Annotated in this window: 57 protein-coding genes, 3 tRNA genes and 1 pseudogene (1 of these 61 cut by a window edge); 25 read left to right on the forward strand and 36 right to left on the reverse strand. The window is 62.0% G+C overall.

What is annotated here, in order from left to right; all coding sequences use genetic code 11:
• Together tuf and ASD99_RS35560 are read right to left on the reverse strand one after the other, a co-directional pair.
• The coding region (gene tuf, locus ASD99_RS29080; RefSeq protein ID WP_127232415.1) for an elongation factor Tu at window positions 1-1,163 on the reverse strand (1,163 nt) is incomplete at both ends.
• A gap of 1 nt (window position 1,164) precedes the next feature.
• Window positions 1,165-1,269, reverse strand: a pseudogene (locus ASD99_RS35560) (GTP-binding protein); the annotation flags it as partial.
• A gap of 293 nt (window positions 1,270-1,562) precedes the next feature.
• Between ASD99_RS35560 and ASD99_RS29085 the strand changes: the two are divergent.
• Window positions 1,563-2,450 (forward strand): DMT family transporter, encoded by an 888-nt coding sequence (locus ASD99_RS29085; protein ID WP_056584646.1) that lies wholly within the window; start codon window positions 1,563-1,565, stop codon window positions 2,448-2,450.
• 116 nt (window positions 2,451-2,566) lie between these two features.
• Window positions 2,567-2,704: a hypothetical protein gene (locus ASD99_RS34010; RefSeq protein WP_162252228.1), complete on the forward strand. Its 138-nt coding sequence runs from the start codon at window positions 2,567-2,569 to the stop codon at window positions 2,702-2,704.
• Between the two features lie 90 nt (window positions 2,705-2,794).
• Here ASD99_RS34010 and ASD99_RS29090 read toward each other — a convergent pair whose 3' ends face one another.
• Window positions 2,795-3,052 (reverse strand): GlsB/YeaQ/YmgE family stress response membrane protein, encoded by a 258-nt coding sequence (locus ASD99_RS29090; RefSeq protein ID WP_056584643.1) that lies wholly within the window; start codon window positions 3,050-3,052, stop codon window positions 2,795-2,797.
• A 131-nt stretch (window positions 3,053-3,183) separates the two neighbouring features.
• Between ASD99_RS29090 and ASD99_RS29095 the strand changes: the two genes are divergently transcribed.
• Window positions 3,184-3,648, forward strand: coding sequence for a YidB family protein (locus ASD99_RS29095; RefSeq protein WP_057145752.1), 465 nt, complete (start codon window positions 3,184-3,186; stop codon window positions 3,646-3,648).
• Window positions 3,649-3,782: 134 nt separating this feature from the next.
• On the opposite strand, the gene ASD99_RS29100 is transcribed toward ASD99_RS29095, so the two are convergent.
• The 5 genes from ASD99_RS29100 to ASD99_RS29120 all read right to left on the reverse strand — a co-directional run bounded on the left by ASD99_RS29100 (window position 3,783) and on the right by ASD99_RS29120 (window position 5,462).
• The gene (locus ASD99_RS29100; RefSeq protein ID WP_057145753.1) at window positions 3,783-4,196 is read right to left on the reverse strand and encodes an MAPEG family protein; all 414 of its coding nucleotides are present in this window, start codon (window positions 4,194-4,196) and stop codon (window positions 3,783-3,785) included.
• A 48-nt stretch (window positions 4,197-4,244) separates the two neighbouring features.
• Entirely contained in the window at window positions 4,245-4,733 is a 489-nt protein-coding gene (locus ASD99_RS29105) for an SRPBCC family protein (RefSeq protein ID WP_057145754.1), read from the reverse strand.
• Window positions 4,730-5,035, reverse strand: a complete 306-nt coding sequence (locus tag ASD99_RS29110) for an ArsR/SmtB family transcription factor (protein ID WP_244482810.1) — start codon at window positions 5,033-5,035, stop codon at window positions 4,730-4,732. Before ASD99_RS29110 ends, ASD99_RS29105 begins: the two co-directional genes overlap by 4 nt.
• Before the next feature lie 180 nt (window positions 5,036-5,215).
• Window positions 5,216-5,289 (reverse strand) — tRNA-Gly (locus ASD99_RS29115).
• A gap of 88 nt (window positions 5,290-5,377) precedes the next feature.
• Window positions 5,378-5,462: transfer RNA gene (locus tag ASD99_RS29120), tRNA-Tyr, on the reverse strand.
• A 198-nt stretch (window positions 5,463-5,660) separates the two neighbouring features.
• Between ASD99_RS29120 and ASD99_RS29125 the strand changes: the two genes are divergently transcribed.
• The gene (locus ASD99_RS29125; protein ID WP_057145755.1) at window positions 5,661-6,509 is read left to right on the forward strand and encodes a TrmH family RNA methyltransferase; all 849 of its coding nucleotides are present in this window, start codon (window positions 5,661-5,663) and stop codon (window positions 6,507-6,509) included.
• Between the two features lie 131 nt (window positions 6,510-6,640).
• Here ASD99_RS29125 and ASD99_RS29130 read toward each other — a convergent pair whose 3' ends face one another.
• The 3 genes from ASD99_RS29130 to gcl all read right to left on the reverse strand — a co-directional run bounded on the left by ASD99_RS29130 (window position 6,641) and on the right by gcl (window position 10,376).
• Window positions 6,641-7,558, reverse strand: a complete 918-nt coding sequence (locus ASD99_RS29130) for a 2-hydroxy-3-oxopropionate reductase (protein WP_057145756.1) — start codon at window positions 7,556-7,558, stop codon at window positions 6,641-6,643.
• Between the two features lie 225 nt (window positions 7,559-7,783).
• The gene (gene hyi / locus ASD99_RS29135) at window positions 7,784-8,581 is read right to left on the reverse strand and encodes a hydroxypyruvate isomerase (RefSeq protein WP_056584567.1); all 798 of its coding nucleotides are present in this window, start codon (window positions 8,579-8,581) and stop codon (window positions 7,784-7,786) included.
• 13 nt (window positions 8,582-8,594) lie between these two features.
• Window positions 8,595-10,376 (reverse strand): glyoxylate carboligase, encoded by a 1,782-nt coding sequence (gene gcl, locus ASD99_RS29140; protein ID WP_057145757.1) that lies wholly within the window; start codon window positions 10,374-10,376, stop codon window positions 8,595-8,597.
• Between the two features lie 214 nt (window positions 10,377-10,590).
• Here gcl and bhcR point away from each other — a divergent pair, with 214 nt between their 5' ends.
• Complete coding sequence (gene bhcR, locus ASD99_RS29145) at window positions 10,591-11,412, forward strand: HTH-type transcriptional regulator BhcR (protein ID WP_057145758.1); 822 nt, start codon at window positions 10,591-10,593, stop codon at window positions 11,410-11,412.
• Here the strand turns inward: bhcR and ASD99_RS29150 are convergent, their stop codons facing one another.
• The 4 genes from ASD99_RS29150 to ASD99_RS34215 all read right to left on the reverse strand — a co-directional run bounded on the left by ASD99_RS29150 (window position 11,413) and on the right by ASD99_RS34215 (window position 13,284).
• Complete coding sequence (locus ASD99_RS29150) at window positions 11,413-11,772, reverse strand: hypothetical protein (protein WP_056584558.1); 360 nt, start codon at window positions 11,770-11,772, stop codon at window positions 11,413-11,415.
• Window positions 11,773-11,974: 202 nt separating this feature from the next.
• Window positions 11,975-12,280, reverse strand: a complete 306-nt coding sequence (locus tag ASD99_RS29155; protein WP_056584671.1) for a BA14K family protein — start codon at window positions 12,278-12,280, stop codon at window positions 11,975-11,977.
• 440 nt (window positions 12,281-12,720) lie between these two features.
• Window positions 12,721-12,936, reverse strand: coding sequence for a hypothetical protein (locus ASD99_RS32920; RefSeq protein WP_082583454.1), 216 nt, complete (start codon window positions 12,934-12,936; stop codon window positions 12,721-12,723).
• A gap of 180 nt (window positions 12,937-13,116) precedes the next feature.
• Window positions 13,117-13,284 (reverse strand): hypothetical protein, encoded by a 168-nt coding sequence (locus ASD99_RS34215; protein WP_082525344.1) that lies wholly within the window; start codon window positions 13,282-13,284, stop codon window positions 13,117-13,119.
• A gap of 155 nt (window positions 13,285-13,439) precedes the next feature.
• On the opposite strand from ASD99_RS34215, the gene ASD99_RS29160 reads away from it, so the two are divergent.
• The 4 genes from ASD99_RS29160 to ASD99_RS29170 all read left to right on the forward strand — a co-directional run bounded on the left by ASD99_RS29160 (window position 13,440) and on the right by ASD99_RS29170 (window position 14,994).
• Window positions 13,440-13,515, forward strand: a tRNA-Thr gene (locus ASD99_RS29160).
• A gap of 325 nt (window positions 13,516-13,840) precedes the next feature.
• Window positions 13,841-14,041 (forward strand): hypothetical protein, encoded by a 201-nt coding sequence (locus ASD99_RS33755; protein ID WP_156389102.1) that lies wholly within the window; start codon window positions 13,841-13,843, stop codon window positions 14,039-14,041.
• The gene (locus ASD99_RS29165; RefSeq protein ID WP_162256733.1) at window positions 14,028-14,477 is read left to right on the forward strand and encodes a hypothetical protein; all 450 of its coding nucleotides are present in this window, start codon (window positions 14,028-14,030) and stop codon (window positions 14,475-14,477) included. Before ASD99_RS33755 ends, ASD99_RS29165 begins: the two co-directional genes overlap by 14 nt.
• Complete coding sequence (locus tag ASD99_RS29170) at window positions 14,464-14,994, forward strand: hypothetical protein (protein WP_156389104.1); 531 nt, start codon at window positions 14,464-14,466, stop codon at window positions 14,992-14,994. Before ASD99_RS29165 ends, ASD99_RS29170 begins: the two co-directional genes overlap by 14 nt.
• Window positions 14,995-15,196: 202 nt before the next feature.
• Here the strand turns inward: ASD99_RS29170 and ASD99_RS29175 are convergent, their stop codons facing one another.
• On the reverse strand, window positions 15,197-15,763 hold the full coding sequence (locus tag ASD99_RS29175; RefSeq protein ID WP_056584546.1) for a DUF2569 family protein: 567 nt from the start codon (window positions 15,761-15,763) through the stop codon (window positions 15,197-15,199).
• A gap of 109 nt (window positions 15,764-15,872) precedes the next feature.
• Window positions 15,873-16,487, reverse strand: a complete 615-nt coding sequence (locus tag ASD99_RS29180) for a TetR/AcrR family transcriptional regulator (protein WP_057145761.1) — start codon at window positions 16,485-16,487, stop codon at window positions 15,873-15,875.
• A gap of 91 nt (window positions 16,488-16,578) precedes the next feature.
• Between ASD99_RS29180 and ASD99_RS29185 the strand changes: the two genes are divergently transcribed.
• Genes ASD99_RS29185 through ASD99_RS29205 form a run of 5 tightly spaced genes read left to right on the forward strand, consistent with a single transcriptional unit; the run spans window position 16,579 to window position 21,156 of the window.
• A complete protein-coding gene (locus tag ASD99_RS29185; RefSeq protein WP_057145762.1) occupies window positions 16,579-17,670 on the forward strand; it encodes a spermidine/putrescine ABC transporter substrate-binding protein in 1,092 nt (363 codons plus the stop codon).
• A 13-nt stretch (window positions 17,671-17,683) separates the two neighbouring features.
• Window positions 17,684-18,550 (forward strand): ABC transporter permease, encoded by an 867-nt coding sequence (locus tag ASD99_RS29190; protein ID WP_056584537.1) that lies wholly within the window; start codon window positions 17,684-17,686, stop codon window positions 18,548-18,550.
• A gap of 1 nt (window position 18,551) precedes the next feature.
• A complete protein-coding gene (locus ASD99_RS29195) occupies window positions 18,552-19,334 on the forward strand; it encodes an ABC transporter permease (RefSeq protein ID WP_056584534.1) in 783 nt (260 codons plus the stop codon).
• On the forward strand, window positions 19,331-20,395 hold the full coding sequence (locus tag ASD99_RS29200) for an ABC transporter ATP-binding protein (protein WP_057145763.1): 1,065 nt from the start codon (window positions 19,331-19,333) through the stop codon (window positions 20,393-20,395). Before ASD99_RS29195 ends, ASD99_RS29200 begins: the two co-directional genes overlap by 4 nt.
• A 2-nt stretch (window positions 20,396-20,397) precedes the next feature.
• Entirely contained in the window at window positions 20,398-21,156 is a 759-nt protein-coding gene (locus ASD99_RS29205; RefSeq protein ID WP_057145764.1) for an MBL fold metallo-hydrolase, read from the forward strand.
• A gap of 7 nt (window positions 21,157-21,163) precedes the next feature.
• Here ASD99_RS29205 and ASD99_RS29210 read toward each other — a convergent pair whose 3' ends face one another.
• The 6 genes from ASD99_RS29210 to ASD99_RS29235 all read right to left on the reverse strand — a co-directional run bounded on the left by ASD99_RS29210 (window position 21,164) and on the right by ASD99_RS29235 (window position 27,386).
• On the reverse strand, window positions 21,164-21,913 hold the full coding sequence (locus ASD99_RS29210; protein ID WP_244497936.1) for a TetR/AcrR family transcriptional regulator: 750 nt from the start codon (window positions 21,911-21,913) through the stop codon (window positions 21,164-21,166).
• 80 nt (window positions 21,914-21,993) lie between these two features.
• The gene (locus ASD99_RS29215; protein WP_057145766.1) at window positions 21,994-23,421 is read right to left on the reverse strand and encodes an amidase; all 1,428 of its coding nucleotides are present in this window, start codon (window positions 23,419-23,421) and stop codon (window positions 21,994-21,996) included.
• 88 nt (window positions 23,422-23,509) lie between these two features.
• A complete protein-coding gene (locus ASD99_RS29220; RefSeq protein ID WP_056584523.1) occupies window positions 23,510-24,544 on the reverse strand; it encodes an extracellular solute-binding protein in 1,035 nt (344 codons plus the stop codon).
• 40 nt (window positions 24,545-24,584) lie between these two features.
• Window positions 24,585-25,385: an ABC transporter permease gene (locus ASD99_RS29225; protein ID WP_056584665.1), complete on the reverse strand. Its 801-nt coding sequence runs from the start codon at window positions 25,383-25,385 to the stop codon at window positions 24,585-24,587.
• Window positions 25,378-26,298, reverse strand: a complete 921-nt coding sequence (locus ASD99_RS29230) for an ABC transporter permease (RefSeq protein WP_056584520.1) — start codon at window positions 26,296-26,298, stop codon at window positions 25,378-25,380. Before ASD99_RS29230 ends, ASD99_RS29225 begins: the two co-directional genes overlap by 8 nt.
• Window positions 26,299-26,303: 5 nt before the next feature.
• Window positions 26,304-27,386: an ABC transporter ATP-binding protein gene (locus ASD99_RS29235; RefSeq protein WP_057145878.1), complete on the reverse strand. Its 1,083-nt coding sequence runs from the start codon at window positions 27,384-27,386 to the stop codon at window positions 26,304-26,306.
• A 274-nt stretch (window positions 27,387-27,660) separates the two neighbouring features.
• Between ASD99_RS29235 and ASD99_RS29240 the strand changes: the two genes are divergently transcribed.
• The 4 genes from ASD99_RS29240 to ASD99_RS29255 all read left to right on the forward strand — a co-directional run bounded on the left by ASD99_RS29240 (window position 27,661) and on the right by ASD99_RS29255 (window position 33,765).
• Window positions 27,661-29,472, forward strand: coding sequence for a caspase family protein (locus ASD99_RS29240; RefSeq protein WP_057145767.1), 1,812 nt, complete (start codon window positions 27,661-27,663; stop codon window positions 29,470-29,472).
• Entirely contained in the window at window positions 29,472-30,671 is a 1,200-nt protein-coding gene (locus tag ASD99_RS29245; protein WP_057145768.1) for a CHAT domain-containing protein, read from the forward strand. The genes ASD99_RS29240 and ASD99_RS29245 overlap by 1 nt, the downstream gene beginning before the upstream one ends.
• 523 nt (window positions 30,672-31,194) lie before the next feature.
• Entirely contained in the window at window positions 31,195-31,968 is a 774-nt protein-coding gene (locus tag ASD99_RS29250; RefSeq protein WP_056584515.1) for an NAD kinase, read from the forward strand.
• Between the two features lie 192 nt (window positions 31,969-32,160).
• Window positions 32,161-33,765 carry a DEAD/DEAH box helicase gene (locus ASD99_RS29255; RefSeq protein WP_057145769.1) on the forward strand — a complete coding sequence of 535 codons (1,605 nt, stop codon included), beginning with the start codon at window positions 32,161-32,163 and terminating at the stop codon, window positions 33,763-33,765.
• A gap of 195 nt (window positions 33,766-33,960) precedes the next feature.
• Here ASD99_RS29255 and ASD99_RS29260 read toward each other — a convergent pair whose 3' ends face one another.
• The 9 genes from ASD99_RS29260 to ASD99_RS29300 form a co-directional block, all read right to left on the reverse strand.
• Window positions 33,961-34,869 (reverse strand): ankyrin repeat domain-containing protein, encoded by a 909-nt coding sequence (locus ASD99_RS29260; protein WP_057145770.1) that lies wholly within the window; start codon window positions 34,867-34,869, stop codon window positions 33,961-33,963.
• A 172-nt stretch (window positions 34,870-35,041) separates the two neighbouring features.
• Entirely contained in the window at window positions 35,042-35,647 is a 606-nt protein-coding gene (locus tag ASD99_RS29265) for a hypothetical protein (RefSeq protein WP_056584507.1), read from the reverse strand.
• A 409-nt stretch (window positions 35,648-36,056) separates the two neighbouring features.
• On the reverse strand, window positions 36,057-36,707 hold the full coding sequence (locus tag ASD99_RS29270) for an OmpA family protein (RefSeq protein WP_013531371.1): 651 nt from the start codon (window positions 36,705-36,707) through the stop codon (window positions 36,057-36,059).
• 175 nt (window positions 36,708-36,882) lie between these two features.
• Window positions 36,883-37,251, reverse strand: coding sequence for a GFA family protein (locus tag ASD99_RS29275; protein ID WP_056584504.1), 369 nt, complete (start codon window positions 37,249-37,251; stop codon window positions 36,883-36,885).
• Window positions 37,252-37,409: 158 nt separating this feature from the next.
• Window positions 37,410-37,787 carry a hypothetical protein gene (locus tag ASD99_RS29280; protein WP_057145771.1) on the reverse strand — a complete coding sequence of 126 codons (378 nt, stop codon included), beginning with the start codon at window positions 37,785-37,787 and terminating at the stop codon, window positions 37,410-37,412.
• Between the two features lie 192 nt (window positions 37,788-37,979).
• Window positions 37,980-38,402: a GFA family protein gene (locus ASD99_RS29285; protein WP_082583457.1), complete on the reverse strand. Its 423-nt coding sequence runs from the start codon at window positions 38,400-38,402 to the stop codon at window positions 37,980-37,982.
• Window positions 38,403-38,480: 78 nt separating this feature from the next.
• Window positions 38,481-39,612, reverse strand: a protein-coding gene (prfB, locus tag ASD99_RS29290; protein ID WP_156389105.1) for a peptide chain release factor 2 whose coding sequence is annotated in 2 segments (ribosomal slippage) — window positions 38,481-39,545 and window positions 39,547-39,612 — 1,131 coding nt in all. Because the reading frame shifts where the segments join, the coding sequence is not laid out codon by codon here.
• 117 nt (window positions 39,613-39,729) lie between these two features.
• Window positions 39,730-42,186: a penicillin-binding protein 1A gene (locus tag ASD99_RS29295; protein WP_056584492.1), complete on the reverse strand. Its 2,457-nt coding sequence runs from the start codon at window positions 42,184-42,186 to the stop codon at window positions 39,730-39,732.
• 213 nt (window positions 42,187-42,399) lie between these two features.
• Window positions 42,400-43,662: an N-acetylmuramoyl-L-alanine amidase gene (locus ASD99_RS29300; protein WP_056584489.1), complete on the reverse strand. Its 1,263-nt coding sequence runs from the start codon at window positions 43,660-43,662 to the stop codon at window positions 42,400-42,402.
• Window positions 43,663-44,316: 654 nt separating this feature from the next.
• Here ASD99_RS29300 and ASD99_RS29305 point away from each other — a divergent pair.
• Complete coding sequence (locus ASD99_RS29305) at window positions 44,317-47,271, forward strand: Rne/Rng family ribonuclease (protein WP_056584485.1); 2,955 nt, start codon at window positions 44,317-44,319, stop codon at window positions 47,269-47,271.
• A gap of 107 nt (window positions 47,272-47,378) precedes the next feature.
• On the opposite strand, the gene ASD99_RS29310 is transcribed toward ASD99_RS29305, so the two are convergent.
• Entirely contained in the window at window positions 47,379-48,326 is a 948-nt protein-coding gene (locus ASD99_RS29310) for a glutaminase (protein ID WP_056584482.1), read from the reverse strand.
• 4 nt (window positions 48,327-48,330) lie between these two features.
• Window positions 48,331-49,479, reverse strand: coding sequence for a pyridoxal phosphate-dependent aminotransferase (locus ASD99_RS29315; protein ID WP_056584479.1), 1,149 nt, complete (start codon window positions 49,477-49,479; stop codon window positions 48,331-48,333).
• A 145-nt stretch (window positions 49,480-49,624) separates the two neighbouring features.
• Between ASD99_RS29315 and ASD99_RS29320 the strand changes: the two genes are divergently transcribed.
• The 6 genes from ASD99_RS29320 to aat all read left to right on the forward strand — a co-directional run bounded on the left by ASD99_RS29320 (window position 49,625) and on the right by aat (window position 54,938).
• The gene (locus ASD99_RS29320; RefSeq protein WP_082525340.1) at window positions 49,625-51,019 is read left to right on the forward strand and encodes a M48 family metalloprotease; all 1,395 of its coding nucleotides are present in this window, start codon (window positions 49,625-49,627) and stop codon (window positions 51,017-51,019) included.
• Between the two features lie 61 nt (window positions 51,020-51,080).
• Complete coding sequence (locus tag ASD99_RS29325) at window positions 51,081-51,884, forward strand: DsbA family protein (protein WP_057145773.1); 804 nt, start codon at window positions 51,081-51,083, stop codon at window positions 51,882-51,884.
• A 150-nt stretch (window positions 51,885-52,034) separates the two neighbouring features.
• Complete coding sequence (gene aroQ, locus ASD99_RS29330) at window positions 52,035-52,469, forward strand: type II 3-dehydroquinate dehydratase (protein WP_057145774.1); 435 nt, start codon at window positions 52,035-52,037, stop codon at window positions 52,467-52,469.
• 26 nt (window positions 52,470-52,495) lie between these two features.
• Window positions 52,496-52,954 carry an acetyl-CoA carboxylase biotin carboxyl carrier protein gene (accB, locus tag ASD99_RS29335; RefSeq protein WP_056584659.1) on the forward strand — a complete coding sequence of 153 codons (459 nt, stop codon included), beginning with the start codon at window positions 52,496-52,498 and terminating at the stop codon, window positions 52,952-52,954.
• Window positions 52,955-52,964: 10 nt separating this feature from the next.
• Entirely contained in the window at window positions 52,965-54,308 is a 1,344-nt protein-coding gene (accC, locus tag ASD99_RS29340; protein WP_057145775.1) for an acetyl-CoA carboxylase biotin carboxylase subunit, read from the forward strand.
• Between the two features lie 12 nt (window positions 54,309-54,320).
• Window positions 54,321-54,938 (forward strand): leucyl/phenylalanyl-tRNA--protein transferase, encoded by a 618-nt coding sequence (aat, locus tag ASD99_RS29345; protein ID WP_056584462.1) that lies wholly within the window; start codon window positions 54,321-54,323, stop codon window positions 54,936-54,938.
• Between the two features lie 12 nt (window positions 54,939-54,950).
• Here the strand turns inward: aat and ASD99_RS29350 are convergent, their stop codons facing one another.
• On the reverse strand, window positions 54,951-55,337 hold the full coding sequence (locus ASD99_RS29350; protein ID WP_056584459.1) for a hypothetical protein: 387 nt from the start codon (window positions 55,335-55,337) through the stop codon (window positions 54,951-54,953).
• A 74-nt stretch (window positions 55,338-55,411) separates the two neighbouring features.
• Window positions 55,412-55,738, reverse strand: partial view of a DUF2155 domain-containing protein gene (locus ASD99_RS29355; protein WP_057145776.1) — the 3' portion only. 267 nt of this gene lie beyond the right edge of the window; only the last 327 of its 594 coding nucleotides appear in the window; the start codon falls outside the window, past its right edge — the gene reads right to left on this strand; its stop codon occupies window positions 55,412-55,414.

The following is a 55,738-nucleotide window of genomic DNA, read 5'->3' on the forward strand; positions in this document are numbered from 1 at the left end:
TTGATGGTGACGACGATGCCGGCACCGACGGTGCGGCCGCCTTCACGGATAGCGAAGCGCAGCTTCTCTTCCATGGCGATCGGCACGATCAGCTCGACATCGACCGTGATGTTGTCGCCCGGCATCACCATCTCGGTGCCTTCCGGCAGCGACACGATGCCGGTCACGTCGGTCGTGCGGAAGTAGAACTGCGGACGRTAGTTGGTGAAGAACGGCGTATGACGGCCACCTTCGTCCTTGGTCAGGATGTAGGCTTCGGCCACGAACTTCTTGTGCGGCTTCACCGTGCCGGGCTTGGCCAGAACCTGGCCGCGCTCGACACCTTCACGATCAACGCCGCGCAGCAGCGCGCCGATGTTGTCGCCAGCCTGGCCCTGATCGAGCAGCTTGCGGAACATCTCGACGCCCGTGCAGGTCGTCTTGGTCGTCGGACGRATGCCGATGATCTCRAGTTCCTCGCCGACCTTGACCACGCCGCGCTCGACGCGGCCGGTCACGACCGTGCCGCGGCCCGAGATCGAGAACACGTCTTCGATCGGCATCAGGAACGGCTTGTCGAGCGGACGAACCGGCGTCGGGATGTAGGCATCGACCGCAGCCATCAGCTCGCGGATCGCGTCCTCGCCGATCTTCTTGTCCGAATCTTCAAGAGCCGCCAGAGCCGAACCCTTGACGATCGGAATGTCGTCGCCGGGGAACTCGTTCTTGGTCAGAAGCTCGCGAACCTCAAGCTCGACCAGTTCGAGCAGCTCGGCGTCGTCGACCTGGTCGACCTTGTTGAGGAACACCACGATCGACGGCACGCCGACCTGACGGGCAAGCAGGATGTGCTCGCGGGTCTGCGGCATCGGGCCGTCGGCGGCCGACACGACCAGGATCGCGCCGTCCATCTGCGCGGCACCGGTGATCATGTTCTTCACATAGTCGGCGTGGCCGGGGCAGTCGACGTGAGCGTAGTGGCGGTTGGCCGTCTCGTATTCAACGTGAGCCGTCGAGATCGTGATGCCGCGCGCCTTTTCTTCAGGGGCAGCGTCGATCTGGTCGTAGCGCTTGTATTCGCCAAAATACTTGGTGATCGCCGCCGTCAGCGACGTCTTGCCATGGTCGACGTGGCCAATCGTGCCGATGTTCACGTGAGGCTTGTTACGCTCGAATTTACCTTTNATACTTGGTGATCGCCGCCGTCAGCGACGTCTTGCCATGGTCGACGTGGCCAATCGTGCCGATGTTCACGTGAGGCTTGTTACGCTCGAATTTACCTTTTGCCATAGTCTCTTTCCTTGGACGGCCTGGACCTTCAGTTCAGTCGAATGCGGGGCGATTAGCGACAAAGGCCAAAAAACACAAGCGTCTTTTGGCTGGGTGCCGTCTCACTCAGTCCGAACCATCGATCCGATTGCGGGGATGTGGCGCTGATATAGGAAGGCTCTGGGTGAAATGAAATGGGTGACGGGCCGAGCGATCGAAGCCGCGATAGCGCTGGCCTGCTTGCCCGCCCTGTCTGATCCAAGGCCAGGCCATGGCCCATTGCGATCATTACCGGGGTCTGATTTTGTGACCGGATGCATTTCATCCCTGCCTCCATCCGCGGCCCGCTGTTCATGATCGTCTCGACGGGGTCGTATCTCGTCAACGACACGATGATGAAGCTCGCGACGGCAGGCCTGCCTTCCTATGAAGTGCTGTTTCTGCGGGGTGCTGCGGCAGCGCTCTGGGGCTTCCCGCTGTTGTTCGCGCTCGGCTACGGCAAGCAGATTCCGCTGATCTTCGACGGCCATGTGCTGCGCAGGAACCTGCTCGAGATGGCGGCGATCCTTTGCTATGTCGTCGCGCTCGCCAACATGCAGATCGCGGATTCCACCGCGCTCGGACAGATCACGCCGCTCTTGATGCTGGTCGGCTCCTCGATCCTGTTTGGCGAGCGGATCGGCGGCCAGCGCATGGCGCTGATCGGGCTCGGCTTCATCGGCGCCCTGATGGTGGCGCAGCCGACCATGCAAGGCATTTCGGTCTATGCCTTGCTGGCGCTTGGCAACGCCGCGCTTGCAGCAGCACGCGACCTTGCCGGCAGGCGGGTCTCGGCCGAGGTGCCGGGGATGATCGTGGCGATTTCCGCCGTCGTGGTGGTGCTGATCGGCGCCGGTGCCGCGCATCTGGTTTCCGAACGCTGGATCATGCCCGGGACGCACCATCTGCTGCTGATGGCCGGTGCTGGATTTTTCCTGATCTTCGGCCACTTCTTCATCTTCATGGCCTATCGCGTCGGACCGACCAGCGCCGTGGCACCGTTCTACTATAGCTTCACCGTCTGGGCGGTCATTTCAGGCCTTGTGGTGTTCGGGCAATTCCCCAACGCGCTGGCGGTCTGCGGCATCCTGCTGGTTGTCGGCAGCGGGCTGACCATCGTCGCGCTGGATCAGCGCCAGCGCAGGCTGGCCGTCGTCGCATAGCCTCAGCATCCGGGCAGGCGCTCACGCACGAGCTGTTGCCGCGTCGAAAAAGATCTTCTAATCGGCGAAGAGCCGTCCAATCGACGCCATGATCAATCAGCCAAGGGAGGTTCCCCATGACGGATTTTGACCGGCACAAGAACTCCGACGCCGAGCACAAGGCCGCCATCCGCAAGTCGCTTGTCGGCTGGGCGGTGTTCGTCGCGGGAACGCTGATCTTTTTCGCCGCCGCCGACGTCGTGTTGATGCCATAGGGGAGCCGCTGCTGGGTGTGTCGGCCCTAGGCCGTTCTTCTTTCTCCCAACAGCAACAGTTCTCGAAACTTCAGACGATCAGGCTGGCGCCTAAAGCGTCCGCTTTGCGCTGAACTGATGGTAGGCCCAAAGGACGACCACGGCGCCGATCACGGCAACGATCAGGCTGTAGATGTTGAGCCCAGTGACGCCCGAAGCGCCGAAGGCACTGAAGATCAGGCCGCCGACAATGGCGCCGACGATGCCGAGCACGATATCCATGATCATGCCCTGGCCGCTCTTGTTGACGATCTTGCTGCCCAGAAAGCCGGCGATGACGCCGAGTATGATCCAGCTGATGATTGACATTTTTTTCCTCTCCATCCCCCGCCGGCCGAACATTTTCATAGGATTGTCAAAACCTCAAGCCAACTTGAAATTGCGCCCGAATGCTCCATTGTTGAGGAGGGGTCGGGCTTGGTCGCAATGGAGGATCCACTATGGGACTTTTTGACAATGCCGTTCCCGGCGGCAACATCACCAAACCACTGATGATCGCTCTCGGCGCATTGCTGGTCGGAAAAATGCTGAGCGGCAGAAATGCCGAACAGCCCGAGCAGTCTCCCGCTCCTGCTCCAACCGGCCCTGCCCCGACGGAAACCACGTCAGCAGACGGCGGCCTGCTCGGCGGACTGGGCGGTCTGCTCGACAAGCTCCGGGATGCCGGTCACGGCAATACCGCGGACTCCTGGGTCGGCACCGGCCAGAACCAGCCGATCAACGCCAACGATCTCGGCACCGCGATCGGACCGCAGATCATTCGCGAGATCGCGCAGCGGACCGGAATGGACGAGCAGGAACTGCTCAAGCAACTGTCCACTGCCTTGCCCGGCATCGTCGACAGACTGACGCCGAACGGCCAGGTGCCGCAGCAGCACCAGGTCGCATCCGCGTTCAACAGCTAGCGCGTCGCGGACAGTTCCTATTCCACGAACGCTGCGCACGTTGCCGCGCAGCGTTCGTCTGTCATTTGCGCAACCTCATATGCAGATGCATGACAATACGGCCCCGCTCGATTGCAGGCTCGCTGCGCGGCGGTTCATTGGATCGCTGCCCACCCCGTTACAATGACGAGGACAAGCGTGACGACGGCTCCCGAGACGTAGAGGATCGTCCTGACACTGCCTCCCTTGGCAGCGTTGCCGCCGCGAATGTAGACTCCCAGGTGAACCAACCGGATCGCCAGATGCAGCCAAACGATCGCTGCCAGCGTGGCGGGATCGACACCAACCATCATCGCCAGCAAAGCCGGGACAACGAAGGGCGCCAGCGCCTCGACCGAATTCATATGCACGCGGTCGATCCTGTAGAGCATGTTGTCGTCGTCTGCCGGGACTATGGGGCCTGAAAGCACTCCGAGACGGCCTTTGGATGAGCCCGAGTATATCGCCAGCAGGACCGACAAAAGGCAAAGCGCGAGCGTTCCGACGATGCTGAGCCAGTAAGCTTGCATTCTTCCCTCCGATTCTTCGATTGAATCCTTATGGCTGTCACGCGGCCGTCAGGTCGCCTGGCGCGTGAAAAGGTCGTGAAAGCGCTGCAGGTAAAGTGGCCAGCCTTGATCGCTGCCAACGCCACCGCGTACACCTTCCCAACCTTCGCCATGCCGTTCGAGATTCCGGTGCACGATCTCGACCCGGGTCCGGCTATCCGTCTCCGCCGTGAAGTTGACTTCCCACTCGCTGGTCTTGTCCGGATCGGTTTCAATCTGCCATTGAGAGCTGATGTCCCAGCTCAGAAGCAGTCTGTTGGGCGGCTCGTAGGCCAGCACCCGGGCCCACCGGCACTCGCTGCCGTCGACGCCTCGGTCATAGATGTGACCGCCGACTCGAGGCTCGAAGACCGTGTCGGCGATCGGCACTGCGAGTATGTTGTGCTCTCTAGGTTTGAAACTGCCGAAGTCCTCGGTGAAGACCTTGAAGGCCTTTGCGATCGGAGCCTCGACGACGACGGAGTGTCTCACAAGCGTGGGACCTTGATGCGTGCTCATTTCTGCTCCTTCGACGATTGTTCGACGGCCACCTTGTAGGCCGCAAGAGTCTTGTCCCAGAACCGGTCCAGTTCGGCGCGCAGGCTTGCCAGGCCTTCCGGATCGACCCGGTAGATACGTTGCTTGCCGAAGCGCGTATTGGCCACAAGGCCGGCATCCTTGAGGACCTTCAGGTGCTGCGAGACCGCCGGCCGGGTGACCGGAAGGGCACGAGCCAACTCCCCGACCGAACAAGGGTGTTCGACCAGCAGTTCAAAGATCGTGCGCCTGGTCGGATCGCCGAGCGCTGTCCAGCTGTTCACGTTAGTCTGCACTAACGCGATCTTATGTAAATGTGCTTTTTCTGTCAATTCTCCGCGAGGCCCCGCCGAGTGGCTGGGAAGACAGCGCAATGACGACAGCGCGCAGACACGGCTGTGACACCAGTGGCCCGGGCAAAATCGGCGTTAAGCGAAATTTGGAAAAAGATTCAGAAGGCAATCTGGAGCGGGTAGCGGGAATCGAACCCGCATATTCAGCTTGGAAGGCTGCTGCTCTACCACTGAGCTATACCCGCGCCTTTCCTGAAGTATCGGATTCACCCGAAAAGCGCCATGCACTTTTCGGTCCGATTCTTTCGCGTTTCAGGGCTTCCGGGCCGGCAGTGGTGGAGAGGGTTGGATTCGAACCAACGTAAGCTAAGCTAACGGATTTACAGTCCGTCCCCTTTAACCACTCGGGCACCTCTCCAGTCTGCCGCCGGAGCCATGCAACGAGGCATTCGCGCCAATCCGGACCCGAGTTGTGTCTTCTCCGAAACCAGCGCAGCGCCTTATGGCGGCAAGCCCATTGGGTGTCAACCGCGCAGCCAGGGTTTTTCGTTTCTGTTCGCCGGCTGTGGCGACGGGCCATATCCTTGGCCGGAGGACACGGCTATAGAAGCCAGCCATGAGCGATAAAACCAACACTCCCAAAGACACCCATTACGCCAAGCTGCGCCGCGCCTATCGCGACGAGAAAAGCGGCGGCGCGCCGGCGTTCAGGCCCCGACAGCCGGTTCCGCCGGGCGAAAATGCCGCGGACGGCCTTGTACGGCTCTACGGCCTGCACACGGTGCGCGCCGCACTCGACAATCCGCGCCGCAAGATCAGGAAGATGCTGGTGACGCGCAACGCGGCCGAGCGCCTGGAAATCGCCGATCTCGCCGCCCTGCCCTTCAAGACGGAACTGGTCGAACCCAGGGACATCGACAAGATCACCGGGTCGGACGCCGTGCATCAGGGCGTGCTGATCGAGGCGGAGCCGCTGAAACCGAAGCGGCTCGATGCTCTTGGCGATGCAAAGCTGGTTCTGGTGCTCGACCAGGTCACCGATCCGCACAATGTCGGCGCCATCCTGCGCTCGGCGGTCGCCTTTGGCGCCGGCGCGCTGATCACCACGGCCCGCCACAGCCCGCAGGAATCGGGCGTGCTGGCGAAATCCGCCTCCGGCGCGCTGGAGCACATCGACCAGATCGAGGTGAAGAACCTCGCCGACGCGCTCGGCCAATTGCACGAGGCGGGCTTCCGCACCATCGGGCTTGATTCGGACGCGCCGGCCGAGCTCGAAAAGAGCTTTGCCGGAGAAAAGATCGCGCTGGTGCTGGGCGCCGAAGGCAAGGGCCTGCGCCAGAAGACTCGCGAGACGGTAACGACGCTGGCGCGGCTCGACATGCCCGGCGCCATCCATTCGCTCAACGTATCGAATGCCGCGGCGATCAGCCTTTACGTGGCGAGGACATTTTTGAAGCGCGGTTGACTGGGAAGGGCAGGCCGCCTGCCAGGAACCATCTCGAAACGAGAAACGGGTTCCGGCCATAGACGCCGGAATCCGTTCTTCGATGGGCCAAGAGTTGGCGCATTGGGAACGTTGCGCCGCACTCTCCTGACCTATGCCGCTTTGCCTTTGACGTCGGCTGCCTCGCCGCCGACCTCGAAATTGGCCATCCGCTCCAGCGCCCTGACCAGCGCCGAATGATCTTCCTTTGCGCCGCCATTGGCCGCGCAAGAGTTGAACAGCTGCTGCGTGGTGGAGGTGTTGGGCAGCGCCACGCCGAGTGCTTTCGCGCCCTCCAGCGCGAGGTTCAAATCCTTCTGGTGCAGTTCGATGCGGAAGCCGGGCGCAAAGGTGCGTTTGACCATGCGCTCGCCATGCACTTCGAGGATGCGCGAGGCCGCCAGCCCGCCCATCAGCGCCTGCCGCACCTTGGCCGGGTCGGCGCCAGATTTCGATGCAAAAACAAGCGCTTCGGCGACGGCTTCAATGGTCAGCGCGACGACGATCTGGTTGGCCACCTTGGTGGTCTGGCCAACGCCGTTGGGTCCGACCAGGGTGATGTTCTTGCCCATCTTCTCGAACACGGGTTTGGCGCGCTCGAAGGGTTTTTCCTCGCCGCCCACCATGATGGTCAGCGACGCCGCCTTGGCGCCAACCTCGCCGCCCGAGACCGGTGCATCGAGATAGTCGCAGCCGAGATCGTTGATCTTCTTCGCGAACAGTTTGGTCTCGATCGGCGAGATCGAGCTCATGTCGATGACCAGCTTGCCCTTCGACAATCCCGATGCGACGCCATTCTCGCCGAACAGCACATCGGCCACCTGTGGGGTGTCGGGCACCATCAGGATGATGATGTCGGCAGCCTTGGCGACGGCCGTGTGGCCAGCGACCGTTTTCAGACCCTTGGCGACGAGATCGGCAGGCGGCTTGGAGCGATGGTCGCTGGCGATGACATGATAGCCCGCGCCCAGCAGGTGCCCCGCCATCGGCGCGCCCATGATTCCGAGGCCGATGAAGCCGATGGTTTCCATTGTGGTTCTCCGTCTTCTGTTAGGCCGCGCTCTGTCACGCCCCCCTCTGTCCTGCCGGACATCTCCCCCACGAGGGGGAGATTGGATGTCACCGCTGCCTTCGCCAATTGTTGAAGCTGCCAAAGTTGCGAGCCGGGGCCGAAGCTGCCGATCTCCCCACCTGTGGGGGAGATGGCCGGCAGGCTAGAGGGGGGCGCTAAGGAACGGCTTCGACTGCGGTAGCCGCTAAGCCGCGGCACTTCCCTGCCCGGCCAGTTCCCTCAACCACCCCAGCCCAGCCTCTGTACCCGCCTTCGGCTTGTACTCAGCCCCGACCCAGCCGGAATAGCCGATGCGGTCGATGTGCTCGTAGAGGAAGGGATAGTTGATCTCGCCCGTCCCCGGCTCGTGACGGCCGGGATTGTCCGCAAGCTGGATGTGCGCGATGCGGTTAAGGTTTGCCTCGATGGTACGGGCGAGATCCCCCTCCATGATCTGCATGTGATAGATGTCGTATTGCAGGAACAAGTTTTTTGAGCCGACACGATCGATCAGCGCCAGGGCCTGGTCGGAATAATTGAGAAAGAAGCCCGGAATGTCGCGTGTGTTGATCGGCTCGATCAACAGCCTGATGCCCGCCTGCTCCAGCTTTTCCGCCGCGAAGGCGAGGTTTTCGGCAAACACATCCTCCAGCACCTTGCGGTCGGCGCCGGCGGGGGCGATGCCGGCCAGGCAATTGACCTGCTGGCAGCCGAGCGCTTGCGCGTAGGTGATCGCCTTGGCGATGCCCTGTCGGAATTCCGGGACGCGGTCCGGCAGCACGGCAATGCCGCGCTCGCCCTTGCCCCAGTCGCCGGCCGGCAGGTTGAACAGCACCTGCGTCAGGCCGTTCTTCTTCAGCCTCGCGGCGACGACATCGGGCGCATGGTCATAGGGGCCGATATATTCGACGCCCTTGAAGCCGGCGCGGGCGGCGGCGTCGAAACGGTCGAGGAAATCATGCTCGCCAAAGAGCATCGAAAGATTGGCTGAAAAACGCGGCATTCTTTTTGTCCTTCTAGTCGAGCATGACGATCGCCGTCGGCGCGTCTTCCTGATGTTCGGCAAGGTCCTCGAATTCGGTGATCTTGTCGATCTCCGTGCCCATGGAGATGTTGGTGACGCGCTCGAGGATGAATTCGAGCACGACCGGCACCTGATGTTCCTTCATCAGCCGCTGGGCCTCCTTGAAGGCGCCGGCGAATTCTTCCGGCTTGCGCACCCTGACCGCCTTGCAGCCCATCGCCTCGGCAACAGCAACGTGGTCGACGCCATAGCCGGCTTCGGGATCGCCTGATCGATTGATGTTCTCGAAGGCGAGACTGACCTCGAAATCCATTGAAAAGCCGCGCTGCGCCTGGCGGATCAGGCCGAGATAGGCGTTGTTCACGACAACATGCAGATAGGGCAATTTGTGCTGCGCGCCGACCGCCAGTTCCTCGATCATGAACTGGAAGTCATAGTCGCCCGACAGCGCGACGATTGTGCGGTCGGGATCGGCGGCGCGGACGCCAAGCGCTGCCGGCAAGGTCCAGCCGAGCGGGCCAGCCTGGCCGCAATTGATCCAGTTGCGCGGCTTGTAGACATGCAGGAACTGCGCGCCCGCGATCTGCGACAGGCCGATGGTGGTGACATAGGTGACGTCGCGGCCGAACGCCTTGTTCATCTCCTCGTAGACACGCTGCGGCTTCAGCGGCACATGGTCGAAATGCGTCTTGCGCTTCATTGTCTTCTTGCGGGCCTGGCACTCTTTCGCCCAGCCGGACCAGTCGCGCAGCTTGCCAGTCGTCTTCCACTCGGTGGCAACATCGAGCAGCATCTTCAGCGCCGCGCCCGCATCCGATACGACGCCGAGGTCCGGCGCGAAGACACGGCCGATCTGCGTCGGCTCGATGTCGACATGGATGAATTTTTTCCCCTTGGTGTAGACATCGACAGAGCCGGTGTGGCGGTTGGCCCAGCGGTTGCCGATGCCGAAGACGAAGTCGGCTTCCAGCATCGTCGCATTGCCATAGCGGTGCGAGGTCTGCAGCCCGCACATGCCGGCCATCAGCCGGTGGTCGTCCGGGATCGCGCCCCAGCCCATCAGGGTCGGGATGACCGGCACACCGGTGATCTCGGCGAATTCGATGAGCAGATCCGACGCATCGGCGTTGATGATGCCGCCGCCGGCGACGATCAGCGGCTTCTCCGCCGCATTGAGCATCGTCAACGCCTTTTCGGCCTGCGCGCGCGCCATCGCCGGCTTGAACGGGACAAGCGGCTCATAGGCATTGATGTCGAATTCGATCTCGGCCAACTGGACGTCGACCGGCAGGTCGATCAGCACCGGACCCGGCCGCGACGAGCGCATAAGATGAAATGCCTTCTGCAGCGCCATCGGCACCAGATAGGGCTCCATGACGGTGACCGCCCATTTGGCGACCGGCGCGGCAATGGCTGATATGTCGACGGCCTGGAAATCCTCCTTGTTCAGCCGCGCGCGCGGCGCCTGCCCGGTGATGCACAGGATCGGAATGGAATCCGCGGCCGCCGAATAGAGCCCGGTGATCATATCGGTGCCGGCCGGACCCGAGGTGCCGATGCACAGGCCGATATTGCCTGCCTTGGCGCGGGTATAGCCCTCCGCCATGTGCGAGGCGGCCTCGACGTGGCGGGCAAGGACGTGGCGGATCGTCCCCCTCGCTTTCAGCGCCGAATAGAACGGGTTGATCGCCGCGCCCGGCACGCCGAAAGCGCAGGAAATGCCTTCCTTTTCGAGAACGAGAACCGCGGCATCGACAGCGCGCATCCTGGCCATTTTCCAGCCCTCCACGGGTTTGTCATTGTTGGATGAGCTGAGAATGTCACCAAGCCGGCTATTTTTCAATTTTTTCAGAATATTTTTTCATTTCTAGCAAACGGCGTCATATTTCTGATTTTATTGAATTTTCCGTTTTCCAGGTATTCATCCCACGAGCCGCGTGAAAAACTATTTCATTGTGCGTTTAGCGAAATCGGCCGAGAATGGCGCTATGGAATCGACTGAGAAACGCCAGCGCGGCCGGCCGCGCGCCTTCAACGGTCCATCCGAGGCCAGTTCGGTGCAGTCGCTCGATCGGGCGCTGCGCATACTGGCCATTGTCGCGGAAGGAAGTGGCCTGTCGCTGAGCGAGATATCAGCGCAGAGCGGCCTTGCCGCCTCCACTGCCTACCGCATGCTGACGACGCTCGAAAACCACGGCATGGTCGAATTCGACACCAGCGACCAGCTGTGGTCGATCGGCGTCGAGACCTACCGCATGGGCGCGGCGTTCCTGCGCCGTCGCAAGCTGGTCGACCGCGCCCGCGTGGTCATGCAGGAATTGATGGAAAGAACCGGCGAAACCGCCAATCTCGGCGTCGCCGAGGATGATTGCGTCGTCTTCGTCAGCCAGGTCGAGACGCATCAGGCGATCCGCGCGTTCTTCCGGCCGGGCACGCGCAGCCCCTTCCACGCGTCCGGCATCGGCAAGGCGGTGCTGGCGCATCTCGAGCCGGAGCGCGTCGGAACCATCCTGCGCAAGGCAGGCCTGCAGCGATTCACCGACAGGACGCTGTCCGACATTTCGGCACTTGCCCACGACTTGGCTGTTATCAAGCTGCGCGGCTGGTCGGTCGACGACGAGGAGCGGCACCCCGGCATGCGCTGCGTGGCGGCCGCCATCTTCAACGAATTCGGCGAGCCGATCGGCGGCGTGTCGGTCTCCGGGCCGACCGTTCGGGTGACGCCGGAGCGGCTGGCCGAAATCGGCCCGCTGGTGCGCGATGCCGCTGCCGAAGTAACCAGGATGATCGGCGGTGTGAAGGCAGGCTGATCAGCTTGCCCCGGGCAGCGCGCTCTTGGTCGCAATTTCGAAGAAATCGAGCAGAATCGCCAAGCCGACGCCGCAGGCGGTGAAGACGAGGCCGGCGATAAAGATGCGGTTTGCGTGTTTATAGACCCGCCGCTGCAGGGATTTTATGTCGAGGAGGAGCGACAGCGCCCGCATCTGCAAGGCGATGCCGATGAGGATCGGCAGGACGGCGACAAGATGATAGGTCTGCCACGGGATCGGGTTGGCGGCCCAATGGGTGATAAAGCCCAGCGAAAACGCTAGCAGGATACCGACAGTGGTGACGGTGCCGTTTCGGAAAACCGTTTCGATCAGGTCTTCCTTCGGGTTCTGCTCGTCCAAGGGTCTCTCCCCACTTATTAAGCTTAGAATAGACGCTCGGAAAATCACTATACACCGCCCAGGTCGGCCGCCCAAGGCAATCGCTTCAGCTCTGTGCCACCGACGTTGAAAGTCGACCGATGGAGCAGGCTCCGCTACCATCGAAGCAACAGAAAAGGGGCTCGCGCGAGCCCCTCTTCTGTTGCTGAAACGCCACCTCCTGTCAGAGCCGGCAGTAGTGACGATAGCCGTCGTGGCCGAGATAGCTGTCGGAGTCCACGTCGTAGCTCGCGTAACGATCGTAGCAGCGGCGGACGTGCCAGGAGCCGCCGTCTTCGTCGACATAGACGGTGCGCGGCTGGGCGAGCAGGCTGCCGAGGACGAAGCCGCCGACGCCGGCGGCAATGCCGATGCCGAGGTCATGGTTGTGATGATGGCTGTGAGCGGCCGAAGGCTGGACGGTGCCGACCAGCGCGGTGGCGGCGACGGCGGTGGCGATGAGGCCGGAAACGAGTGTGTTCTTGAACATGATGATCTCCTTGCTTCGTTGACGAGGCGATCCATCCGCCTCTTGATCATCTGTCGTTGCGGCCAGGAAAAAGGTTCGAATCTTTGTTCGGTTTTCTGGAGCCGGGGAAATCGAATGGACCGAGGTCTTGGCGACGGCGACTGGAAGAGGTTGGCGAGGACATTGATGACAGCTGATCTCCCCATTTGCGGGGGAGATGCCCGGCAGGGCAGAGGGGGGTGCTGTCCCGCCTGCTTGTCAACCAATCAGGGCGTGGCAATCGCACGGACAAAATAGGGAAGATTCATGGAGAAGTTGGTGATCCTTCACACCCCCCTCTGTCCTGCCGGACATCTCCCCCGCAAGGGGGGAGATCGCTAGCTTTGCCCGCCCTACATCGCAAGGTGCAGAACGCAAAAAGGGCGGCCGAAGCCACCCTCTTGGAAGAATGGGTCCCTCCATCAAAGGAAAATGATCACCCTGCCGTGCCTGTGGTGATGATGGTTGTGGTGGTGGTTGTAGTGCTTCCACCACTTCTTGAAGTGCTTCTTGTGATGGTTGTGGTGATGATGATGGCCGTGCATGCCGTGGGCGGACGACGTGCCGACAGTGCCGGCGAGCGCGCCGGTGGCGACGAAAATGGCGACGAGGCCTGAGGTAAGAGTGCGCTTGAACATGATGATCTCCTGGATCCTTGATCGAGGCGACCCATTCGCCTCTGGAGATCAGTCGGCGCAGCGCGGGAAAAGGTTCGATAGGTCGAGGAGATTTTTTCGAGGGGGAACCCTATTCCCCTATTCCCCTATTCCCCTATTCCCCTATTCCCCTATTCCCCTATTCCCCTATTCCCCCCTCTCTCACCCCATACCCGTGACATGGCGAAGCCAGAAGGCGAGCGCGATGAAGCCGATGATGGTGGTGACGCCGGTCCAGTCGACATTGGCCCTCTTCACATCGCTGACGATCTTCACCAGCAGCATCCAGGACACGAAGATGATCGGGAGAATGATGACAAATCTGATCATGCGACACCCTGCTCGAAGCAATTGCACCTTCCCTAGATGTAGGAAGCAATCCGGCGCTTTTCAGTATGCGCCTCGCCGACGGCCCATGCGACATGCCGGGTAAAAAACGGAGTTTTGTCTTTACTGGCGCAACAAATATGCTAACGGAGCGCCGTGCCCTTGTAGCTCAGCTGGTAGAGCAGCGGTTTTGTAAACCGAAGGTCGGCGGTTCGATTCCGTCCGGGGGCACCAAGGCCTTTTTCAGCCGTTGATATTGCTGGCCCTTTTGCCTGTTTTATCCCACTTTCCCAGCCTCCGATGTCGGCGGGACAGTATTGTCCTTTTTGCTCTCGCAGCAGCTTGTGAATTGCCCTGCCAGCGTTCCGTTTTCGGCTGGCACGTCGCGTGTAGAGCGCGGTCTGCTGTTTCAACGTCCACCCGAAGATCGCTATCAGACGGGCCTCGAATTGCTCGACTTCCTACATCGTCCAGGCATGGAAATCGTCCCCGGAATTTGAGGCGGCTAATCCAATCGAACTCATCGAACAGCGCGCCGCCTCTGAAATTCGGATGGGCAGTGGAAAACGTGCTGGCCAAGGTCAATCCGGCTGCCGGGATCCTGCCTGAAATCCGGCACCAGGCCAGGGTGCTTGCCGTCGGCCTACCCATTATGCATGTCATGCGTGTACTTCTTGCGATCAAGGTGTCGAAGCAGCTCGAATATGGTAGTGTTGCTAGAAAAGGTGGAGCACATGTGCAGCAGGTTGACTACAAATAGCGCGGCAATTCAATCCGGCGCCGCCATCGCAGGCGTACTTGTTGGTATATTTGGTTTCGGAGCAACGATCTGTCAGTTATCCGCGACGAAGAACGCACTTCAGGCCTCTAACACCTATACGATTCAGCACGACGCTCGTGAATTGATCACCGCCATAAACCCCAATATCCGTAAGATCCGTGCTGGGACGGTGGCGCCGGAGGAAAAAGACGCAGCTTTGGTTGATGTGTGGAAGATGTTGAACTTCTACTTGTCGGTCTACCGGCAAAGTGTGTCTGGTGGGATAAAGCCGGATTTCTCGCAGGCGTTCGCCGATGACTTCTGCTCAACGATTTCCAACAAAGGAATGGCTGCGGCGTGGGATCAACTGAAGGCAGAAGATCGTATCTCGGACAAGCACGAGAAAATGAAGGAGGGGTGGTGTGGGACGAAATAGCTTTCTAGCGGTAGTGATCATAAGCCTTTTGGTCTCCGGTGCTTCGGCAGGCGAATTTGGCAATGTCTCAGCAGACGCCGATACAACGGCGGCCTCAAGGGATGCCAGCGCTACGGCGCTTACCGGCGTGGAACAAACCATCGCGGGCTTGAAGGAGCGCGAACTCCAGCTGGGTTCTGGCGCCACGCAATTCAAGCAAGCTGCGACTTCCTTTCTGTCAGCAGCAGACAAAATGGATTCTGTACTTAAGACGCTACCTGACGAACATTTGTCGCAGGCGCAAGTCGACTACCTCAAGACGAACTTTAACACTGGTTCGTTTCCAGGCGTTCAAGAGGCCAAATCAATTCGCGACGTCTATGCTCGTTTCGCGGAGAAAACCCGCCAGATGGCAGGGTTACTGGACGGACTGGCCGAACAGGAGAACGCATTTGCGATCGTATCGCCAATTTTGATTGACTACTTTCGACTTGCCGACGGCATCGTCGCGCTTCGGCGGGTACCCGTGCCGAAATGAGTGACCGCCAAAGCCGTTGAATACCGCGTCCTCGAGGCTGCGGAAATGCTCATGCTGACGCCGAATATCGGCGGCGGTGTAGGGTCGGCCCAGATCGAGCTACAATGAAGACCGCGAATATCGCAGCTGGTTCATGCTACCGGCACTGGCGGCTTCTTTCTTCGCACACAGCCACAGAGTCCGCTGCGAGCAGCCATCTCGTCTAGGACGCGCTCGCGACCTGGGCGGATGCCCTCACCCGGGTGAACGTGTTCCGCACCCTGACGGACTTGTAGACGTAAGCGACCCAGAGTCCTGTCAGCACAAACGAGACTATCTGCACCGCAAGCGTGTCTCCGGTGACCAATTGCCCGACCGGAACCCCGAGAGCCATGGAAACCCAGGCCGCGTCCAGGATGAAGACCACCGGGATTGCAAGCCACTGGATGAGAAACAACTGCTTGAACCGACGGCTCCGCCACAGCATGGCAACAAGCACCACCAGTTGAAGCACCAGAAATGCCAGCAGCAGCGCAACCTCGACATAGACCACCATGGGTCCGTTCGGCACCAGCATGAGCTGGTTGTAGCCATCGATCGAGGAACCCAATTCGGCGAGCGTGCGCAATGGGGACAGGGCCTGCCCGATCGCGAGAAGCATCAGCCATCCTCCGAATCCGGCGAGATCTGCCGAGTTCTGTGAGGGCTTGCGAGCCGATCGGAGCGCAAAGAAGACAGGCACGCCAATCAACAACAGAACTATTGCCCAATGCCAAATTGAAAACTGCATCGACCCCTCCCTAATGCATCCTGGGGTTGTAGCAGATTCTAAATGCCACTCAAGAGGCCGAACAGCGGTTTTTGATCCATCGATCGATGCTGCTGCCTTTTCCTGCCAATCACACCGCAATCGCCGCCACCAAAATGCGGTTCTGCCTTCGTATCGCCGCGCGTAGTTCCGGTATCCTCGCCGCCTCGCGCTTCACGAATTCGATGAACATCATGTTCATGTTGTTGAAGATCAGTTCGCCAAGTGCTGCGCCGTCGATATCCTGCCGCACGAGGCCGAGCGCCTGCAGCCGGGCGATCAGGGCGCGGATCTGCTCGGTCAGCGCCCGGTCGAGCGCGGTGTAGGCCTGGCCGAACGGGCTGTCGGGCAGTTGCGTCGAGATCGCCATCGCCTGCCGCCACATCTCCTTGCTGAGATAGTGCAGCGAGTGCTCGATATAGATGCCGATCAGCGTGTCCAGCGCATCGCCGACATTGGCCGGTGGCCTGGCGACGACGCCCTGCCCGGCATTGAGCACCTCGTTGACCTCCAATGAGACGATGGCGCCGAGGATGTCGCCCTTGTTCTCATAGTAGTTGTAGATGGTGCCGACCGAGACCTCGGCCTGGGCGGCGATCGCCTCGATCTTGGCGCCTTCATAGCCGGCCTCGCGAAACAGTTCCGCCGCCGCCTCGATGATGCGCCGGTGCCGGTCCGCCTTTTGCCTTGCCCGCAATCCGCTCACGAGAGCCCCTTGCCATAAAAACAGAATTGACTCAATTTTAGAATTGGTTCAATTTTTTGCAAGAAGCCACAAAGGCAAGGGAGAACACTCGATGTCCGCAAAATCCGCATCCAGGAATCCGCTTTCCATTCTCACAAGCCATCTGCATGCGGCGTGCGCCGCCACGGCGCTGCTGCTCGGAGCTGGCAGCGCTGCCCAGGCCGCCGACCTCAACGCGCTAATCTGGTGCGATCATGCCGATCCAGCGTTGCTGCAGCCCTTCGAGGAGGCCAATGGCGTCAAGGTCAACGTCAAGGAATTCGAAGGCACCGGCGCCGGGCTGGCCATCGTCGAGCAGTCGCAGCCCGGCGACTGGGACGTGATGGTCATCGACTCGATCGACGTGCCGCGCGGTGACGAAAAGGGCCTGTTCGAGCCATTGCCTGAAGACAAACTGCCATTGGCCGACCTGTTCCCGCAGGTGAAGATGGACGGCTCCACCGTGGTCGGCGGCAAGCGCTACGGCATTACCGAAAAGTTCGGCTACAACACGATCGGCTACAACAAGACCAAGGTCGATCCGGCAGACATGCAGTCGATGGCGGCGCTGACCGGCGACAAGTACAAGGGCAAGGTTGCGATCTACGACTACTACCTGCCGGTTATCGGCATGGCAGCACTCGCCATCGGCAAGAAGACGGCTGAGCTGACCGAAGCCGACCTCCCCGCCCTCAAGGAAGAGCTTTTGAAGATGAAGGCCAATGCCAAGCTGGTCGGTGAAGTGACCGCCAGCCAGACGGCGCTGGCCACGGGCGAAGTCGACATACTGGTCGGCGGCGGCGAATGGGTGACGGCGGGATTGGCCAAGGAGAACCCGGCGCTCGACTTCTCCGTCCCCAAGGAGGGTGCGGTTCTGTGGTCGCAGTCGCTGGCCATGTTCAAGGATTCCAAGAACAAGGACATGGCGCTGAAATTCATCCAGTACATTATGAGCCCGGAGGGCCAGGCGCGGCTTGCCACCTCGTCCTGCTATTGGGGCATGCCGGCGAACACCAAGGCAGCGCTGACCGACGACCAGAAGAAGGTCCTGCGCTTCGACGAGCAGCCGGGCTTCCTGGCGCGCGCCCAGGCCTATCCGGCGCCGAATGCCGATCTCGACAAGAAGATGCAGGACATGTGGACCGAAATGCTGCAGGCAAAATGAGCCAATACCGCTCATGAGCAGCTCGGCAAACAACGGGCGTGCCCTGCCCAGGGCGGGCCGTGCCCTGCCCTGGGCGCTGGTCACGCCAGCGCTCGGCTGGACGCTGCTGTTCTTCGTGCTGCCCTTCATCGCCATGGGGCTTTCCAGCCTGACGGCGCATGAGGGCGGCGGCTTCACTCTGTCCAACTACAGCCAGTTCTTCACCAACCCCTCCTACTGGCAGGCGATGGTGAACTCGCTGCAAGTGACGGCGATCGTCACCGTGATCTCGGTGCTGCTCGCCTATCCCTTTGCCTGGATCCTGGCCGAACAGGTGCCGGAACGCTGGCAGCGGCTGGCGCTGATGCTGGCCGTTCTGCCGTTCTGGACCTCCTATGTCGTGCGCTCCTACTCCTGGCTGCTGGTGCTGGCGCAGAACGGCGTCGTCAATCGTGCTCTGACCGGCTCGGGCCTGTTTGCCGAGCCGCTACAACTCGCCAACACGCGTTTTGCCACCGTCACCGGCTTCGTGCATTTCTTCGTCATGCTTTTGACGCTAACCATCTTCGCCAACCTGAAGCAGCTCAGCCCGAGCTACCGCAAGGCCGCCGCCGATCTCGGCGCCGGACCGGTGCGCACCTTCCTGCATGTCGTGCTGCCGCTGACCTTGCCCGGCATCATGGTGGGGGCCTTCCTGACCTTCGTGCTGTGCATCGGCGACTACATCACGCCGCAGATCCTGGGCGGCAACAACGAGCTCCTGATGCCGCAGTTGGTGATGATGCAGATCGGCCGGCGCGGCGATTTTCCGCTGGCCTCGGCGCTGTCGATCATCCTGATGGCGGTGGTCACCATCGCCTACCTCGCCTGCGCCCGTTGGCTGAAGATCGAGCGGACCTGAGATGCGCCAGCTCCTCCGCATCGCTTCCTGGCTCTACGCCGTTCTGGTCTACGGCTTCATCTTCCTGCCGGTTATCGTGCTGGTGCTGTTTTCGTTGCAGGCGACATCGTTCCCGATCCCGCCTTTCACCGGACCGTCGCTGCGATGGTACGATGCGGTTCTTTCGGACACGCGGCTGACCTCGGCGCTGGTCAATTCGCTGCTGGTCGCGTCCATCTCTTCGCTCGCCGCCGTCACGCTCGGGTTCCTCTGCGCCTGGGGTCTTGCCCGCTTCGTCCTGCCGGGCTCCGGCCTGCTGCGCGGGCTGATCACCCTGCCGCTGACGGTCAGCTATCTCATCATCGGCATGGGGCTGCTGGTGCTGTTCAACTGGGCAGGTGTGCCGAAATCGCTGCTTGCCGCCGGCATCGGCCATGTCGTGATCAACCTGCCGCTGTGCTTTGCCATCATCTACAGCCAGATGGGCGACCACCAGATCAACATCGAGCGCGCCGCGCGCGATCTCGGCGCACCGGAATGGAAGGTGCTGCTGCTGATCACCGTGCCTGTGATGGCGCCTGCCATCTTCGCGGGCTTCTTCCTGTCGATGACCTTTTCCTGGGACGAGTTCGTGATCTCCTTCCTGCTCACCCGCTTCGACACCACGCTGCCTGTCGAAATCTGGAACCTGCTGCGCTCCGGCCTCAATCCCAAGACCAATGCGGTCGGCTCGCTGGTCTTCGCCGTCTCCATCGTGCTGGTCGTGCTGTTCGAACTGACATTGCTGCGCAGGAGAAAGGCATGACCGCGCCCTTGGTCGATATTCGTGCCGTCTCGCACCGCTTCGGCCAGCACACCGTGCTGAAGGATGTCTCGCTGCAGATCGAGCCCGGCAGTTACACGGTCCTGCTTGGGCCCTCGGGGTCCGGCAAGACGACGCTCTTGTCCATTCTGGGCGGCTTCGTCACGCCCAGCGAAGGCAAGGTGTTCATCCGTGGCGAGGACTGCACCTCGGTGCCGCCGGCCAGGCGTCCGACGACGACGGTGTTCCAGGACTATGCGCTGTTTCCGCATATGAGCGTCGGCAGCAATGTCGGCTTCGGCCTGCGCATGCAGGGCGTCGATGGCGCTACCCGGGCGGCAAAGGCGCGTGAAGCGCTGGCGCTGGTCGGCCTCGCCGCCGCCTTCGACAAGAAGCCGCATCAGCTCTCCGGCGGCCAGCGGCAGCGCGTGGCGCTGGCGCGTGCGCTGGTGATCGAGCCGGCGGTGCTTTTGCTCGACGAGCCGCTCGGTGCGCTCGACCTGAAGCTGCGCCGGCAGATGCAGGACGAGTTGAAGGCGATCCAGAAGCGCGTCGGCACCGCCTTCATTCACGTTACCCATGACCAGGAAGAGGCGATGGCGCTGGCCGACCATTGCGTGGTGATGAATGACGGGCGCATCGAGGACGAAGGACCGCCCGAGCGGGTCTACGCGCGGCCGGCGACGCGCTTTTCCGCCACCTTCATGGGCGAGAGCACGATCCTTGCCGGCACGGTCACGGCGGTGACGGAAAGGACAAGCACCGTCGCGACGCCGGTTGGTTCGGTTTCGCTGCCCGGCGCCTTGCCGGTTGGCTCCGCCGTTGCGCTGGCCATACGGCCGGAGCATCTTGTCCTCGGCACGGCCGCAGGCGGTGTCAGGCTCGGCACGGCTGGTGTGAGCGACGTCGTCTTCCAGGGCAGCTTCAAGCGCGTGCTCGCGGTTTCCATCGAAGACCCTTCGGTGCGGTTCATCGCCAAGTTGCCCGCGAAGGCGACCGTCCAGCCGGGCGACACGGTCGCGATTTCCTGCGATACCGACCAGATCATCCAGCTGACGGATTGAAAATGGGTACGCTAGCGGTCATCGACGCTCCCGACTGGTACGAAACCATCCGCATGGCCGACGGCATCACGCTGATCCACGAGCCGTGGATAAAGCCGTTCTTCCGCTGCAACATGTGGCATGTGCGCGGCCGCGACCGCGACCTTCTGTTCGACACCGGGCTTGGCCATTTCAGCCTCAGGCGCCACGTACCGCTGGTGAGCGAGCGCAAGCTGATCTGCGTCGCCAGCCATACGCATTTCGACCATATCGGCTGCCACCACGAATTTCCCGAGCGCTGCGTGCACGCGGCCGAGGCCGGTATCCTTGCCGATCCGCGCAATGAATGGACCGCCGCCGGCACCTATGCGACCGACGAGATGTTTGACGGCATGCCGCAAGATTGGGACACCGCGCGCTACCGCATTATGCCCGCACCCGCCGGCCGCATGCTCGCACAGGGCGATGTCGTCGATCTCGGCGACCGTGCCTTCGAGGTGATCCACACGCCCGGCCATTCGCCCGGCGGCATCGCGCTCTACGAAAACAGGACGGGTATCCTGTTATCCGGCGATATCATCTATGACGGCCCGCTGATCGACGATGTCTACCACTCGGACATACCAGACTACATGGCGACACTCCTGCGCCTGCGCGACCTCGATGTCTCGGTCGTGCACGGTGGCCATTTCCCGAGTTTCGGCAAGGTGCGCTACCGCCAGCTTGTCGACGAGTATCTGGAACAGAAGCGGCAAGCCGGCTGCCATTTGCGGCAGCCCTGAGCGCGGGTTAGCGCATCAGTTCGAAATGCCGCGGAAATGCCTGATGCAGCAGGAGCAGCATGGTCTTGCGCAGCACGTTGGTGTCACGGCCGCGAGGGTTCAGGTGATCCCAGTACCAGGCGCCATGAACCAGATAATTCAGGCTCTCCGACAGCGTGTCTATGTCGATGCCGGTATAGCCGCCGCTGCGCGAAATCTCGATCAGCAGTTCGCGCGCCTCGGCAGTGTAGGCAAGGTCGCTCGGCAGCCCGATCTCGTTGTAGATCTGCATGCTCTTGCGGTCGCTGGAGAACACGACAAAGACCGAAACCCATTTCGGATGCTGCCGGGCGAAGTTTTGCGCGCAGTTGACCGCCCCGAGCAGGCGCTCTACCGGCGACAGGCCGGGCGCCCGCACCAGTGTCACCCACAGTTCATCATATCGATCGCTAAGATACTGCAGGACGGCGCGAAACAGGTTCTCCTTGCTGCCAAAGTGGAAGACGACCAAGGCATTGGACGAGCCGACATGTTCGGCGATGCGCTGCATGGTGACGCTTGCCAGCCCCTCCTCCGCGATGAGCTCGATGGTGGCGTCTATGATCCGCTGCACGCTGGCTTCGCCACGTTCGCGCCGACGGTCCTTGGGCGGCGCGGCATCGTTTGCCGAAACCCCGTCCTTGGCCATTACGCCTTTATGTTTTGCCGCTGCTGCCTTGCGTTGCGCCATCTTCGTCCAGTTCCCTTCGAACCTTGTGGCGGCGATCGCTGGCGCCACCACAGATCCGTGTATTCGTGGTGTCCGGCGTCGGCTCACCATAGCCGAAGCCGGAGATCAAGCACCACCACATCGCCCGATCAGAGCGACGGGCGTGTTTCGGCGTTCGTGTACCATTGCCCCTGCGCCGTTTCAAAGGCCATGGCCGCGCGGAAAACATCGGCATCGCAATAGGTGCGGCCGACAATCTGGATGCCTGTCGGCACGCCGCTTGCCGCCCGGCCCGATGGCATGGAAAGAACCGGACAACGGCTCAGCATGTTGAATGGCGTCGTCATCACCCAGCCAAGCGAGGGATTCACCTGCTTGCCGTTGATCTCGACCGTATCCCTGGTCTGATCGAACTCCGCCGGCACTGAAGGAAGCGCGTTGGTCGGGCAGATCAGCACATCGTATGTCTCCAGCAGCGGCCCCAGCGTCTGGTACATCCTGGCCGCCACCTCCAGGGTGGCGACAAAGTCCGTGGCCTTGGACTTTTGCCCGTCCTCGGCGAACTGCCGCGCATAGGTCGTCATGTCCTTGCCGTGCTGTTTGAGCAGTTGCGACAGCGAAGCGCCGAAGAGGTGTTCAAGATAGGCCATGCCGGCCTTGAGCACGTCGTCGCCCCAGCCCAGATCGACTTCTTCGACAGTGGCCCCAAGCGAGCGGAACACATTGCAGGCGGCAAGCGTGTTCTTGCGCACCTCGCGATCCACTTCGAAAGAACCGAGGTCCATCGAGAAAGCAATCTTCCAGCCCTTGATCGGCTTGTGGTCGAGCGGCAGGCGCAGTTTTGGGCGCAGCGTGGCGATATCGAGCGGGCTTGGCCCGGCCATGACATTCTGCAGCAGGATCGCATCCCTAACGTTTCGCGCCAGCGGTCCGGTGTGACAGTAGAAGTCGAGATTGAATGGCGGCTCGTCCGGATTGCGGCCATAGGGCGGCTTGAAGCCGACAAGACCGCAGGCTGAAGCCGGAATGCGGATCGACCCGGCAATGTCCGAGCCGGTGGCGATCGACGATGTGCCGGAAGCCAGCGTCGCCGCCGAACCGCCGGACGAACCGCCCGGTGTGAACTCCGGATTCCACGGATTGCGCGTGACACCCCATCGTCTCGACCAGGTATAGCCGGCGCAGCTGAATTCAGGCGTCGCCGTGCGGGCATGGACTATGCCGCCGGCCTTGATGATGCGCTCATTCATCGTCGAGGTACGGCCGCCGATGGCATCCTTCGAGAGCAGCGAGCCGTGCGACGTCGGCTTGCCCTTGATATAGCTCTCGTCCTTTATGCCGATGGGCAGACCCTCGAGCGCCCCGGTTCGGGCGCCCTTGGCGTATTTCGCCTCGGCTTTCCTGGCCAGATCCAGCGCCTCGTCGAAATGCGTGAAGGTCAAGCAGTTGATCGTCGGCTTGGTGGCCTCCGCGCGCCGGATGGTGGCCTGCATCAGGTCGACGGGCGAGAGTTTCTTCGCCTTGAACAGCCGCAGCGCCTCGTTGGCCGCCATGTAGCAAAGGTCGAGATCGGTCATGGGAAGTCTCCTGCGATCGCCGGATCGCGTTTGGCATGGACGGGAGGTGGCCGCGCCGCGTGCCGCGGCGCGGAGAACCCGGATCAGGTTATTTCTGAAGGTCGGTCCAGATTTTCGTGTAGAGCGCCTGCACATCAGGCGGACAGGCCTGCATGAACTGGCCCTTGGCGGCGAATTGCGCGGGAACATCGACTTCCGGCGCCCCTTTCATGTCCGCAGGCATGAAGGCTTCCGAGCCCTTGATGCCGTTCGAATATCGCGCGAAGGCCGAGATCATGGCGGCGTTCTGCGGGTCCATGATGAAGTTCTGGAAAAGCTTGGCATTCTCGACGTTTTTGGCGTCCTTCAGCACCGCGACATTGTCCATCCAGATCGGGTAGCCTTCCCTGGGATAGCCGTAGACGATCTTGTCGTTCTGCATCCGCTGGCGCAGCGAAATGCCGTTCCAGTTGACGCCGGCGGCGATGTCGCCCTTGCCCAGGCCGTCGACGGCGCCATAGTCGAAGGACAGCCATTTCGCCTTGGCCTCGACCAGCTTGTCGCGCACCTTCTTCAGCAGCACCTTGTCGTCGGTACAGTACTGGCCGCCTTCATAGGCGATGGCGAGGAACATGATGTCACCCATTTCAGGGACGACATTGATCTTGCCGACGAGCTCGGGCGGCGGATCGAGGAAGATCGCGGACGTGTTGATGTCGCCGGAATAGACCGACTTGTTGACCGACACGCCAGTCGTGCCCCACTGCCATGGAACGGTGTATTTGCGGCCCGGATCGAATGGCACGTCGACCCATTTGGGATCGACATTCTTGAAATTCTCCATCTGGTCCGGGCGCGATTCAAGCAACAGCCCCTCGCTGATCCAGATCGGAACGACGCTTGCCGAAGGCACGACGATGTCGAAACCGGCCCCACCCTGGCGGATCTTGGCAAGTGCGGTGTCGTTGGAATCGAAGTCGGTGACGGTGACCTTGACCTTGTAGGTCTCCTCGAACTTCTTGATCAGATCGGGGCTGGTGTAGTTGCCCCAATTGTAGATGTTGAGTTCGCCCTCGGCACGGGCAACGCCCGTGACAGTCAGCAGCGACAGCCCGATGGCCGTCGCGGTCAATTTCCAGTTCATGCTCCATGCTCCCATTGTTGGGACCGGCGGCAAAGCCGCCTCAGGTCCGTTTCCTGCTGACGAAAAAGAAGGCGGTGACGATGCCGATCGACAGCAGCAGGAACGCTGTCGAGATGGCATTGATCTCGGGTGTAACGCCGCGGCGGATCTGGCCGAGCATGTAGGTGGGCAGCGTGTCCTGGCCGCCGGATTTGACGAATTCGGTGATGACGACGTCATCCAGCGAGACGACGAAGGCGAGCATCAGCCCGGCCAGAATGCCCGGCCAAAGCAGCGGCAAGGTCACATGCCGGAACGTCTTCCATTTGGTCGCATAGAGGTCCGCCGCCGCGGTTTCGAGCGCCAGGTCCATGCTTTCGAGCCGCGCCCGGATCGGCAGATAGGCAAAGGGGACGCAGAAAGCGGTGTGCGCGGCGACGAGGTAGCCGAGGCCGGAATAGCCGGTCCAGATCTTGATGCGCGAAAACACGATCAGCAGTGCCACAGCGGTGACGATCTCCGGCACCATCAGCGGCTGGTTGATGAAGGCGTATTTGAAGGTCAGCCCGCGATAGGGATTGGTCCGGGTCGTCGCGAGCGCCGCCATGGTCGCCGAGATCGTCGCCAGCAGCGCAGCGACGGCGGCGATCTGGAACGAGCGGATCGACGATTCGATCACCAGCCCATTGTTCCAGGCCACATGGAACCAGCGCAGCGAGAAGCCCTTCCAGATCGCCAGGGAATCGTTGTCGTTGAAGGCGTAGACCACCAGGGTGGCGATCGGCAGATAAAGCAGGAAGAAACACAGTATCGCCAGGCTGACGAAGCCGTTCTGCCGCCGGACGTCGAAGCGCTTAGCCATGGGCGCCATCCGACCTGGTCGTGTTGCGGACATAAAACAGCAGCGCCACCATGACGATAACCATCAAGGTGATCGACAGCGCCGCACCAAGCGGCCAGTTTCGGCCCTGGCCGAACTGCAGCTCGATCAGATTGCCGATCATCAGATTGGTACCGCCGCCCAGCACGCGCGGCGTCACGTAGGCGCCAAGCGAAGGAATGAAGACGAGGATCGAGCCGGCGACGATGCCCGGCGTTACCAGCGGGACGATGATGCGCCTCAACACCTCGAACCGCGTCGCGTAGAGATCATAGCCCGCCTCGACAAGGCGGAAGTCGATCTTCTCCATGCTGGCGTAGAGCGGCAGCACCATCAGCGGCAGGAAGACGTAGACCATGCCGGCCAGGACGGCGAAGTTGGTGTACATCAGCTGGACGGGGTGGTCGGCGATGCCAAGCAGTTGCAGTGCTGAATTGATGATGCCGTCATTGCGCAGCACTTCCTGCATGGCGAAGGTGCGGATCAGAAGGTTCGTCCAGAACGGTATGGTGATCAGGAACAGCCAGATGTCGCGCCGGTGATCCGGCCGCGTGGCGATGAAATAGGCGGTGGGAAAGCCGAGGGTCAGGGTCAGAACGGTGGTTGCCAGCGACAGCGACACCGAGCGCCAGAAGATCGACAGATACGCAGTGGCAAAGGACACCGTGTCGTCAAAGACATCACGCTCGAACAGCACGCTCACCCAGGCGTCGGTCGAGAACTGCCATTTCACATCGCCGTAATTGCCTGGCGTCAGGAAGGAATAGACGACCACGATCAGCAGCGGCCCAAGGGCAGCGAGGAAGACGATCAGCAGCGCCGGGGCCGAAAGCAGCCAGCGCAACCGGATATCGTCACGTTCAGCCTGTTCGGCGACCTCACTCGCGGTTGCCATGGCCCCTAGTCCTTCAGCAACTGCGCGGCATTGTCGCCGATCTGAATGCCAACCCTGGTGCCGTTTTCGAAACCACAGCCGGCGCTGCGCGAATTCTGCTGGCGCACCATGAAGACATCGCCGTCGTCCAGCCGCACATGGATATGCGTGTCGGTGCCGAAATAGACGATGTTCTCGATCGTGCCGCAGAGATCGCCGCGGCCTTTGACGAGCTTCGCATGTTCGGGCCGAACCATCAGTGTCGCGTTGCTGCCGACGCGGAAGTCGACGGCGGCGGTCGCGCGGATCTTCGCACCCGAGCGCAAGGCGACCTGCGCCTGGCCATTGCCCGCACTTTCGACCGTGCCGGTCAGGAAGTTCGTCTCGCCGATGAAGTCGGCGACGAACCGCTCCGCCGGGTGGTCATAGACATCCCATGGTGTGCCGACCTGCAGGATGTTGCCCGACGACATCACCGCGATGCGATCCGACATGGTCAGCGCCTCTTCCTGGTCGTGGGTGACGAAGATGAAGGTGATGCCGGTCTCGTGCTGCAGCCGCTTCAATTCGATCTGCATTTCCTTGCGCAGCTTGTAGTCGAGCGCCGACAGCGGCTCGTCGAGCAGCAGCACCTTCGGCTGTGGCGCGAGCGCCCGGGCCAGCGCCACGCGCTGCTGCTGGCCGCCGGAGATCTGGCTGGTGCGCCGGTTCTTCAATTCCTGCATGTGGACCAGCTTCAGCATCGCGTCGACACGCACCTCGATCTCTGCCTTCGGCCTGCCCAGCATCTTCAGGCCGAAGCCGATGTTGTCGGCGACCGTCATGTGCGGGAACAGCGCATAGGACTGGAAAACGGTGTTGACCGGCCGCCTGAACGGCGGCAGCGGTGCGATGTCCTGGCCATACAACAGGATCTCGCCGTCGGTCGGAAAATCGAAGCCGGCGATCAGCCTGAGCAGCGTCGTCTTTCCGCAGCCAGATGGGCCAAGCAGCGTGAAGAATTCATTTTCGCGGATCGCGACGGAGACGTTGTCGAGCGCTCTGACCGAATCCTGGCCGGTTCCCCGAAAGACCCTGGTGACGCCGTTCGCCTCAACGGCGGGCCGCATGGCTGTCAAGATATTCCCCTCCTTCGTGACCATTCACCGGCAACGCCGGCTGGCCAACTCAATCCTCGACCTCAGGAATAACTGTGACTAAATATACAGTCAATATCTTTTCGACCAATGCGACAAAGGGCGACCATTCTCATGCGGCTCCGGATTGCGTCGACAAATTCGCCTGAAGGACGCCTTGTTGCCATCAAACATGCGCCGGTGCGCTGGCGATCCGGAATGCTATAGTCAACAATGAGGCCGTAGTTGAATTGGGGCGGGCTTTGGCATGATCAACGCGGCTTGCGAGGCTTGGGTCAAGGTCATGCGCCTTCTGGCGGCCGTGCTGCTGATGACAATGGTGCTCTTCTCCGCCGCGCGCGGCGAGGAGCGTATCGCGTTGGTCGTTGCCAGTCCGACCTACGAGGGCGCGCCGGCCATCGCCAACGCCGAGCTCAGCGCCGAACTCATTGCAGCGAGCCTGCGGTCCCTTGGGTTCACCGTCCGGCAGGTGTCCGATGGCGACCGCGCCGATGTGGCGCGCGCCATGTATGATTTCGCCAAGTCGCTGAGTGCCGCCGATTCCGTCGGCATCTTCTACTATGTCGGCCATACGGCTCGGACCAATGACAGGAACTATCTGCTGACGCGCGGCGCGCGGACCGGTTCAAAGCAAGCGATAGACCAGACGGCATTGCCTCTCGATCTGTTCGTGCAAGCGCTCGAGGCAACGCCGACATTCAAACTGGTTTTGCTGGATAATCCCGGCGATGGATCCACCGCTGCTGCGGGCGTGACGCCAGGGCTGGCGGCGGTGGGTCCGCCGTCCAACGCCATCGTCGCCTCTTCCGCCCAACCGGGAACCGTCGCGCTGAACGAAGCCAAACCGGTCACGGTGTTTGCCGACGCGCTCACGGCAGCGCTGAGCAGGCGGGGCATGAACATCCGCGCCATACTCGCCTCGGTCACGCAAACCGTTGCCGACAAGACATTCGGTGCTCAGTCGCCGTGGGTGGCCTATGGCCTTTCGGCAGACGGCCAATTTGTGCCGGCGCCGGACGAGCCGGTCGCCGCCGCACCTGGCCCGACCGAGGCACCGCCGAAAGCCGTTGCGCCTGAACCCGCGCCGCCACCGATGGCAAGCGGCGGCGGCGGTGGCTACGATTCCGAGGGGGGCGGCTGGGGCGGCGGCGGTGACTATGGCTCCGGCAGCTTCGATGGCAGCAGCCAGGAGCCTTACCCGATGGACGTTGCACCGGGGTCTGGCAGTCCCGATTCTTGGGCGGGAAGCAGTGCCGCTGAGGCCGCCGCATACGAGGAATACAAACGCCGACAACAACAGCAGCAACGGCAGGATGAGGAACAGGCTCGAAAACAGTACGAAGAGGAGGCGGCCAAGGCCGCCGCCGCGGCGCAGGACAATCTCGGCAGCACCTATCAGGAGGATGGCCAAGCCAGCGGCATGGAGCCCGCACTGCCGCCCATCCCGGCGCCGGTACCCGCCCCACCCCCTGTCATTGAGCCGCTTGCCCCGCTGCCCGACACGGCAACCGCCGAAGAGCCTCCTGTGCTGCCGTTGGACGCGCCTCCTGGCATGGTGTCTCCACCTGTCGATAACAATGCGGTCGAGGTGGTGCGACATCCGACCATCGACGCGCCCGATGAGGTCGTGGCCGGCGAAACGGTGACCGTTTCGATCGCGCTGACCGAAGAGCTATTGACGCCTGAGGTGAAGGTGAAAGCGGCTCCCGGTTCGACGGTGACGGCAAACGGCGCCTTGGCTATGGCCATGCCGGCCGGGGCAGAGCAATGGCCCATCGACATCGATCTCTTCGCCAGCGGTTTCGACCTTGTCGACGGCGGCAAATGGAGCCGGCAGACGACCCTCTATCGCCAGGGGGACAGCGATTCATCCGCTTCGACCTCAAGGCACGGCCCATTGCAAAAGACAGCAAGCCCGCCCAGTTCATCGCCCGTATCTACAGCGCCGGACGGTTTCTCGGATCGGCGTCGCGACCCGTCATTGTTCGTCGAACGGCGCCCGTTGAAGCCAGCACCCAGGATGCGCCAGCCAATCGCCCTGCCGCGCCTGCCACGCTGATGCTGGCCTCCGCGCCACCGCAACCGGCGACGACAGGCTATGTCAGGCTTGGCGGCGACACCAGCGATGACGTTCCCGATCTTGATGTCACCATCCTTTATGACGACCCGAGCGGACTTGGCCCTGGCCAGATCATCATCCATTCGCCGCATCTGGCCGGCCCGGTGACCGATACGTTCTCGACGCCGCCGCAAATGGCGGCATGGCTGGACTCGCAGTACCTCCGGCTGCTGCAACTCGGCCTCAGCCTGCGCGGCGCGGTGTCACTGCAACAGCCTGCCACAAGCAGCGACCCGGACGCGCAAAAGCGCTTTGTCACGCTGGCCGCAGAAGGCTTCGGCGACGCGCTCTACCGCGATTACGCGCCGGAGGCGTTCAAGGATGTGTTCTGGTCGCTGCGCGACAAGGGCGAACTGCATTCGATCCAGATCACCTCGAACAGCCCCACGCTGCCCTGGGAGTTGATCCGCCCGCAAAGCGCGGATGGCGCAACCCGCGACGGCTTCCTCGGCATGAGCTACCGGCTGGCGCGCTGGGCGCCGCGCAGCACATCCTCGCAGGTCGACAATCCGCTCGACCGCATGGCTTTTACCGGCGTCGCGGCTGTCGCTCCCTCCTATGTCGACAAGCGGTCGCTGCCGTTCCAAGAGGTCGAGATCGACGCGCTGAGCAAGCTCGCCGGCTACCGCCGCTTCGATGGCGATTTCGTCTCCTTCGAAAAACTGATCGGCGAGGTCTCGACCGGCTTCATCCATTTCTCCGGGCACGGTGCGGTCAACCAGCCGAGCAGCGGCCGGCCGATCTTTGCCATCGACCTCGTCGACCAGTCGCTCGACCCCGATACCTGGCGCGCGCTGGTTGCCGCCGCGCATGGCAAGGGCAATCCATTCTATTTCTTCAATGCCTGCGATACGGGCAAGTCCCAGTTGCTCGGCGGTTTCGTGCAGGGCTGGGGTCCAGCGGTGCTGGCGGGCGGCGCATCCGGCTTCATCGGCGGCATGTGGCCGCTGACCGACCGCGCCGCCGCCGCCTTCTCGATCGACTTCTATGGTGGCATCAGTACGCGCCTCAAGGACGGACCGGTTTATCTCGCCGAGATGCTGCAAGTGGTGCGCAAGCGCTTCTATGAAACCGGCGACCCTACCTATCTTGCCTACACGTTCTACGGCAACGCCAATTTGCAGGTGGTGATGCAGTAAACGGCCGTTCTTTGCATCAAATCCTCGGCCACGCAAGCGCTGACGCCGTTGGTCATCAAGCCGATGATCCGTATGCGTTCGGGAGTTACAGCGCCCTTTGCGGGCATGGCGCCCCGGCGGCGTCACCACAGCGCGACGCCGTGGGCTGAGGCCGGAAGCTCGTCTCTTCGGACTGGCGCACAAGTTCGGCAAAGAGAAGCGCGAAGCTTCCCAGCATCAGGAAGACGATGATCAGGCGTGTTACCGGCAATGTGTCGGCCTCTACTGGCTAGGCCCCACGCCACCCATCCACTGCCGGCTAACATGACCGATCCGGCTTTACGAGAGTTTAAGCCCGGTCTTAACCATCACATTCGCGTAGCCTTTGACATGATGCGCGAACGGCAAGTCCGCATTCCGCCGTTCCGCGGTCGCCTTGCCATCCGGGATGGCGGCTCCCTTTGCAGACATGCCCCGCACATGCTACCCCGACGCTGGCGCGGTCCAGCAACCTGCCGCCGCCAACCGTCGTCATCGGGGAGCCATGAGCAAAGCCGCCAGCCGCATCGCATTCGTCTCGTCCGACACATCAGATGCCAAGGCGGCGTTGGAAAGCCTGTCGGCGCGCTATGGCCAGTCATCCGTCGAGGATGCCGGGATCGTCGTCGCGCTTGGCGGTGACGGCTTCCTGCTGCAGACCCTGCGCGACACGATGGGAACCGGCAAGAAGGTCTACGGCATGAACCGTGGCACCATCGGTTTCCTGATGAACGAATACCGGTACGGTGGTCTCGCCGAGCGCATCGCGGCCGCCGTCGCCGAAACGATCCGCCCGCTGGAGATGCAGGCCGTCACCTCGGAAGGCGAAACGGTTTCAGCGCTGGCGATCAACGAGGTGGCGCTGTGGCGCCAATCCTACCAGACGGCCAAGATCCGTATCACCGTCGACGAGCAGGTACGGCTCGAGGAACTCAGCTGCGACGGTGTGATGATCGCGACGCCTGCCGGATCCACCGCCTATAATCTTTCCGCACACGGGCCGATCCTGCCGCTCGATGCGCCGCTGCTGGCGCTGACCCCGGTCAGCCCTTTTCGCCCGCGCCGCTGGCGCGGCGCGCTGCTCTCCAACAAGGCGACCGTGCGCTTCGACATTCTCGAGCCGGAAAAGCGGCCGGTGAACGCCGCCGCCGACCATACCGAGGTCAAGGCGGTGACCTCGGTAACGGTCAGGGAATCACCAACGGCGACAGCAACGTTGCTGTTCGATCCCAATCATTCCTGGAACGAACGCATCCTCGCCGAGCAGTTCCGCTACTGAGCCGGCGCAATGACCGACAGCTCGATTAAGCATCCCGATTAAGGTTACAACTTCACAATCGTGCCAATGCCGCCCGTTTCTGTTGACAAATCGCGGGCTTGCGCCTAATCGCAATACCAATCTTGCAGGCGCGTGGCGCTTGCCGCGACAGACGCCGTTGCGCTTCCCCGAACCAGCCAAAGACCACAACACTTGTCCTCAGACACCACGACCGCTCAAGAAGCGTTGACCTTCGCAGACCTCGGCCTGTCGCCGAAGGTCCTTTCCGCAGTCACCGATGCCGGCTACACCCAGCCGACGCCGATCCAGGCTGGCGCCATTCCGCACGCCCTGCTCGGCAAGGATATTCTGGGCATCGCCCAGACAGGCACCGGCAAAACGGCTTCCTTTGTGCTGCCAATGCTGACCCGCCTCGAAAAAGGCCGGGCTCGTGCCCGCATGCCGCGCACGCTGATCCTGGAGCCGACGCGCGAGCTCGCCGCACAGGTCGAAGAGAATTTCATCAGGTATGGCAAGAACCACAAGCTCAACATCGCACTTCTGATCGGCGGCGTGTCGTTCGACGAACAGGACAAGAAGCTGGAGCGCGGCGCCGACGTGCTGATCGCAACGCCCGGCCGCCTGCTCGACCACCGCGAGCGCGGCAAGCTGCTGCTCAACGGCGTCGAAATCCTCGTCATCGACGAAGCGGACCGCATGCTCGACATGGGCTTCATTCCCGACATCGAGCGCATCTGCGAGATGATCCCGTTCACCAGGCAGACGCTGTTCTTCTCGGCGACGATGCCGCCAGAGATCACCAAGCTCACCGAGAAATTCCTGCACGCGCCGGTGCGCGTCGAGGTCTCGAAGGCCGCGTCCGCGGCGACCAACATCATCCAGCGCCTGGTCAAGTCCGGTTCCAAGCCATGGGACAAGCGCGAGACGCTGCGCAACCTGATCAAGGCCGAGGATGCGGAGCTGAAGAACGCCATCATCTTCTGCAACCGCAAGGTCGAAGTGTCGGAGCTGTTCCGCTCGCTGCTGAAGTATGATTTCGACGCCGGTGCGCTGCACGGCGACATGGACCAGCGCGCGCGCATGCAGATGCTGGCCAATTTCCGCGACGGCAAGCTGCGCTACCTTGTCGCTTCCGACGTCGCCGCGCGCGGCCTCGACATCCCCGATGTCAGCCACGTCTTCAACTACGACGTGCCGATCCATGCCGAGGACTATGTCCACCGCATTGGCCGCACCGGCCGCGCCGGACGCTCGGGCAAGTCCTTCACCATCGCGACCAAATCGGACACCAAGTACATCGACGCCATCGAGCGGCTGATCGGCAACAAGATCGAATGGCATGACGGCGACCTGTCGACAGTGGTCGCCAGCGAAGGCGGCGAGGACGATGCTCCGCGCCGTGGCAAGGGCGCGCCGCGCCGCGCCGGCCGCAAGGACGATGACCGCAAGGACCATGATCGCAGGGAAAAGGGCGGCGATCGCAAACCACGCGAACGCCACGCCAGGCACAGCGAAGATGCGGCACCGGCAACGGTGCGCGAGGAACAGCCCGATGTGGCCGAGACCGCGGTCGCCGACATCGGCGAACGGCGCGTGCGCAAGGAAGCGATCCGTTTGGAAAACACCGAGCGCAAATCATCGGATCGCAACGAACAGCGCGCGCCGGAGCGCGGCGACACCAGACCGCAGCGCGACAACAACCGCCCTGCCCGCCAACGCCACCAGGAAGACAACGACTCCACCGTAGGCTTCGGCGATGACATGCCGGCCTTCATGCGGATCGTCGCCAAGGTCTGATATTGCGGCGCGCGTCCTTTTGGACGCGCAAAGCCTGTAGCCGCTTGCGAAAGCGATCTGGCGGCTAAAGGTTTTTGAGATCCAGGCCGGACGCCAACATATCCAGGAACGTGCGAACCTTGGCGGAAGATGATCTGCCTTCCGGCCACAAGGCGTGTATCGGCCGGCACCACAGTACCCGCCAGACAAGAGCAATCAATTGTTGGGAAGCGGCAGCGGTGTGTCACTCAAGGTCCGCAGGTGGGCGATGACGTCTGCTCGCTGCTTCTCGTCCTGCAGACCCGGGAAAATCATATCTGTTCCAGGCAAAGTGAGTGCGGGGTTTGAGATAAAAAGATTGAGCTCCTCGAAGGTCCAATCGCCACCAGCGTCCTTCAAGCTTGACGAATACTCGACATCGCTTTGCGAAGCCTTCCGCCGCCCAACGATGCCCCACAGATTGGCCTTTTTGGAAACCTTGACGCCCGGCGCTGCAAGATGACAAACCCCGCACGTTCTGCCGAAAAGTTCTTTGCCCGATTCAGCGTTTGCCGATGCAAGTCGTGGCGAAATCGGCGCTAGGGCCGGCCGTGCGGCGCCATGACTGCGCAAGTAGGCCACGACGTCGTCGTGACCACTGAGCTTGGCCAAATGTATGGGCGGATTTCCATTCGATGTCAGTGCATTGACCTCTGCTCCAGCATCCACAAGATGGATGACGCACTGAAGGCAGCCATTCTCTGCAGCCACGTGCAGCGGGGTCTGGGCTTTGGCCAACTGATTTGGATCGGCCCCATTGTCGAGCAACAGCTTCACGATGTCGGCGTGCCCCCCCTTGTTGGCGGCGTAGAGTGGCGTTCTTTGCCAACTGACGGGCAGGTTAACGTCCGCCCCACGATTGATCAGAAGTTTTGCCAACTCGACATGTCCGGCTTCGCAGGCGATATAGAGCGCCGTGACACCGTCAATTTCGTTGATAGCGGCGCCCTTGTCCAAGGCGGACGTCACCGCTGCGACGTCGCCATTCCTGACAAGATCACCCAAGTTGCTCGCCTGGGCGGGCAGTGTAATAAGCCAAAGGGCCCACGAGGCCCTTATCACCCACATGCGCCCCCGCTTGATCATTGTATCCTCCCTGATGAGAGTTCGATGACGGGTTTATCCGAACAAGGGCTTGCTGGCGGGGACATGGCAACGGTTGCCGGGGATGGCCGCTTTCGCCTGGCAAGCAGACATGCGTGCTTGATCTAGCCATGCCCGTCTATGAGTTCACGCCCCCGCAAGCCTCACTCGCCCGTTACATCGGCCCAGGCATCATCTTGGTCGGTTTCTCCAGCATCGGAAACTCGGCCTTGCTGCATTTCACGTTGGGGTTCGTTGGACTGAACATGCCGTTTGGGTTGTCCCCGAGCCAGGCATGAAGGTCGTAGTGGACAAACTCCTTCGGGATGAGCGGATAGTGTCCCTCCATCGGGCCCATGAAGGTTTGGCCAAAAAGCTTCGGCGGCGCCTTGACGTCCGGCGTCAGTGGCACGAGCCATTCCACGCCCACTAGGCGCAGGCCCTTCTTGGTCGGTTCGTAAATCAGCACATTGGGGTGCATCGGGTCGAGCTTCTGGCCGACACTCGGGACATTGACGAAATGGATACCCATGGCGCCCTTCGGGTAGTCCATCGCGCCCGGTATCTTTTCTCCGCTGTAGTAGACGCAGCCGACCGTCGACAGATAAAGGTCGCGGACGGCGGCAGTGTAGTCCTCATATTTGGCGAGCGACTTCTTCAAGGCATCGATGTCGGCCTTGTTGGCGTCATCGGCCAGAGCCGTGGCGACGCCCAACCATGCGCCTGCGAGACTTGTTAAAGCGAGGACGCCGCAGCGCCCAAGGCTGGCTGTTCTTGTCATGCATTCCTCCCAGACATTCTGATCTGGCCGTGCAAGACCGAGGCGGAAAATGCTGATTGCGCGGCCAGTTGTACCGCCTCATCCCCTCCGGAACAGCAATGATACTATTCCTTTCCATGGTTGCGGAAAAGCGGTTATTTAGTACTAGCTAACTCTCTGACGCACCACTCTGAAGAGCGCCGACATCAGATCAAACAAAAACGGCCCCCATCGGGGGGCCCTCCAGACTGCTGACAAACCTCCGGCCAGGTCAAAACGCCGTCAGATTCACGGACCGTCACAGATTCAGACCATGAACAAATCGGAATCAAAACCCCTCGATTTTGACCGCTGCCAAAAACCGAGGGGTTTGTAATCAATCTGAACGGCCCCCAGATGGGGGCCGTCTCGCATTGGCTTGCCGAACAGATCAGGTGAGCGGCGACAGCTGGATCTCGACGCGGCGGTTCTGGGCGCGGCCTTCGGCTGTCGCATTGGATGCGACGGGACGCGTCTTACCGAAACCGGTGACGGCGAAGCGGCGCTGATCGACACCCTGGCCGGACAGATAGTTGGCGACTGCCAGAGCGCGGCGCTGCGACAGGTCGAAATTGTGCTGGTCACCGCCGGTCGAATCGGTGTGGCCGAAGACGTCGACCGTGGTCTGCTTGAACTTCTTCAGCACCAGCGCAACCGAGTTCAGCACCTGGTAGAAGCCGGGCTTCACCGCATCCTGATCCGAGTTGAAGGTGATGTCCGACGGCATGTTGAGGATGATCTGGTCGCCGCTACGGGTGACGCTGACGCCGGTTCCCTCAAGCTGCCGGCGCAGTTCGGCTTCGTTCTGGTCCATGGTAGCGCCGATGGCGCCGCCGGCGAGCGCGCCGATGCCGGCGCCGATCAGTGCGTTGCGACGGTCATTGCCGCCGGCAAGCAGGCCAAGGCTGGCACCCGCCAGGGCGCCAAGGCCGGCGCCGGCCGCCGTATTGGAAATCTTCTGGTCGCCGGTATACGGATCGGTCGTGGTGCAGGCACTCACGAGCACAGCCGTCGCCACGACGACGAGCACAGTCTTTTTCATAGGATGGTCCCTCTCCAAGTCACGCCTTGCGGTGGCGCCAAATCAGCCCTTCCCGCGACTTGTACCATGAAATGCGGCGAAAAGCGGAACGGCAAAAACGCCGCCCACGGCTTTTCCCGGGGGACCAATGCCCGACGCAAGCCCCACACCGCCGTGCCGGAATGGGCTGATCAGGCTACCAGAGATTCTTGCCATCGATGACCACCACTTCGACCTTGTCGAGATCGAAATCATCGAACAGCCGCGAGTTGACGCTGATCTTGGGATTGTCGAAATCCGGCTCGCCGGTCGACCAGTCCGGCGTTTGCGTGAAGGTGCCGCAGCCGCATGTGGCGCAAAAACCGTGTTTTACGGTTTTCGACCCCCACTCGTAGACAGAAACGTTCTCCGGCGGGCTCGTGAGCTTGAATTGCGATGGGATGTAATAGGCCCAGAGCGAGCCGCGTTTCGAGCAGAACGAACAGGTGCATTGCGTCACCGTCTGCGGTGCCTGCGAAACCTCGAATGTCGTCGCCTTGCAATGACAGCTTGCCTTGATGGTCATCAACGAACTCCTCCTGTCGCCCGCCGACCTGTGCGGCAAAGGCAGCATAAAGAGGTGCTCCTGACAACTATCTGTCAGCAGGCATCCACCGAACCGCGGAAACCCGGCCTGCGGCCCGCGTCGCACGCGACCGAGGACATCCGACCGCCGTTCTGTCGTCAATAAGAGCGCGGCGGCACGAACAGACAGATCGTCTTGCCGGCGTCGAGACCGGCCTGATGCGCACACCAGTGGAACTCGCCGTCCGGGCTGTCCTTGACGCGCTTGTCGCTCATCGGAACGACCTCACCCGTCCCGGCGATGACATAGCCCTCGGGTTTTTCCAACACTTCGCCAGTATGGGTCGTGCGACAATCATAATTGGCGCAGCATGCGAATGGGTAACTCCAGCCTTGTGGCTTTGCCGCCGTAGGTGTGGCGTCATGCGCGAAGGCAGCTGCCGTCAGCATTGCGGTCGCGACGATTGCGAACAGGGAAAACAAAAGTCGGCCAGCCGGTTGAACGGCATTGGCCGATCTGGATGTGGCAGCAGACATGGAAACGTTCCTTTCAAACGAGCATCAAGCTTTTCGCTTGCCCGTTCCCGGAACGTGTCTTCCCAGCGGCCGGATCGTCAGCTTGCAGATATGCCGCGACCGGCCATAAATGCTTTTTGTCTCCCCTCAAGGCCGTGATGGTGAGCGCAAATGTGAGTCGGCGCAAGAAATTGCTGCGTGGCCGGTCGAAGCCTATTCTTCGACGGATCCGGCAGCCACGATGTGCCCTTCATACTGCGGCAGGTCGTCGGCGATGGTGAACCAGCCGGTTTTCGAGCCGACGAAAATGTGCGCGCTTGGACGGATGGCCGGATCCTCGACAAGGGTTCCCATGGCGACATGGACATAGGCACCGTCGCGCACGAGCGAATAAAGCAAGGAGCCGCACCGGCCGCAATGCGCGTCATGGCCGCTTTCGTCGCCGAAGATCAGGAGCTTGTCATGCCCCGCTGTCAGGGCAAACTTGCCGCGTTCGATGCCGGCGAAAGGCTTGAAGGCCGAACCGGTGGTGCGCCGGCAGTTCGAACAATGGCAATTCGCGGCATAGATGAATTCGTCCGCGACCTCGTAGTGAACCGCGCCGCAAAAGCACTTACCGGTGAGCTTGCTCGGCACCCTCTCCTCCGTCGCTGTGGTACGCCGGGGTATGTTTGGATTCAGGTCAGGCCGGCCTCACCTGAATATGGACACATTCTAGTCCAGGTCCGCCACGGCTTCTCCCGCACCGCCTTCGATGCGCTGCGACAACGAGGCTTCCATGAAATCGTCGAGGTCGCCATCGAGCACGCTCGACGGGTTGGAGCTCTCGACGCCGGTGCGGAGATCCTTCACCAGCTGATAGGGCTGCAGCACATAGGAGCGAATCTGGTGACCCCAGCCGATATCGCTTTTCGACGCTTCGGTGGCGTTTGCAACCGCTTCGCGCTTCTTCAGCTCTTCCTCGTAGAGGCGCGAACGCAGCATCTCCCAGGCCTTGGCCTTGTTCTTGTGCTGCGAACGTTCGGCCTGGCAGGCAACCGCGATACCGGTGGCCAGATGCGTGATGCGCACCGCCGAATCGGTGGTGTTGACGTGCTGGCCGCCCGAGCCGGACGAGCGATAGGTGTCGATGCGGACATCGGATTCGGAAACGTCGATCTCGATCGTGTCGTCGATGACCGGATAGACCCAGATGCTGGCGAAAGACGTGTGGCGGCGAGCATTGCTGTCATAGGGCGAAATACGCACCAGGCGATGCACGCCGGATTCCGTCTTCAGCCAGCCATAGGCGTTGTGGCCCTTGATGAGCAGCGTTGCGGACTTGATGCCGGCTTCTTCGCCGTCATGCACTTCCAGCACCTCGACCTTGAAGCGCCGCCGCTCCGCCCAGCGCGTGTACATGCGCAGCAGCATCGAGGCCCAATCCTGGCTTTCGGTGCCGCCGGCACCGGCATGGACTTCGAGGTAGGTGTCATTGGCGTCGGCCTCACCCGACAGCAGCGTCTCGACCTGGCGGGCCTTCGCTTCGCCCTGCATCGAGCGGATCGCGGCTTCGGCCTCGGCGATGACGCCCTCGTCGCGTTCTTCCTCGCCGAGTTCGATCAGGCCGATATTGTCTTCCAGCGCCTGCGTCAGGCCTTTCACCGAGGCGATGCCTTCTTCGAGGCCCTGGCGTTCGCGCATCAGCTTCTGCGCTTCCAGCGGTTCGTTCCAGAGGCTGGCGTCCTCGGCGCGCACATTGAGGTATTCAAGCCGCTTTATGGCCTGATCCCAGTCAAAGATGCCTCCTCAGCAGGGTTATCGCCTGCCTGATCTCGTCGACAATATTCTGCGTTTCCGCGCGCATGGCTGGCTGTTCTGTCCTGTTTGCTGAAATCGGTCGGCGCGATACATAGGCACGCCGCCGCCGGCTGTAAAGCAAAATGGGCTGACGCGAGGCCAGCCCATCCGCTCATGAAAATCGTCAGTAGAGGCCGCCGCCGCCGGACTGGATGGCTTGATTGGCCTGCGGCGACAGCGCGCCGCCGGTGGCATTGGAGCCGTCGGCGCCCATGCCGATCACCCAATAGCTGTCTGCGGGACCGGTGCCCGGCTTGAAGGCTTCGATGATGGTGCCGGGATCGCCCGATGCGGCACGCATGCCGGTCTTGCGGTTGATGGCGACCAGATTCATGCCTTCGGGGACCTTAAAGTCGACATTGGGCGTACCGTCCAGCGCCACCCGCATGAAGTCCTTGAAGATTGGTGCCGCGAGACCACCGCCAGTGGCGCCGTGGCCAAGGCCGCGCGGCGTGTCGTAGCCCATGTAGAGACCGACGACGAGGTTGGGCGTGTAACCGATGAACCAAGCGTCCTTTTCGTCGTTCGTCGTTCCGGTCTTGCCGGCGATGTGGCGGCCAAGTTCGCCGATGGTGGCGCCGGTGCCGCGCTGCACGACACCTTCCATCATCGAGGTGATCTGGTAGGCCGTCATCGGATCGAGCACCTGCTCGGAATTGTCGACCAGTTCCGGCTCCGGCTGGTTCTGCCATTCGGGCGCATTGCAGCCCTGGCAGCCACGTTCATCCTGCTTGAACACCGTCTTGCCATAGCGGTCCTGGATGCGGTCGATGAGCGACGGTTTGATCGACTTGCCGCCATTGGCCATGATCGAATAGGCCGACACCATGCGCATCACGGTCGTTTCGCCGGAGCCCAGCGCCATCGGCAGATACGGCGCCAGATGGTCGTAGACGCCAAAGCGCTCGGCATATTCGACGACCAGCTTCATGCCCATGTCATTGGCGAGCCGCACCGTCATCAGGTTGCGCGACTTCTCGATGCCTGAGCGCAGGGTCGCCGGACCAGCAACGGTGCCGTCGTAATTCTTCGGCGTCCAGGTCGTGTTGCCGCTCTGGATGGTGATCGGCCCGTCCATGATCACCGAGGCCGGCGTATAGCCATTGTCGAGTGCCGCCGAATAGACGATCGGCTTGAACGAGGAACCCGGCTGACGCATGGCTTGCGTCGCACGGTTGAATTCGGACTGCGCGTAGGAGAAGCCGCCGACCATGGCCAGCACGCGGCCGGTGTGCGGATCCATGGCGATCAGCCCGCCCTCCACCTCGGGAACCTGGCGCAGGCTGTAGGCATTGTCGGAGCCATCGTTCTTCTGCACGAAGATCACGTCGCCCGGCTTCAACACCTCCGCCGGCGACTTGGCCTTGACGGTCTTGCCGTCGACCACATGCCGCATGGCAAAACCCATGTCCTCCTTGCTGACGGTGCCTTCGACGCGTTCCTTGACGATCTCGCCCGACGCCTGGCGCGCTGGCTGCAGACCGATCGACAGGCCGGTCGCCGAACTGTCGAGCACCACGGCGAGCGACCATTCGGGAACATCCTCCAGCCCCTTGACGTTGCCCAGCGGCACGCCCCAGTCGCCGGACACGTCGATCGATTTCACCGGCCCGCGATAACCGCGCAGCGTGTCGTATTTCATCAACCCGTTCTGCATCGCCTTGCGGGCAATGAGCTGGATCTTCGGATCGAGTGTGGTGCGGACGGAAAGGCCGCCTTCGTACAGCGCATTCTCGCCATAACGGGCGATGATCTGGCGGCGCACCTCTTCGGTGAAGTACTCGCCGGCGAACAGATAGGTACCGCTGCGGCGCGGCGTCACGCCCAGCGGCTCGGCCTTGGCCTTGTCGCCTTCCTCACGCGTGACGTAGCCATTCTCGACCATCTGGTCGATGACCCAGTTGCGGCGCTCAATCGCGCGATCGGCATGCTTGAAGGGGTGGTAGTTGTTTGGTCCCTTCGGCAGGGAGGCCAGATACGCGGCCTCGGCCACGGACAGTTCGTTGACCGACTTGTCGAAATAGGTCAGCGCCGCGCCTGCGACGCCATAGGCGCCGAAGCCGAAGAAGATTTCGTTGAGGTAGAGCTCGAGAATACGATCCTTTGGATAGGCCTGCTCGATGCGGAAGGCGAGGATCATCTCCTTGATCTTGCGCTCGTAGGTCTGGTCCGAGGACAACAGGAAGTTCTTCGCCACCTGCTGGGTGATCGTTGAGGCGCCGACCTGACGCCGGCCCGAGCCGAGATTCTGCAGGTTGACGATGATGGCGCGGCCAAGGCCGGTCACATCGATGCCGGGATGGTTGTAGAAGTTCTTGTCTTCCGCCGACAGAAAGGCCGCCTTGACGCGGTCCGGTATGGCCTGGATCGGCAAATACAGGCGCCGTTCGCGCGCATATTCGGCCATCAGCGCGCCGTCAGACGCATGGATGCGGGTGGTCACCGGCGGTTCGTATTTGGCCAGCACCTCGTAGTCGGGCAGATCCTTCGACAAATGGCCGATGTAGATCGCAACGCCCGCCGCGACCAGAAGGGCCAGCGTCGTGCCGATGCCGAAAAAATAGCCAATGAGACGAATCATACCCGCTCCAGTCCTTGGTTCGGGAATTTCCTAAACGAAGCCGCCTTTCACGCAAGCTTTCGAGCCGGTCCCAATCCGTAATCGAAAACCCTTGTCGCCACCATGTGGACAAAATACGGCAATGCGGGATTTCGCGGCCGCGAGCCGGAAATAAAAGTACCGGATGTTGTCGTCGCGCAACGCCGCCTCTGGTTGCAGGCGCCGCCTTGCATGTCAGCCTCCGGTTCCCGGTCCGGCCTTGGCTGAAGCGAAAAGCGCGACGGCATTGGTTATGCTCTGGGCGGCCTTGCCCCGCCAGTCGGCGTTGAGCAGCTGCGCCTCGTCCTTGGCATTGGAGAGGTAACCGAGTTCAACCAGCACGGATGGCACATCGGGTGCCTTGAGCACCTTGAAGCCCGCCGAACGTTGCGGATTGTTGATAAGGCCGACGCTGGTCGACAACTGACCGACCAGCGTGTGGGCGAAACTCATCGAGAAATTGTGCGTTTCGCGGCGGATCAGGTCGATCAGGATGTCGGTGACTTCCTTGCTGTCGTTCTTGATCTCCATGCCGGCGAACTGGTCGGAGAGGTTCTCGCGGTCGGCAAGCGCCTGCGCCTCGGGGTCCGAAGCCTTGTCGGAGACGGTGTAGACGGTGGCGCCGCGAATGCCCTTGATGCTGATTGTGTCGGCATGGATGGAAATGAGCAGGTCGGCCTCATGCTGCCGGGCAATGCGCACGCGATCATCCAGACGCAGGAATTCGTCCGTGTCGCGCGTCATGAACACATCATAATTGCCGACGGCCGCGAGTTTGTCGCGCAACTCCGTGGCGAAGGCCAGCGTGACGTTCTTCTCGATGGTGCCGTTCAGGCCCTCGGCGCCGCCATCGATGCCGCCATGGCCGGGGTCGATGACGACGGTGAAACGATGACCCGGATTGGAGACCGGTCCGGTGCCGACCCGCCCTCCCTTATCGGTCGAAACCGTCGATGCGGTGGTCAGCGCCTGATTGGCAAGTGCTGCATCGAACTCGCGCGCGGAGGCTGCCGACATGTCGATGGCAATGCGGTAGCCGGTTCCGTCCTCGTTCTTGAGCACATCGAGCTTGTCGACGGCGAACGGTCCCTTGCCGGTGAGGATCAGCCGCGAAACGCCCTCGCCGAGTTGGCCCAGTCGCACACCCTTGACCAGGCCGCGCGCCTTCAAATCCTTGGCATCAACGGCGAATCTCGTATTCGCGAGATCGATGACAAGGCGGTTGGGACCGCGCAGCAGGAACCACTTGATATCGGGTTCGCGATCGAAATCCATGACGATGCGCATCTTGGTGGCATCGCCCGCCATCTTGTAGCCTTTTGCCACGAGCGGAGCGTCGGCGGCATTGGCGACTGAGGAAAAGCCAGAACAGACCGCCAGCAGCAGCAGGAGGCAGAAGGCGCCGAGAATCCGGCCGCCAACACGACATCCCTTGTCTGTGAAGTCTGCCAGTCCCATCTCTCTTCCAGTCGCTCCCGGTTTGGCGCCAGGCGCCCCGTCGTTCCGTCGAAAAGCCGGTTAGGCCGCGAACTCGATTAACGATTGGTATCCAGAGAAGGTTAACCAAGCCTTTTCACGCAAGGTCGTAACCCAGGCTTACGTTACGGAACTGCTTTTTGCCGGCATCGGAAATCGGGGTTGCCTTCCACCCCGCCAAATCATAAAAGCGATGGTGGATCACTGCAATCCTGGAACCGCCCTCCTCCGCAGCTTCCTGCTACAGGGTCAGATGAAAAAGGCGGCTCCTTTCGCTTCATGCGAAAAGGGTTCAGGTGATCGCGACGAATTTCGCAGGTGCGAGCCCGTGGCGGGGGAATCGCCTGCGTGAGGAAAACGGCCGGGATTGTTCCCGCGCCGGCTCTGTATGAGCAAACAAGCTGGTCCGGTTCGTCCGGGCTTTGGTTCAAAAGGTTCTGCTGGTGACGATGGCTTCAAGCGCAATCATGGAAAGGTCCGCATCAAACCGCGCCATTATGGCTGCGGGCGGCACCGCCATGGCGCTCAAGCGGCGGCCGGCGGACGTTAAGATATCCGGCACCCACACTCCAGACACGCAGCAGCAGGCTTTGCCTCGCAAGCTGCGGCTGACGGCTGCCGGGGGGAAACGAAATAATGCCCAACAAAATGCTGATAGACGCCTCCCACCCGGAGGAAACACGCGTTGTCGTCGTTCGCGGTAACCGTATTGAAGAATTCGACTTTGAATCCCAGGACAAGAAGCAGCTCAAAGGAAACATCTACCTAGCCCGCGTAACGCGGGTAGAGCCTTCCCTTCAGGCAGCCTTTGTCGAATATGGCGGCAACCGTCACGGTTTTCTCGCCTTCAGTGAAATTCACCCCGACTACTACCAGATCCCGGTCGCCGATCGTCAGGCACTGCTGCGCGCGGAAGCGCAGGAGGCCGAGGACGAGGAGAACGAGGACGCGGACGGCGATGATCGCCAGAGCCGCGATCGTGGACGGCGCGGCCGCCGGCGGGGCGGCAAGCCCCGCGACCGCGGTGAACACAAGCGCGATGCAGCCGATCCCGACGAGGCTAGCGAAGACGGCGACAATGGCGACATCGTTGTCGAGGAGATCTCCCACACCTCCGAAATCATCGAACACGCAGCCGATACATCGGAACATTCAGATAGCTCGGGGCATGCCGATGCGTCCGAACATGGCGAGGATTCCACCGGTCAGGACGAAGCCGAGCCCCGCGAGGGCGGCCCGACATCGATCGCCGCCGCGGTCGAAGGCGATGTGATTTCCGAAGCCGTTCCCCAAGCGGAACAGGGCAGCGAAGCCACGTCCGGCGACAATGATCGCGGCATGCTCGAGGAAGTGCAGTCCTCGCATCCTGACGATCACGAGGTCGAATCGGTCGGCGCCGAGGATGCGCTGGAAGAAGTGCGCAACCGCCGCAAGCCGGTGCGCCGCCAGTACAAGATCCAGGAAGTGATCAAGCGCCGGCAGATCCTGTTGGTGCAAGTCGTCAAGGAAGAGCGCGGCAACAAGGGTGCGGCCCTCACCACCTACCTGTCGCTTGCCGGCCGCTATTCGGTGCTGATGCCGAACACCGCGCGTGGCGGCGGCATTTCGCGCAAGATCACCAGCGCGGTCGACCGCAAGCGCCTGAAGGAGGTCGTTGCCGATCTCGAAGTGCCGCAAGGCATGGGCGTCATCCTGCGCACCGCCGGCGAGAGCCGCACCAAGGCCGAGATCAAGCGCGATTATGAATACCTGATGCGGCTTTGGGAAAATGTCCGCAATCTCACCTTGCAGTCCACGGCCCCTGCCCTGGTCTATGAGGAAGGCAGCCTGATCAAGCGCTCGGTGCGCGACCTTTACAACAAGGATATCGACGAGATTCTCGTCTCCGGCGAGGAAGGCTATCGCGAGGCCAAGGACTTCATGCGCATGCTGATGCCGAGCCACGCCAAGGTGGTTCAGCCGTTCCGCGACACGACGCCAATCTTCGTGCGCAACGGCATCGAGGCGCAGCTCGACCGCATGCTGCAGCCGCAAGTGACGCTGAAGAGCGGCGGTTACATCATCATCAACCAGACCGAGGCGCTGGTTGCTATCGACGTCAATTCGGGCCGCTCCACCAAGGAGCACTCGATCGAGGACACCGCGCTCCACACCAATCTGGAAGCGGCCGAGGAAGTCGCGCGTCAGCTCAGGCTGCGCGATCTCGCCGGCCTGATCGTCATCGACTTCATCGACATGGAGGAGAATCGCAACAACCGCTCCGTCGAGAAGCGGCTGAAGGATCACCTCAAGAACGATCGTGCGCGCATCCAGGTCGGCCGTATCTCGCATTTCGGCCTGATGGAGATGTCACGCCAGCGCATCCGCGCCAGCGTGCTGGAATCGACCATGAAGCCCTGCCCGCATTGCGGCGGCACCGGCCATGTGCGCTCCGATTCGTCGGTCGCGCTGATGGTGGTGCGGGCAATCGAGGAATTCCTGCTCAAGGATTCGCGCAGCCACATCACTGTGCGGACGCCGGCGGCGACCGCACTCTACGTGCTCAACCACAAGCGCGGCACGCTGGTGGAACTCGAAAGCCGCTTTGGGCTGACGATCACCGTCGAGGCCGACGATTCGGTCGGTGCGCAGCACTATGCGATCTTCCGCGGCGCGCTGGCTGAAAAACCGGAAGGCTTTGTCGAGGCGCGCAGCTTCCCGGCCTATGCCGAGCCGGAGGAGCCCGAGGACGAGATTGTCGTCGTCGAGGAAGACGATGAGGCGCCGGTGCAGGCCGAACAGCCACGCCAGCAGCCGCAGCAACAACCCCGACCTGCTGCCGGTGGCGAAGAAGGCGAAGGCCGCGACCGCAAGCGCCGCAAGCGTCGGCGTCGTCGCGGCGGCAAGGATCGCGACCGCGAACATGGCGCCCCTGCGGACGGTGCTTCCGTTTCCGCGTCGGCCGATGAGGCCTCCGACTCAGCCGCCAGCGATAGCGACGCGGAAGCAGACGACAACGCCCTTGTTGGTGTTGCCGAAACGTCTGAGACGGTTGAGGCGTCGGACGAAGGCCAAGGCACTTCGGATGAAGGCCCGGGCAAGAAGCGCCGGCGCGGCAAGCGCGGCGGCAAACGCAATCGCCGCGAAGACGGTGAAGGCGAGGCCGAGGTAAGCGCCGGCGAAACAGCCGACGTGTCTGAAGTCGAAATCTCGGCAACCGAGGTGATCGCCAGCGAGCCGGAAATCGCCGCGTCGGCCGAAGAGCCGGTGGTGCTTGCTCCGGCCAATGACGACGCGCCGAGCACAGAGAAGCCAAAGAAGCCACGTCGTGCCGCCAAGCCGAAGAAGGCCGCGGCCGAGGTCGTCGCCGAGGAGCAGGCTGCCGAAGCGGTCGCGGAAGCACCGGTCGAGACGCCAGTCACCGCATCCGACGAGGCAGCCATCGCGGCTGTCAAGGAGGCACCGAAGGCCCGCCCGTCGCGGCGCAAGCCGGCGGCCGTCGATGCACCGGTCGTGCCGGTGGTGTCTTCGACCGTCGCGGAGGAGCCCGAAGCCAAGACCGAGGACAAGCCGAAGCGCGCAGGCTGGTGGCAGCGGAAAGGCTTTTTCTAAGCCTTTCAGTTACCTGAAGTGACTTTTTGACAAAAAGAACCCCGCGCTGTCTTGAAAGACGGCGCGGGATTTTTCGTGTCTGGCGTTCCGATGGGCCGCGCAGCGCTTTACGGCGCGAAGATCGACCAGTTCATCATCCTGGCCAGCTTTTCCAGCGCGATCGAACCCAGCTTGGAATTGCCGTTGGCATTGAGGCCGGGCGACCAGACGGCAAGCGAGGCCACGCCCGGCACGATGCCCAATATGCCGCCGCCGACGCCGCTCTTGCCAGGGATGCCGACGCGGAAGGCGAAATCGCCGGAGCCGTCATAGTGGCCGCAGGTCAGCATCATCGCGCCGATGCGGCGTGCCCGCTCGGCCGACACCACGCTATGCCCGGTCGCCGGGTTCTTGCCGCCATTGGCGAGGAAGCGGCCGGCGAGCGCCAGTTGCCGGCAACTCATGGCGATGGCGCAATGGTGGAAGTAGACGCCCAGCGCCAACTCCGGCGCATGATGGAGATTACCGAAGGATTTCATATAGTTGGCAAGCGCGAAGTTGCGATAGCCGGTGGCCCGTTCGGACGCCGCGACCTCGCGGTCGATGATGATCGTCTCGTCGTCGGCGAGGAATTGGATGAAGCGCAGGATTTCGCCGATCGCCTCACGCGGCTGGTGGCCGGCAAGCAGGATGTCGGAAATGACGATGGCACCGGCATTGATGAACGGATTGCGCGGAATGCCGTTCTCGTGCTCGAGCTGCACGATCGAGTTGAACGGATTGCCTGACGGTTCGCGCCCGACCCGCTGCCACAGCGCGTCGCCGACATTGCCGAGCGCCAGCGTCAGCGTAAACACTTTCGAGATGCTCTGGATCGAAAAAACCTGTTCGGCGTCACCCGCCATCAGCACGCGGCCGTCATTGGTGACGGCCGCGATGCCGAACTTCTTCGGATCGACCTTGCCCAGCTGCGGAATGTAGGAAGCGACGTCACCGCGATCGGTGCGATCAGCCATTTCGGCTGCGACTTCGGCCAACGCCTGATCAAGTTTGGGGGCCTGTTCGAGTTCCGGCATGGGACTACCTCAACCAGCGTTCGATGCGCGCCATTGCCTCGACCATGTCGTCGTGGCTGCCGGCGTAGGAGAAACGCATGGTCCGGTGTCCCGCCTGGGTGTCGAAGTCGCGGCCTGGCGTCGCCGCCACATGCGCCTCGGCCAGCATCTTCCGTGCGAACGCCATGCTGTCGTTGGTATGCCTGGTGACATCGCAGAAGGCATAGAAGGCGCCGTCCATGGGCGCGGCCAGCGGAAAGCCGAGTTCCGGCAGACGTTTCATCAAGAGCTCACGATTCCAGGCGTAACGGCCTTTCACCGCCTCCAGCTCCTCAGTCGCCCTGAACGCCTCGATCGCGGCGATCTGCGACAGTTCCGGCGGCGAGATGTACAGGCTTTGGGCGACGCGCTCGACCGGCCGCACCAGATCTTCGGGCAGCACCATCCAGCCGATGCGCCAGCCGGTCATGCAATAGTATTTCGAGAACGAGTTGATCACCGTCACGTCGCCTCCATAGGCAAGGGCCGTGGTGTCGGGGGCGGCATAGGCCAGCCGATGGTAGATCTCGTCGGAGATGACGGCGATGCCGAGGTCTTGTGCCGTCCTCACCAGAGCCGCCAGTTCATCGGCCGGAATGACCGCGCCGGTCGGATTGGCCGGACTGGCGAACAGAACGCCTTTCAGAGACTTTTCACGATGCGCGGTCTCGAGATGGCCAGCATGCAGGTAGGCGGCAGCGTCGAGTTCGATCTCGACCACGTCGATGCCGAGTGCGGCCATGATGTTGCGGTAGGCGGGATAGCCGGGCGCCGCGATGGCGACGCGGTCACCCGGATCGAACATCGCCAGGAAGGCGAGGTTGAAGGCGGCCGATGACCCGGTGGTCACCGCGATCCGGCCGGGCTCGATATCAAGCCCATAGTGATCGGCGTAGTGTCCGGCGATCGCCTTGCGCAGGGCGGCGAGGCCGAGCGCGTCGGTGTAGCCGATGCGTCCGTCCTGCAGCGCCTTGGCCGCGGCCGCGCGAACCAGAACCGGTGCGGGATCGGAAGGCTGGCCAACGGCCATCGAAACAACCGGCACCCCTCCAGCCTTCAGCCGGTTTGCCTCGGCCAGAATGTCCATGGCATGGAAGGGCTCGACATTGCCACGGCGTGAGAGCGAAACGACCATTTAACCAGTATTCCCGATGACTGACGGCGCCAAGCACTGGCGCATGCGCCGCACAAATGCCCGATTGATGTGAGGATCACAAGTTGAGGAAGTTTCCGGCGCCGACTTTTCATCTTTCGCCCGCTCGTCTACCAGTGGAGCCATCATGTTGAGCCGACCCAGATCGACGATTGCCCAGGCAGCGCGCGTCTTCGCGACGCTTTCGCTTGGCGTTGCCGTTGCGATGGCGAGTTCGGTCAGCGCCTTTGCCCAGAACGTGCCGGTGGTGCGCGACGCCGAGATCGAGGCGCTGGTGCGCGATTACGCACGGCCGATCTTCAGGGCAGCGGGTTTGGCGAATGACGGCATCGACATCGTTCTGGTCAACGACCAGAGTTTCAACGCCTTTGTCACCGGGCGCCGGCTGTTCATCAACACCGGCGCGCTGATGACAGCCGAAACGCCCAACGAGATCATCGGCGTCATTGCCCACGAAGCCGGCCATATCGCCGGCGGCCACCAGCAGAAACTGCGCGACCAACTCGAACGCGCCAAGACGATGGCCATCATCGCGACATTGCTTGGCGCCGGTGCCATGGTCGCCGGCGCGACCACCAACAGCCGTGGCCTTGCCGGGGCTGGCATGGGCGTGGCGGCCGGCGGCGGCGAGATGGCACAGCGCAGCATCCTCGCTTACCAGCGCACCGAGGAGATGACGGCCGACCGCTCGGCGATCACCTATCTCAACGCCACCGGCCAGTCCGGCATGGGCATGCTGAAGACGTTCCACCGTTTCCAGACGGCGCTGTCGCTGTCGGGCGCGCAGGTCGATCCCTACCGGATCAGCCATCCGATGCCGCAGGACCGCATCGCCAATCTTGAAGTGCTGGTCAAACAGAGCCCCAATGTCGACAAGCTCGACCCGCCCGCACTGCAGCAGCGTCATGACATGATGCGGGTGAAGATCGCCGTCTACATGGAAGGCCAGGCCGCCGCGTCGCGGCTGATGCGAAAGATGCAAGGGACCCTCGCCGCGCAATATGGCGATGCCCAGTCGACCTACCTGTTCGGCAATATCGCCGCCGCGCTCACCAAGACCAATGCACTGATCAAAGCGCAGCCGAAGAATGCTTACTTCCAGGAACTGCGCGGCGACATCCTGATGAAGGCCAACAAGCCCAGGGATGCGGCGGAAGCCTATGCCAAGGCAGTCAGCCTCGATCCGGCACGCTCCGGCCTGCTGCCGGTGTCCATGGGCCAGGCACTGATGGCCGTCGGCACGCCCGACTCTCTCAAAAAAGCCGTCGTGCAGATCAACAACGGCCTCGGGCGCGACAAGGAAAACTCAGCCGGGTATCGCTACCTGGCACAGGCCTATGGTGAGTTGGGCGACATACCGGGCGCCGAACTTGCCACCGCCGAGGGCCATTTCTATTCTGGTAACTACAAGGATGCGAAGATTTTCGCCATGCGGGCGCAGCAGCAGATGAAACGCGGCGAGCCGCGCTGGCTTCGCGCTCAGGATATCATAAACTACAGGTCATCAAGCAAGATCAAGTGAACCTTCCGGTCGCGCGCTGCGACATAGCCAGACCGAAAAACAGGTAAAAGGAACAGGAACGATGAAAAAAGCACTGCTGCTGGGCACCACGGGGGTTGCGGTCGCTGTTGCCATGCTGGCTTTCGGATTCGTGGCTGGAAGCCCACAAATTGCCAGGGCTGGTACCGCGCAGCCCGTCGAGACGGCTGCGGCCGACACCAAGATCGACCGCGCCGAGGTCGAAGGCATCATCCGCGACTATCTGTTGAAGAACCCGGAAGTCCTTCTGGAGGTCCAGGACGCGCTTGAGGCCAAGCAGCAGGAAGAGCAGCGCATCGCCCACCTCGGTGTGATCAAGAATGCCAAGGACCAGATCTTCAACTCCGCCTTCGACGGCGTTGTCGGCAATCCGAACGGCAAGGTCACCATCGTCGAGTTCTACGACTACAATTGCGGCTTCTGCAAACGCGCCATCGACGACATGCGGGCACTAACCAAGTCCGATCCGGAGTTGCGCTTCGTGCTCAAGGAATTCCCCATCCTGGGACCGGATTCGCAGAAGGCGAGCGTCGTCTCGATGGCCTTCCACCTGATGCACCCGGAGAAGTACGGCGAGTTCCACAATGCGCTTCTCGGCGGCCAGGGGCGCGCCACCGAGGCGGCGGCTTTCAAGGTCGCGCTGTCGCTCGGTGCCGATGAAGCGGTGCTGCGCGAGAAAATGAAGGACCCGACAATCAACGAGGCCCTCGCCAAGACCTATGACCTTGCCAACAAGTTGGCCATCACCGGAACGCCGTCCTATGTGGTCGGCAATGAGGTGGTGTTCGGGGCGCTCGGGCAGGAAGTGCTGGCTGAAAAGATCGAGGCGGCGAAGGCCGCGCTCTGATCTTGCTCGCGAGCAAATTTCTCACGGCCACATTTCCGCCGGTTGTGGACAGTGAAAGAACACACTTGCGCTCTTTCCGCGGGCGGCTATGCCCATTATAGAGGGCCCAGCGCGCCGGCTTGATGTCGGCGCCGGGAAAGGTCGGCTTTTTTGAAAACGGTTTTCGTCCTGAACGGTCCCAATCTCAACGCGCTCGGCAAGCGTGAGCCGGGCATCTATGGCGGCAAGACGCTTGCCGCGATCGCCGACGACTGCAAGCAGGCAGGTACGGCGCTGGGGCTCGAGATCGATTTCCGCCAGTCGAACCATGAGGGCGACCTTGTCGACTGGATCCAGGAAGCCGGCGACAAGGCAGTCGGCATCGTCATCAATCCAGGCGCCTACAGCCACACCTCGATCGCCATCCACGACGCCATCCGCGCCATAGCGCCGCTGCCCGTCGCCGAAGTTCATCTTTCCAACATCCATGCGCGGGAACCATTCCGCCACGTCTCCATGGTCGCGCCGGTCGCCGTCGGCATGATCTGTGGCTTTGGGCCGCTCGGCTACACGCTGGCATTGCAGGCGCTGGCAGCACGCCTATGACCGGCCAACAAACAGAAGGCTCGAAAATGTCGATAAAGAAGACCGGTGTTGACCAGCAGCTGATCCGTGATCTGGCGGGCATACTGAACGACACCAACCTGACCGAGATCGAGGTCGAATTGGGCGACCTGAAGGTGCGCGTCTCGCGGCAGGCGCCGGCAGTTCATGCGATCGCAGCGCCGCAGCCGGCCTATGCGCCGGCAGCAGCGCAAGCTGCCGCCGTTGCCGTGCCTGTTGTAGCAGACCTTTCCAAGAATGCGGTCACCTCGCCGATGGTCGGCACCGCCTATCTGGCGCCGTCGCCGGACGCCAAGGCGTTCATCGAGGTCGGCCAGAAGGTCAAGGAAGGCCAGACGCTGTTGATCATTGAAGCGATGAAGACGATGAACCAGATCCCCTCGCCGCGCACCGGTACTGTGACGGCGATCCTGTTCGAGGATTCGCAGCCGGTCGAATATGGCATGCCGCTCGTCGTGATCGAGTAGAGCGGGCCTGATGTTCCAGAAGATCCTCATCGCCAATCGCGGCGAAATCGCCCTCCGGGTCCTGCGCGCCTGCAAGGAACTCGGCATCCAGACGGTGGTGGTGCATTCGACCGCCGACGCCGACGCCATGCATGTGCGGCTCGCCGACGAGAGCGTCTGCATCGGGCCGCCGCCATCGCGCGACAGCTATTTGAACATCCATCAGATCGTCGCCGCCTGCGAAATCACCGGCGCCGACGCTGTGCATCCGGGCTACGGCTTCCTGTCGGAGAACGCCAAGTTCGCCGACATACTGGCTGCCCACAACATCACCTTCATCGGCCCGACCGGCGACCACATCCGCATCATGGGTGACAAGATCGAGGCCAAGCGCACGGCAAAGCGCCTCGGCATTCCGGTGGTGCCAGGTTCGGACGGCGCCGTCACCGATCAAAAGGAAGCCAAGCGCATTGCCGCCGAGATCGGCTATCCCGTGATTATCAAAGCATCCGCGGGTGGTGGCGGGCGCGGCATGAAGGTCGCCCTTACCGAGGCTGACCTCGAGATCGCCTTGCAGACAGCAAGCACGGAAGCCGGTGCGGCCTTCGGCGACGATGCCGTCTACATCGAAAAATACCTGGAAAAGCCGCGCCACATCGAAGTGCAGGTGTTCGGCGACGGCTTTGGCCGCGGCGTGCATTTCGGTGAGCGCGACTGTTCCTTGCAACGCCGCCACCAGAAGGTCTGGGAAGAGGCGCCCTCGCCGGCCCTCAATGCCGAAGAACGCGCCCGTATCGGCGGCATCTGCGCCAAGGCGATCGCCGATCTCGGCTATTCCGGCGCCGGCACGATCGAATTCCTCTACGAGAATGGCGAGTTCTATTTCATCGAGATGAACACGCGCCTGCAGGTCGAGCATCCGGTGACGGAAGCGATCACCGGCATCGATCTCGTGCACGAGCAGATCCGCGTCGCCTCCGGCGGCGGCCTCTCGGTGAAGCAGGAGGACATCAAGTTCAACGGCCACGCCATCGAATGCCGCATCAACGCCGAGGACCCGCGCACCTTCACCCCCTCGCCAGGCACGATCACCCACTTCCACACACCGGGCGGCCTCGGCATCCGCGTCGATTCCGGCGTCTATTCCGGCTACAAGATTCCGCCCTACTACGACAGCCTGATCGGAAAGCTGATCGTGCATGGGCGCAACCGCGTCGAGTGCATGATGCGGCTTCGCCGGGCGCTCGATGAATTCGTCGTCGACGGCATCAAGACGACGCTGCCGCTGTTTCGCGATCTCGTCGGCAATGCCGACATCGCCAATGGCGACTATGACATCCATTGGCTGGAAAAATATCTGGCCAAGGAAGAGTAACGCGGAAACGCGATGACCCGTCCCTACGCGCCCGGCTATCGCATCCCCACCGACCTTTTACTCAAGGCCTATGCCTCGGGCGTCTTCCCGATGGCCGAAAGCGCCAGCGACCCGGAGGTGTTCTGGGTGCGGCCGGAGACACGCGGCATCATTCCACTCGATGGTTTTCACGCGCCGAAAAGCCTGAAGAAAACGATCAAGAAGCACCCTTTCGACATCCGTTTCGATTTCGATTTCGAAGCCACGATCGACGGCTGCGCCGAAAAGCGCGCGGAACGGCGGTCGACCTGGATCAACGCGCCGATCCGGGAAGCCTATGTCGAACTGCATCGGATAGGGCATTGTCATTCGGTCGAGGCGTGGCGCGAGGACCGGCTGGTCGGCGGTCTCTATGGCGTATCGCTTGGCCGGGTGTTTTTTGGCGAGAGCATGTTCGCCCGGGAGACGGACGCCTCCAAGACCTGCCTTTTTTATCTCGTCGAGCGATTGAAGGCGCGCGGCTTTGTTCTGCTTGACACACAGTTCACCACCGAGCACCTCAAGCGCTTCGGCGCGGTCGACGTGCCGCGCGGCAAATATGAGAAGATGCTGGCCGACGCGCTGAAGGGCGAGGCCGTATTCTATCCCTGACGATTGAGCCCCTTACTTCCCGGCAGCGGCTTCTATCGGCGTCTGCGCATGGAACATCATCTTCCAGCCGTTGACGCGATGGACATAGCCGGTGCTGACCAGGGCCGCGTAAGGTTCGCCGTTCTCGCGTGTTGCATGCGCCTCGTAAGTCAGCATGACGATGTCGCTGCCCGGCTCGATAATACCCTTGAGATCGATCTTCAGGTCCCGCCAGCGGTTGGGCTTGGTTGCGGTCTTGGCGAGATCGGCATTGTCCATCGCCTTGGCCATCTGCGGAAATGCCACTAGGCATTCGGTGTCGGCATTGGCCGCGTAGTAAGCCGAGTCACCCGTCCAGAAACCCTTTTCGAGTTCCAGAAGATCCTTTTTGCTGGCTGTGATCCGCTTGCTGTCTGACACCGAAAGGCCCTCCTGCGCATTGGTGCGCGGTCATCCTTGGTCCAACGCTTGGTGGCCAGGACGGTTCCGGAGGATCAGTTGGTGTCGGTCGTATCGGGTTCCGAAGCGTCCGGCTCGGTCACATCCGGCTCTGTGAGGTCCGGAGCGGTCGTGGGCTTCGGCTTGGCGGCGGCCGGCTTGGGTGCCTCGGCTTTGGTTCCGTCAGCCTTGGCGCCATCGGGCGCCGGTACATCCGACTTCTGCTTGCAGGCCTTCAGCCAGACGTCATAGACGGCATGCTCGACAGCGTTGAGCCCGGGACTTTCGGCAAACATCCAGCCGGTGAAGATGCGGCGGATCTTGCGGTCGAGCGTGATCTCGTCGACCTCGACGAAGGAATCCGTCTTCGGCTCCTCGGTCTG

Source organism: Mesorhizobium sp. Root695 (assembly GCF_001428185.1).
Taxonomy (GTDB): Bacteria; Pseudomonadota; Alphaproteobacteria; order Rhizobiales; family Rhizobiaceae; genus Mesorhizobium.

Excerpts from the sequence above, each read along its gene's own strand:
- ASD99_RS29085 (WP_056584646.1), top strand. The coding sequence starts at position 1,563 with ATGCATTTCATCCCTGCCTCCATCCGCGGCCCGCTGTTCATGATCGTC.
- ASD99_RS34010 (WP_162252228.1), top strand. The coding sequence starts at position 2,567 with ATGACGGATTTTGACCGGCACAAGAACTCCGACGCCGAGCACAAGGCC.
- ASD99_RS29090 (WP_056584643.1), bottom strand. The coding sequence starts at position 3,052 with ATGTCAATCATCAGCTGGATCATACTCGGCGTCATCGCCGGCTTTCTG.
- ASD99_RS29095 (WP_057145752.1), top strand. The coding sequence starts at position 3,184 with ATGGGACTTTTTGACAATGCCGTTCCCGGCGGCAACATCACCAAACCA.
- ASD99_RS29100 (WP_057145753.1), bottom strand. The coding sequence starts at position 4,196 with ATGCAAGCTTACTGGCTCAGCATCGTCGGAACGCTCGCGCTTTGCCTT.
- ASD99_RS29105 (WP_057145754.1), bottom strand. The coding sequence starts at position 4,733 with ATGAGCACGCATCAAGGTCCCACGCTTGTGAGACACTCCGTCGTCGTC.
- ASD99_RS29125 (WP_057145755.1), top strand. The coding sequence starts at position 5,661 with ATGAGCGATAAAACCAACACTCCCAAAGACACCCATTACGCCAAGCTG.
- ASD99_RS29130 (WP_057145756.1), bottom strand. The coding sequence starts at position 7,558 with ATGGAAACCATCGGCTTCATCGGCCTCGGAATCATGGGCGCGCCGATG.
- hyi (WP_056584567.1), bottom strand. The coding sequence starts at position 8,581 with ATGCCGCGTTTTTCAGCCAATCTTTCGATGCTCTTTGGCGAGCATGAT.
- gcl (WP_057145757.1), bottom strand. The coding sequence starts at position 10,376 with ATGGCCAGGATGCGCGCTGTCGATGCCGCGGTTCTCGTTCTCGAAAAG.
- bhcR (WP_057145758.1), top strand. The coding sequence starts at position 10,591 with ATGGAATCGACTGAGAAACGCCAGCGCGGCCGGCCGCGCGCCTTCAAC.
- ASD99_RS29155 (WP_056584671.1), bottom strand. The coding sequence starts at position 12,280 with ATGTTCAAGAACACACTCGTTTCCGGCCTCATCGCCACCGCCGTCGCC.
- ASD99_RS32920 (WP_082583454.1), bottom strand. The coding sequence starts at position 12,936 with ATGTTCAAGCGCACTCTTACCTCAGGCCTCGTCGCCATTTTCGTCGCC.
- ASD99_RS34215 (WP_082525344.1), bottom strand. The coding sequence starts at position 13,284 with ATGATCAGATTTGTCATCATTCTCCCGATCATCTTCGTGTCCTGGATG.
- ASD99_RS29175 (WP_056584546.1), bottom strand. The coding sequence starts at position 15,763 with ATGCAGTTTTCAATTTGGCATTGGGCAATAGTTCTGTTGTTGATTGGC.
- ASD99_RS29185 (WP_057145762.1), top strand. The coding sequence starts at position 16,579 with ATGTCCGCAAAATCCGCATCCAGGAATCCGCTTTCCATTCTCACAAGC.
- ASD99_RS29190 (WP_056584537.1), top strand. The coding sequence starts at position 17,684 with ATGAGCAGCTCGGCAAACAACGGGCGTGCCCTGCCCAGGGCGGGCCGT.
- ASD99_RS29195 (WP_056584534.1), top strand. The coding sequence starts at position 18,552 with ATGCGCCAGCTCCTCCGCATCGCTTCCTGGCTCTACGCCGTTCTGGTC.
- ASD99_RS29200 (WP_057145763.1), top strand. The coding sequence starts at position 19,331 with ATGACCGCGCCCTTGGTCGATATTCGTGCCGTCTCGCACCGCTTCGGC.
- ASD99_RS29205 (WP_057145764.1), top strand. The coding sequence starts at position 20,398 with ATGGGTACGCTAGCGGTCATCGACGCTCCCGACTGGTACGAAACCATC.
- ASD99_RS29215 (WP_057145766.1), bottom strand. The coding sequence starts at position 23,421 with ATGACCGATCTCGACCTTTGCTACATGGCGGCCAACGAGGCGCTGCGG.
- ASD99_RS29220 (WP_056584523.1), bottom strand. The coding sequence starts at position 24,544 with ATGAACTGGAAATTGACCGCGACGGCCATCGGGCTGTCGCTGCTGACT.
- ASD99_RS29225 (WP_056584665.1), bottom strand. The coding sequence starts at position 25,385 with ATGGCTAAGCGCTTCGACGTCCGGCGGCAGAACGGCTTCGTCAGCCTG.
- ASD99_RS29230 (WP_056584520.1), bottom strand. The coding sequence starts at position 26,298 with ATGGCAACCGCGAGTGAGGTCGCCGAACAGGCTGAACGTGACGATATC.
- ASD99_RS29235 (WP_057145878.1), bottom strand. The coding sequence starts at position 27,386 with ATGCGGCCCGCCGTTGAGGCGAACGGCGTCACCAGGGTCTTTCGGGGA.
- ASD99_RS29240 (WP_057145767.1), top strand. The coding sequence starts at position 27,661 with ATGATCAACGCGGCTTGCGAGGCTTGGGTCAAGGTCATGCGCCTTCTG.
- ASD99_RS29245 (WP_057145768.1), top strand. The coding sequence starts at position 29,472 with ATGCTGGCCTCCGCGCCACCGCAACCGGCGACGACAGGCTATGTCAGG.
- ASD99_RS29250 (WP_056584515.1), top strand. The coding sequence starts at position 31,195 with ATGAGCAAAGCCGCCAGCCGCATCGCATTCGTCTCGTCCGACACATCA.
- ASD99_RS29260 (WP_057145770.1), bottom strand. The coding sequence starts at position 34,869 with ATGATCAAGCGGGGGCGCATGTGGGTGATAAGGGCCTCGTGGGCCCTT.
- ASD99_RS29265 (WP_056584507.1), bottom strand. The coding sequence starts at position 35,647 with ATGACAAGAACAGCCAGCCTTGGGCGCTGCGGCGTCCTCGCTTTAACA.
- ASD99_RS29270 (WP_013531371.1), bottom strand. The coding sequence starts at position 36,707 with ATGAAAAAGACTGTGCTCGTCGTCGTGGCGACGGCTGTGCTCGTGAGT.
- ASD99_RS29275 (WP_056584504.1), bottom strand. The coding sequence starts at position 37,251 with ATGACCATCAAGGCAAGCTGTCATTGCAAGGCGACGACATTCGAGGTT.
- ASD99_RS29280 (WP_057145771.1), bottom strand. The coding sequence starts at position 37,787 with ATGTCTGCTGCCACATCCAGATCGGCCAATGCCGTTCAACCGGCTGGC.
- ASD99_RS29295 (WP_056584492.1), bottom strand. The coding sequence starts at position 42,186 with ATGATTCGTCTCATTGGCTATTTTTTCGGCATCGGCACGACGCTGGCC.
- ASD99_RS29300 (WP_056584489.1), bottom strand. The coding sequence starts at position 43,662 with ATGGGACTGGCAGACTTCACAGACAAGGGATGTCGTGTTGGCGGCCGG.
- ASD99_RS29305 (WP_056584485.1), top strand. The coding sequence starts at position 44,317 with ATGCCCAACAAAATGCTGATAGACGCCTCCCACCCGGAGGAAACACGC.
- ASD99_RS29310 (WP_056584482.1), bottom strand. The coding sequence starts at position 48,326 with ATGCCGGAACTCGAACAGGCCCCCAAACTTGATCAGGCGTTGGCCGAA.
- ASD99_RS29315 (WP_056584479.1), bottom strand. The coding sequence starts at position 49,479 with ATGGTCGTTTCGCTCTCACGCCGTGGCAATGTCGAGCCCTTCCATGCC.
- ASD99_RS29320 (WP_082525340.1), top strand. The coding sequence starts at position 49,625 with ATGTTGAGCCGACCCAGATCGACGATTGCCCAGGCAGCGCGCGTCTTC.
- ASD99_RS29325 (WP_057145773.1), top strand. The coding sequence starts at position 51,081 with ATGAAAAAAGCACTGCTGCTGGGCACCACGGGGGTTGCGGTCGCTGTT.
- accB (WP_056584659.1), top strand. The coding sequence starts at position 52,496 with ATGTCGATAAAGAAGACCGGTGTTGACCAGCAGCTGATCCGTGATCTG.
- accC (WP_057145775.1), top strand. The coding sequence starts at position 52,965 with ATGTTCCAGAAGATCCTCATCGCCAATCGCGGCGAAATCGCCCTCCGG.
- aat (WP_056584462.1), top strand. The coding sequence starts at position 54,321 with ATGACCCGTCCCTACGCGCCCGGCTATCGCATCCCCACCGACCTTTTA.